Raw genomic sequence first — 57,671 nt, 5'->3', positions numbered from 1 at the left:
CGCGTCCCCGCAGGACGAAGCTCGCGGCGAGCAGTCCGCCGGGACGGGCGGGCGCGGTCTTCCACCGCAGGTGCTCGAACCGGACGGTGCACTCCCCGGCGCCCGGCCCGGCCTCGCAGGTCGGGACGGTCACGCCGCGCAGCGCCGCGAGATCCTGCGGGCGCAGCTTCGCGCGGGCCCGGCCGAGCCCCGAACGGCACCGGCCGGGCCCGCCGAACACGCGCCGCTCGTAGGCGGGCGCCAGGTACGCGCACGCCCTGGCGTCGCCCACCGAGATCCCGCGCAGGTACTTGTAGAGCGCCAGCCGCGCCGGGAGCGTCTGCCGCGGAGGCGCGGCGGTCGAGGCTTGGGCGGGCCGGGAGTCGCCGGGCTCGGGGGTGAGCGGCGGCATCGTGACCTCGCCGCCGCCCCCGCAGGCCGCCAGCAGCGGGAGCAGTGCCAGAGCGGCGAGGGACGATCGGACGCGCACGGGGACCTCCTGGAAGCGCGAAGGCGGCCCGATCCTCCCAGCAGAGCGGTCCTCGCGTCCAACGCCTCGCCGGTGCCGGGCGGCGGCCCCTACCGGTAGCCCAGCCCGTGCCCGGCGGGCTTCCCGCCCGCCGGAACCGGCAGCCTGCCGGTGGGCTTCACCGCTCCGCTCAGCACCCTGGCCAGCGCCTCCACCGAGACCCGGCTGGAGGAGTAGGTGGCGAGCGCCGCCTTCGCGCCGCCCGCCGAGTCGAGGTCGTAGGGGCGGCCGAGCGCGGCGACGACCACCGGCCTGGAGCCGAGCGCCCGGATCCGGGACGCGGTCGCCGCCCCCGCGTTCACGGTGGTCAGCACGGTGACGTCGGCCGAGCCTGGCGCCGTGACCGCGACGCCCTGGCGGCGCAGGGCCGCCTGGAGCCGGCCGCTGTCAGGCCCGGACACGGCGACCTTCCTGCCCTTGAGGGGCAGCAGGCCGCCGTCGTTGCGGACGAGGGTGACCGCGTGCTCGGCGACGCCCCGCGCGACGGCCTTGTTCGCGGGGGTGCCGACCGCGGCCGCGGCCTTGGCGGGGTCGGCGGCGGCGTTCTGGAACAGGCCGCGCCGCTGCTTGAGCCTGAGGATCCGCGTCACCGACTCGTCCAGCCGCCGCTGCGAGATCTTCCCGGTCCGGACGGCCTTCACCACGGCGTCGTAGGCGCGCGGCAGGTCCGGCGGCATCAGCAGCTGGTCGGCGCCCGCGTTGATCGCCCGGACCGGGACCCCGGCGTCGCCGTACTTCTCGCGGACCCCGGCCATCTCCAGCGAGTCGGTGGTGATGACGCCCTGGTAGCCCAGCCTGCCGCGCAGCAGCCCCGTCAGGACCGTCCTGGAGAGCGTGGACGGGTCGCCCGACTTGTCGAGCTTCGGGACGACGATGTGCGCGGTCATGATCATGTCGACGTTCGCGGCGATCGCCGCCCTGAACGGGGGCGCGTCCAGCCGCTCCCACGTCCGCGGCGCGTGCCGGATCACCGGCAGGCCGGTGTGGCTGTCGGTCGCGGTGTCGCCGTGGCCGGGGAAGTGCTTGGCCGCCGCGGCGACCCCGGCCTCCTGGAAGCCGCCGACGGCCCCCCGCACCAGCGCGGACGCCAGCGCCGGGTCGGACCCGAAGGAGCGCAGCCCGATCACCGGGTTGCGCGGGTTCACGTTCACGTCGGCGTCCGGCGCGTAGTCGAGGTTGATGCCGACCGCGCGCAGCTCGGCGCCGGTGACCCGGGCGGCGGCGCGGGCGTCGGCGGGGCTGCGGGTCGCGCCGAGCGCCATGTTGCCGGGGAACGTCGTGACGAACGGCGTCCGCGACACGATGCCCTGCTCCTCGTCGACGCCGAGCAGCAGCGGGATCGTCGAGGCCTTCTGCAGCGCGTTGGACTGCGCGGCGGTCCGCGCCGGGGTGCCGATGTTGCCGGGGAAGTAGATCAGCCCGCCCACGCGGTACTTCCTGATCTTCGTGAGCGCGTCGGCGCGGCTGGAGAAGGTCGGGACGAACAGCTGCCCCACCTTGTCGGCCACGCTCATCTTCGCGACCCGGCCGGGGATCCAGGCGTCCGGCGCGGGCGTGGCCGGGGAGGCGGGCGCGGCGGAGCGGGCGGACGGCGTCCGCCCGCCCCTGTCGTCCTCGCCGCCGCCGCAGCCGGCGGCCCCGCCTGCCAGCAGGGCCGCCGCCGCGAGCGCGAGGGAACGTGTGGCACGCACCTGACCAGGCCCCCCGGAACGGTCTCGGTCACTCGGTCGCATCAACGCCCGCGACCGTAGCCGCCCCCGGGGGCCGCTGTCGACTCGATCTCTTCCGGTTCAGCTGTTCGGGGTGGGGGTGACGGCGCTCTCGCGGGCCTTCTGCTTGGCGATCCTGCGACGGGCGACCTCCGGCGGCACGGCGGGGGTCGGCGCGAGCGTCGGCGACCCGCCGTCCCGGCCGGCGGGCGCCGGCTCGCCGGGCTTGCGCCGGGACGGGGTCGGCTGCGCCGGGTCGGCGTCGACCCAGTTCGCGGCCACGCCGGAGAACGCGGGCTCGGGGAACGGCCGGGCCGGCAGGTCGCGGACGGCCTTGTCCATGAAGGACCGCCAGATCGTCGCCGGGAGGTTCTTCCCGGAGACCGTCCCGGCGAAGCCGGGCAGATCCCGCAGCGGGGCGGGCCTGGCGTTGCCGATGACCACGGCCGTCGAGACCTGGGGGACGAAGCCGACGAACCAGGCGGCGCGGTTGTGGTCGGTGGTGCCCGTCTTCCCGGCGGCCTCCCGGTCGGGCAGCGCCGCGTGCTCGCCCGTCCCGCTCCTGACGGTGGCCCGCAGCGCGTAGGCGGCCTGCGCCGCCTGCTCGGCGTTCAGCACCCGGCGCCCCGGCCGGTCCCAGGGCAGCGGGACCCGCCGGCCGTGCGCGTCGACGACCCTGGTGACGAGGTGGGGGACGACGGCCGTGCCGCCGTTGGCGAACGCCGCGTACCCGGCGGCCTGGGTGACGGCCGCGACGTCGGGGGTGCCGAGCGCGATCCCGGCCTGCCCCCTGAACGGCGCGAGCGCGGAGGCGGGCACCCCGAACAGCCGCGCGGTCTCCTGGACGTCCGCGATCCCCGTCTTCAGGGCGGCCTTCACGTATCCGGTGTTGACCGACAGGGCCGTGGCCCTGACCAGGTCCATCGCGCCGAGCGAGCCGATCTCCTCGTCGTTGTCGACCTTGTAGCCCGGCGCGGTCATCGGCGTGATGTCACCGTTCGGCGCGAACTTCTGCGGGGAGCGGCCGCTGACCCTCGTCCGGACGCTGAGGCCCTTGCGGAGCGCGGCGGCCAGCACGTACGGCTTGAACGTGGAGCCCGCCTGCGCGACCGGCGCGAACACCGAGTCGATCTGGCTGCGCTTCGGGTCGCCGCCGTAGAGCGCCTTGACCTCGCCGGTACGGGAGTCGACGGCGACGAGCCCGGCGTGCACGGTCCCGGGCCACCGCGGCTCCCGCGCCTCGCGCATGGCCTGCTCGGCGTGCCGCATCCAGCGCTGGTCCAGCCCGGTGTAGATCTTCAGGCCGCCGTTGACGACGCTGTCCATCGGGATGCCGACGCTCGCGAGCTCCTCCTCGACCCGGTGCCGGACGAGGAGGTCCTGGCCGGACAGGCCGACGCCGGTCCACTCGTCCTGGGTCCGGGGGAAGCGCTGCCGGTCGGCCTCGGCCCGGCCGAGGCGGCCCATCGACACCATCCCGTCGAGGACGTACCGCCAGCGGGCGCGCAGCGCGCGGGCCGCGGGGCCGTCGCCCCGCGTGCGGAAGTACGCCGGCCGCTGGATCATCGCGCCGAGCAGGGCGCACTCGGCGACGTCGAGCTGCCAGACGTCCTTGTCGAAGTAGGCGCGGGCCGCCGCCTGCACCCCGGACGTCTGCCGGCCGAAGTAGATCGTGTTGAGGTACAGGTCGAGGATCTCGTCCTTGGCGCGGCTGCGGTCGAGCTTCATCGCCACGAAGATCTCCTTGACCTTGCGGCCCATCGTCCGGTCGCGGCTGAGCCCCTTGAAGTAGTTGCGGGCGAGCTGCTGGGTGATGGTCGAGCCGCCCTGCGTGTCGCCGCCGGACGCGTTGTTCCAGAGGGCGCGGAACGTCCCGCTGGGGGAGACGCCGTGGCCTCCGTAGAAGCCGCGGTCCTCGGCGGAGAGCACCGCCCAGCGCAGCCGGTCGGGGATCTGGCCGTGCCGGACGTTCTCCCGGTTGGCGCCGAGGCGGAACAGCGGCGTCCGGCCGTCGGCGTAGTAGACCGCGGAGCCCTCGTCCGTGACGCCATCCTGCGGCCGCGTCGGCAGCGGCGTCCGGACGTAGCCGACGACGACGGCGGCGGCCGCCAGCAGGACCGATGTGATGACCAACACGATCGCCGCGCGGCGCGGCCGGGTCCGGAGGGCGCGGGGCAGGCGGGTGAGGGCAGGCCGGAGACGGCGCGCCCTGGGCAGGGAGTGCATGGGACCTCGTTCGACGTGGAGTACGGAGACGGCCGTCGTCCGGGCCAGGGAGCGCAGGGGCGGGCATGCGTCAGGCGTGCACCCGGCTAAGGGGCGCACGCGGTCGGGGACATCCCGCGCGGACGACGCTGCGAACCAACGCAGCCGATCTGTAGAGCCACGCCTGTGGCCGGTGGTCCCGCGGGACACGGCCCCATCGGGACCGCTTCCGCGGCACTGCTGCCACCGTGGTCACAGCTTAATCACGATGGACCCCTGGATCGCAGGCGATTGCGGATCTTTGGCGGGGTCCATCGCGATGAACCTGACGGCCGGGCCGGATCGGCCGGGCCGGGGCCGGGCGGCCCTTCGCCGCGGGGCGGCGCTCAGCCCGGCAAGGGGTGGCCGAGGCGGCGCAGCGCCATCCCGGCCGCGCCGACGGCCCCGTCGCCGGCGCTGCGCGGCGCCTCGGCGAAACGGTCGCGCAGCCCGGAGCGGACGGCCTCGGCGACGGGGCCTTCGCGGAGCACCGAGCCGTGCATCACGACCGGTGCGCAGGGATCGGACAAGGCCGGGCGCACCGCGTCGACGTCGGCCAGCAGCCACTGCGCGGCCTCGTCGGTGATGCGCCTGGCCACGGGATCGCCGGCGGCCGCGGCGGCGGCGACCACCGGGCCGAGGCGGCCGAGGGCCGCGGGCGGGCGGCCGTACACCTCCTTGATGATCGCCTGGGCGAGGCGGGGATCGGGCGGGGCGCCGGGAGACTCGGGATGGCACGGCGGCCCGTGCGGGCCCGGCGGCCCGCCGCCGCAGGCGGGGTGGCGGGCGGACGGCGGGTAGGCGGACTCGGGAGCGAGGACGGCCGTGGCGCGCCCGCCGGCGGACAGCGCGGCGGGGTGCGGCAGCACGGGAGAGCCCGGTGACGGCGAAGGGGCGCCGGCCATGGCCAGCGCCCTGGGGTGGCGGGGTCTTCGCCGTTCCGAGTCGATCTGCGCCACCACGGTGGGGCCGAGCAGCGCCCGGGGGACCGAGTCGGTGAGCAGCGTCGGGGAGCCGCGGCCGTCGTAGGCGGCGAGCGCGGCCCGGACGGCCTCCTTCCCGAGCCACACCGCCGAACCCTCGTCACCGACGAGCCAGCCGTAGCCGTCCGCGCGCTGCACGATCGCGCCGTCGTTGATGACCGCCGCGCCGGCGCCCGTGCCGGAGAACACCACGATGCCCTTGGGCTCGCTGGTCCCCGCGGCGAACGCCACCGCGATGTCGGTCACCACCGCGGGCGAGCCGCGCAGCCCGACGGACTGCCAGGCCCGCCGGGCCGCCGCGACCGCGGCGGGCCGGCCGGCCGAGCCGGCGCCGGCGATGCCGAACACGCCGGTGAGGATGTGGGTGCGGTCTAGGTCCCCGAGCGCCTCCCGCAGGGCGGTGGTCAGCGCCCCGGCGGTGTCGCCTCCAGAGTTGGGGTTGGCCCCTGGGCCGGTGCCGGAACCGGCCAGGGCTCCCCCGAGCGTCAGCACGACGCAGCGGGTCTTCGTGCCACCCGCGTCGATACCGACCACGTAAGGACCGGCCAAATGGGTCAACACATGGCGACCGTAGCCTTTCCTAACGTTGACGTGACATCCAGCGCGTAAGAAAATTTCCTCCATGAGGAAACCCATCGGCCCCGACCGGGGCCCCGAGCGGGGGATCACGGGGGAGCCCGCGGCGCCACGGGACGACGCGGCGGGCAGGGACAGGGACGCCACGCCGCTGAGCACGGTGGTGCGGGTCCGTTCGCTGCTGCCCTCGCTGCCCCCCGCCGAGCGAAGAGTCGCTCAACGCGTCATCGACGACCCCGAAGGGGTCGCCAACTCGACCATCACCGAGCTCGCCCAGAACTGCGGCACCTCCGAGACCACGGTCATCAGGTTCTGCCGGGCGATCGGGTTCCATGGTTACCCAGAGCTGCGGCTGACCCTCGCCACCGAGGCGGGACGGGCCCAGAGCGCCACCGGCGGCCGGGTCATCGGCAGCGACATCAGTCCCGACGACTCGCTAGAGCAGATCGTGGAGAAGGTCACCTTCGCCGACGCGCGGGCCGTCGAGGAGACCGCCTCCCAGCTCGACATCAAGATGCTGGAGCAGGTCGTGGACGCGGTCGTCAACGCGAACCGGGTCGACGTCTACGGCGTCGGCGCGAGCGCGTTCGTCGCGGCCGACTTCCAGCAGAAGCTGCACCGCATCGGCCGGGTCTGCTCCGCCTGGGCGGACGCCCACATCATGCTGACCAGCGCCGCCGTCCTGAGCCCCGGCGACGTGGCGATCGGCATCTCGCACACCGGCGCGACCGTGGAGACCATCGACGCGCTGGAGGTCGCCAAGACCCGGGGCGCGAGGACCGTGGGGCTCACCAACTTCCCGAAGTCCCCCATCGCGGAGGTCGCGGACATGATCCTGACGACCGCCGCACGGGAGACGACGTTCCGCTCGGGCGCCACCGCCAGCCGGCTGGCGCAGCTCACGGTGGTGGACTGCCTCTTCGTCGGAGTAGCGCAGCGCACCTACGGGTCTACCCGCAAGGCCCTCGAAGCCACGTACGAGGCGGTCCGCGGACGGACCGTGCGACCCGACCGGAGGCGTCGGTGATCGATTGCGAGCTCCCCACGGAGGGACGGAACCCCCGGACCCTCGACGTCGACACGCTGCCGACCATGGAGGTGCTACGCCTGATCAACTCTGAGGACGCGACCGTGCCGAGGGTCGTCGGCTCCGTGCTGCCCGAGGTCGCCCGGCTGGTCGACCTCGCCGTGGAGTCGCTGCGGGCGGGCGGCCGCGTGCACTACTTCGGCGCCGGCACGTCCGGCCGGCTCGCGGTCCTCGACGCGGCCGAGCTTCCCCCCACCTTCGGCATCTGGGGCCGGGTCGTGGCCCACAACGCCGGCGGCCCCGGCGCGCTGTCGCAGGCGGTCTCCGGCGTGGAGGACGACGTCGAGCTCGGCCGCCGGGACGCCCGCGACGTCCGGGCGGGCGACGTCGCGGTCGGCATCGCGGCGAGCGGACGCACCCCGTACGTGGTGGGGGCGCTGCGCGCCGCCGCCGCGGTCGGGGCGCGCACGGCGCTGATCAGCTGCAACCCGCACACGCCGTACGGGGACGAGGTGGAGGTGCACATCGGGCTCGCCACCGGGCCCGAGGTGATCAGCGGTTCCACCCGGATGAAGGCGGGCACCGCGACCAAGCTGGTGCTCAACTCCTTCTCCACCACCCTGATGATCAGGATGGGGCGCACCTACTCCAACCTGATGGTCAGCGTGAACGCGCTGAACTCCAAGCTGCGCGCCCGGCTGGTGCGCATCCTCACCGAGGCGACCGGGATGGACGCCCGCACCTGCGAGAACGCGCTGTCCGAGGCGGGCGGCAACACCCGCGTCGCCTTGGTCTCGCTCCTCGGCGAGGTCCCCGCGGCACGCGCCACGATGGTTCTGGAGGAAACCGACGGCGGCGTCCGCGAGGCGCTGCAGAGACTCAGATCCGCATAGAACAGCAAGCGAGCTGCCCCTCACCTAAGCCCGCGATCGCGACGACACCAGCCGCCGCCGCAACCAGCGACGACCCCAACACTCGCGATCGCGTCCGAAGGCAGGTTCGAGCGGAGCGAGAACCTGATCGCGCAGCGAGCCGCAAGGCGAGCCGGAGCGATGCCAGCGATCGCCGCAGTGCCCGACGATGGAGGGCCCTCCGGGCCCGAAGGAGGAGGGCACTGCAATAGGCACAGCAGGGCCCTCCGGGCCCGAAGGAGGAGAGAAATGCAATAAATCAGTGCTCGTACTTACGGAGTTCCTGGCGGGCCACGGTGCGGACGTGGACCTCGTCGGGGCCGTCGAAGATGCGCATCGCGCGGACCCAGGAGTACATCGCCGCCAGCGGGGTGTCGTCGGAGACGCCGGCGGCGCCGTGCACCTGGATCGCGCGGTCGAGCACCTCTTGGACGATGCGCGGCACGACCACCTTGATCGCGGCGATCTCCGTCCGCGCGCCCCTGGCGCCGTGCCGGTCGATCAGCCAGGCGGTCTTGAGGGTCAGCAGCCGGGCCTGCTCGATCGCCATCCGCGACTCGGCGATCCGCTCGCGGACCACGCCCTGCTCGGCCAGCGGCCCGCCGAAGGCCTCGCGGGACAGCGCGCGCCGGCACATCAGCTCCAGCGCCCGCTCCGCCATGCCGAGGGCCCGCATGCAGTGGTGGATGCGGCCGGGCCCGAGCCGCGCCTGGGCGATCATGAATCCGTCGCCCTCGGCCGCGACCAGGTTCGACGCGGGCACCCGGACGTCCTCGAAGAGGATCTCCGAATGTCCGTGCTGGTCCTGGTAGCCGAACACGGGGAGGTGCCGGACGATCGTCACGCCCGGCGCGTCGCGGGGCACGAGCACCTGCGACTGCTGCCGGTGCGGCGGCGCGCCGGGGTCCGTCCTGCCCATCACGATGAAGATCTTGCAGCGCTCGTCGGCGGCGCCGGTGATGAACCACTTGCGGCCGTTGACCACGTACTCGTCGCCGTCCCGGACGATCGAGGTGGTGATGTTGGTGGCGTCGGAGGAGGCGACGCCCGGCTCGGTCATCGCGAACGCGCTGCGGATCTCGCCGTCCAGCAGGGGCCGGAGCCAGCGCTCCTTCTGCTCGTCCGTGCCGAACATGTGCAGGACTTCCATGTTCCCGGTGTCGGGCGCCGCGCAGTTGACCGCCTCAGGGGCGAGGTCGGGCGAGCGCCCGGTCAGCTCGGCGAGCGTCGCGTACTCCAGGTTGGACAGCCCGGACACGTCCGGCAGGAACAGGTTCCACAGGCCCCGCTCGCGCGCCTCGGCCTTCAGCTCCTCGACGACCGGGGGCAGCGCGTGCGGGTCGTTCTCAGCCCGCCAGGCGGCGTAGACGGGCTCGGCCGGGTAGACGCGCGCGTCCATGAACTCCTGGAGCCGGTCCCGGTAGTCGCGTGCCTTCGGGCTGAGTTCGAAGTCCATGGCCCGCATTCTGACAGAACGGGATTCGGTTGTTTCGCCGGGGATCGCCTACCATCGGCCCGTGAGCGTCAAAGCTGTGATCACCGACTGGGGCGGCGTCCTCACCTCCCCCCTGGCCGAGGCCATCGAGGTCTGGCTCACCGCCGACCGCATCGACGTCGAGCGCTACAAGACCGTCATGCGCGCCTGGGTGAAGCAGGCCTACGACGGCGCAGGGACGAACCCCATCCACGGCCTGGAGGACGGCACCCTGCCGACCGCCGAGTTCGAGCGGCTCCTCGCGGCCGAGCTGCTCACCGTCGACGGCGCCCCCGTGGAGGCCGCCGGGCTCATCGCCCGGATGTTCGGCGCGTTCGCGCCGGTCGAGCCGATGTACGAGGCGCTGCGCGCGGTCCGCGCCGCGGGCGCCCGCACCGCCCTGCTGTCGAACTCCTGGGGCAACGAGTACCCCCGCGACCTGTTCGCCGAGCTCTTCGACGCGACCGTCATCTCCTGCGAGGTCGGGATGCGCAAGCCCGACGAGCGGATCTTCCGGCACGCCCTGGACCTGCTCGGCCACGCCGCCGCCGAGTGCGTCTTCATCGACGACATCGAGCACAACGTCCGCGCCGCGCAGGCCCTCGGAATCCGCGGCATCCTGCACACCGCCCCCGACACCACGATCGCCGAACTGCGCGGAATGGACCTGCTGCCCTGACCGTCTGGCAGACTTGCTGACCGTCATGCGCGTCTACCTGCCGTCCACGCTCACGCTGCTCGCCGGCGTCCACGCCGCGCGCGAGATCGCTCCCGCGCCGCTCGCCGCCCACGCGGTCACGCCCGCGCTGCGCGAGTGGTACGCGGGCGGTGACGAGGAGGAGCTGGAGTACGCGGCGATGTCCGCCGCCGCCCGCGCCTCCCTGCGCCTGCTCGCCGCCGACCCGTCCGTCCCGCGCCGCCGGGTCGTGCTGGCCGCCGAGGTCCCCGACGGCCAGGTCTCCTGGCCGCGCGGCGACGCGGCGCTCGGCAACGGCGACCGCGCCCTCGTCGAGCTCGCCGCCCCCGTCCCCTGGAAGCTGATCGCCTCCGGTCATGTCGACGACCCCGGCGCGGTCCCCGACGTCGCCGCCGCCGCGCAGGCCCTCGCGGCCGCCGACGCCGGAGACGAGGACGCCCGCTTCACCGTGGACGGCGCCGAGGGCCACGAGCTGCTCTGGTACGCCACCCAGGAACTCGGCGACCTCCTCGACTAGCGGCCCGGGCGCGGGGTAGGTCCCCCGGCACGTCGAACAATGCCGCCGGATCGCAGGGGGACGTCATGGACGCCGTCACCACCGTGCCGGTTCCGATGAACGAACCGGTCAGGACGTACGCGCCGGGAAGCGCCGAGCGGGCCGCGCTGGAGGCGAGGATCAAGGAGCTGCGCGGCGCGCAGACCGAGCTGACCATGGCGATCGGGGGCGAGCGGCGCATGGGCGCGGGCACGCCCGTCGACGTCGTGGAGCCGCACGACCACGGGCACGTGCTCGGCCGGCTGGGCGAGGCGACCGAGGCGGACGTGACCGAGGCGATCGCCGCGGCGCGGGAGGCGGCGCCCGCCTGGCGGGCCATGCCCTTCGACGACCGCGCCGCGATCTTCCTGCGCGCCGCCGAGCTGCTGGCCGGGCCGTGGCGGGCCACGGTGAACGCCGCCACGATCCTCGGCCAGTCCAAGTCGGTGCAGCAGGCCGAGATCGACGCCGCCTGCGAGCTGATCGACTTCTGGCGGTACAACGTCCGGTACGCCCAGCAGATCCACGAGCAGCAGCCGCTGTCGCCGCCCGGCGTGTGGAACAGGCTGGAGTACCGACCGCTGGAGGGCTTCGTCCTCGCCATCACGCCGTTCAACTTCACCGCGATCGCCGGGAACCTGCCGACCGCGCCCGCGCTGATGGGCAACGTCGTGGTGTGGAAGCCGTCCCCGACGCAGCAGCTCGCCGCCCACCACACGATGCGCCTGCTGGAGGCCGCCGGCCTCCCGCCCGGCGTGATCAACATGGTGACCGGCAACGGGCGCGCCGTCTCCGCCGTGGCGCTGCGCCACCCCGAACTGGCCGGCCTGCACTTCACCGGCTCGGCCGCCACGTTCCAGGGGCTCTGGCGGACGATCGGCGAGAACATCGCCGGCTACCGGGGCTACCCGCGCATCGTCGGCGAGACAGGCGGCAAGGACTTCGTGGTCGCCCACCCGTCCGCCGACCCGGCCGTCCTGAAGACGGCGCTCGTCCGCGGCGCCTTCGAGTACCAGGGCCAGAAGTGCTCCGCCGCGTCCCGCGCCTACATCCCGCGCTCCGTCTGGACGGGCATGCGCGACGACTTCTGCGCCGAGGTCGACGCCCTCACCATGGGCGACGTCGCCGACGACCTGTCTGCCTTCATGGGCGCGGTGATCGACGACCGGGCCTTCGCCAAGCACCGCCGGGCCATCGAGCGCGCCCGCGGGATCGACAGCGCAGCAGTGCTTGCCGGCGGCGAGCTGGACGACTCGCGCGGCTACTTCGTCCGTCCCACGGTTCTGGAGTCGTCCGACCCGACCGACGAGATCTTCACCACCGAGTACTTCGGCCCGATCCTCGGCGTCCACGTCTACGACGACACCGACTACGACAGGGTCCTCACCCAGATGGAGGGCGTCTCGGACTACGGCCTGACCGGCGCCGTCATCGCCGACGACCGCGCCGCCATCGCCGAGGCCACCGAGCGGCTCCGCTTCGCCGCCGGGAACTTCTACATCAACGACAAGCCGACCGGCTCGATCGTCGGCCAGCAGCCGTTCGGCGGCGCCCGCGCGTCCGGCACCAACGACAAGGCCGGCTCGATCTTCAACCTCACCCGCTGGACGAGCGCCCGCTCCATCAAGGAGACCTTCGTCCCGCCCACCGACCACCGCTACCCGCACATGGGCTGAGGCGCGGCGTCGTTCCGGGGGGCGCCACCGGGACCCCTTCACCGGCGGTCGAAGGGGTGGCAGGCTTGACGATAGGCTCGCCTCGCCGTCCGCCGGACGGCGCCGGAGCACACCCCCTGGAGCCGTCATGGGAACGGGATGTCGACGCTGAACCGTCTCGTGCTGTGGAACATCGACCACACCCTGGTCGACGTCGGGCGGATCACCCGGGACGCCTACGCCGAGGCGTTCCAGCGGACCGTCGGGCGCCCGCTGCTGCGCCTGGCGCCCACCCCCGGCCGCACCGAATCCGAGATCATCTTCGAGACCCTCGCGTTCAACGACGTCGTCACCACCGACGACCACCTGCCGGCCTTCTTCGACGCGCTGGCCGAGGCGTTCGCGAGCCGCCGCGCCGACCTGCGCGCGCACGGCCGCGTCCTGGCCGGCGCCGGGGAGGCCGTGGAGGCGCTCGCGCACGTGCCCGGCGTCGTCCAGTCGGTGCTGACGGGGTCCCTCCAGCCGAACGCGGTGCTGAAGGTGACCGAGCTGGGTCTCGCCGGACGCCTCGACCTGGAGGCCGGCGGGTACGAGAACGGCGTCTACAGCAAGGCCGCCCTCCTGGAGGTCGCCCGCGCCCGCGCCGGCGAGCGCCACGGCGCCCGCTACCCCGAGTCCGCGACCGTCTACGTCGCCGACTCCCCCCGCGACGTCCAGGCCGCGCACATCGCCGGCTCGCCGATCCTCGCCGTCGCCACCGGGAGCGCCACCGAGGCCGAGCTCCGCGCCGCCGGCGCGGACCAGGTCCTGGCCACGCTCGCCGACACGGACGCGGTGGTGAGCGCGGTCGCCGACCTGACCCGCATGTGAGAGGGCGGGCATAGGAGAAGGCGGGCATAGGAGAAGGCGGGCAGGGTGAGACAAGGTTGTCACCTCGGAAAGGCGACGCCGCCCGCACACCCTCGGTAACTTCGAGTAATCACTTGACGTCAAGGAGTGATTGCCGTGCCGTGTCGTGCCGTCGCCCTGTCCACCGTCCTCGCCGCCGCTCTCGGCGCCGCCGCGCTCCTGCTCACCACGCCCCCGGCCGATCCCGCCCGGGCCTCGGCGGAAAGTGCCGGAGAGATGTTCGTGTGCGAGCAGGTGGAGTCGCGGTACCCCCAGGTCTTCGGGCGGACCTGCGGCCCCGGCCGGTGGGGGCCGATCTCGGACTTCACCGTCATCGACCGCCGCGACGACAGCACCTACCGCTGTCAGTCCGGCTGGGCCGAGGGGCCGGTCAGGGTCAGCGGTCAGAACTGCCGGCCCCAGCGGGGCTGATCCCTCCGGGAGGGCGCGTCCCGGTGCGGCGGCCGACACACCACCGCGCCCGACGGTGTGCGCTCCATGAGCTGCCCGTTCTTGCGATGTGTGGGGACGGAGGATGTGCGCGCCCGGGTCTGTGTGGGGGCGCGGGGTTGCCCGGGGCCGCGTTTTGACCTGCGATAGGACGGGTTCCGGGGCTTGGCGGCGGGCGTGGCGGGCAGGTTGCGCGGTGTGCCGGGCGGGCCCGATATTGGGATGGCCGCGCAGCGTGGCGCGGCGGGGAGGGAGAGAGATGGCCCGGGAGGTATCCGAGGGTTCGGCGCTGTGGGAGCCGTCGGAGGAGGTGGTCGCGAACGCGCGGGTGACGCGGTTCGCCCACTGGCTGGGGGACCGGGGCGTCCTCAAGGAGTCCTACGACGAGCTCTGGCAGTGGTCGGTCACGGAGGTCGACGCGTTCTGGGACGCGATCTGGTCGTATTTCGACGTCGTCGGCGAGCGCGGCGACGGGCCCGTCCGGGCAGGCGGGCCCATGCCGGTCGACGGGCTGAAGTGGTTCCCGGGCGCGACCCTCAACTACGCGGCCAACGCGCTGCGCCGGGTCCAGGAGTCGCCCGACGAGACGGCGGTCGTCTTCCGTTCGGAGGCGGGCGGGCACCGGCTGCTGTCGTACCGGGAGCTGGGCCTGCACGTCGCGCAGGTGCGCGCGGGCCTGGCCGAACTGGGCGTGGGCAAGGGCGACCGGGTCGCCGCCTACATCCCGAACATCCCCGAGGCGCTGGTCTGCTTCCTGGCCACGGCGTCGCTGGGGGCGGTGTGGTCGTCGTGCTCTCCCGACTTCGGGTCCTCCTCGGTGGTCGACCGGTTCGCGCAGATCGAGCCGAAGGTACTGATCGCCGTGGACGGCTACGCCTACAACGGCAAGCGGTTCGACCGCCGCGAGATCGTCGGGGAGATCGAGGCCGCGCTGCCGACCCTCGCCGCCACCGTGCTCGTCCCGTATCTGGACCCGGCCGCGACGCCGGAGGGCCTGCGCGTCGGCATGCACTACGCCGACCTGCCCCGCCAGGGCCACGAGACCCTGGAGTTCGAGGACGTCCCCTTCGACCATCCGCTGTGGGTCGTGTACTCGTCCGGCACGACCGGGCTGCCGAAGCCGATCGTCCACGGCCACGGCGGCGTGGTCCTGGAGCACCTCAAGGCGCTGTCCTTCCACCAGGACCTCGGCCCCGAGGACGTGTTCTTCTGGTACACCACCACCGGCTGGATGATGTGGAACTACCTCATCGGCGGCCTGCTGGTGGGGTCGACCGTCGTCATGTACGACGGGGCGCCCCTCGACCTGTGGACGCTCGCCGCCGAGAACGGCGTCACCTACATGGGGGTCGGCGCGCCCTACATCTCCGCCTCGGCGAAGGAGGGGCGCCGCCCCGGCGAGGAACTCGACCTGTCCGCCCTGCGCGGCATCGGCTCCACCGGCTCGCCGCTCCCGCCCGAGGGCTTCGCCTGGGTGTACGAGGCGGTCGGCCGCGACCTGCTGCTCGGCTCGTTCTCCGGCGGAACCGACCTGTGCACCGGCTTCGTCGGCCCGTCGCCGCTCCTGCCGCTGCGCGCCGGAGTCATCCAGTGCCGCGGCCTCGGCGCCAAGGTGGAGGCGTTCGGCGAGGACGGCAAGCCGGTGATCGACGAGGTGGGGGAGCTGGTCATCACCGAGCCCATGCCGTCCATGCCCGTCTTCTTCTGGAAGGACGAGGGCGGCGAGCGCTACCGCGACTCCTACTTCGACATGTACCCGGGCGTGTGGCGGCACGGCGACTGGATCAAGGTCCTGCCGGACGGCGGCTGCGTGATCTACGGGCGGTCCGACTCCACCCTCAACCGCGGCGGCATCCGCATGGGCACCGCCGACTTCTACCGCGTCGTCGAGGCGTTCGACGAGATCAGCGACAGCCTCGTCATCGACACCGGGCGGCTGGGCCAGGAGGGCCGGCTGCTCCTGTACGTCCAGCTCGCGGAGGGCGCGGCGCTCACCGACGAGCTCGCGGCGGACCTCCGCAGGCGGATCCGGTCGGCGCTGTCGCCCCGGCACGTCCCGGACGAGATCACCGCCGTGCCCGGCATCCCGCGCACGCTGTCCGGCAAGAAGCTGGAGGTCCCCGTCCGCAAGATCCTCCAGGGCACCCCGGTCGACAGGGCCGCCAACCGCGACTCCATGGCCAACCCCGAGGTGCTCACCCACTTCACCCCTTAGCGGCCGCGTAGGCGAGGACGTCGCGGCGGCGGTACAGCCGCCGCACGCGTCCCCCTGCCAGCGGCTCCACCCTGGCGGGTTCGGGCCAGCCCGCGGGCGGGCGCCTGGCGTAGACGGTGACGCTCGTCTGCGCCAGGCCGAGGATGCGTGCGGCCTCCGCCAGGGTGACCAGGTCGTCCGGCCCTTCCTCGGCGGGGCGTTCCCCCAGGGCGCGGTACCAGGCCGTCCAGGCGGCCTCGTCCCAGTACAGGGCCTTGCCGGCGCGGTGCGCGACGTCGGGGTGGCCGTTGGACGCGCGGTCCGCCCAGAGCTGCTTGAGGCGGTGGCGGCTGAGCCCGTGGCGCTCCGCCAGCTCGTCGCGGGTGGCGAGGCCGGGCGGGACGTCCCGGGTCCGGCGCGCCGCGTACCAGCGGTCCCACTCGGCGGCGTCCCACGCGAGCTGCGAGCCGACCGTGCCCACCGGCTCGGGGTGGCCGTTGGAGGCGCGCTCGCGGTACCACTTCTCCAGGGTGCTGCGGCCGAGCCCGTGCTCGTCCATGAGTTCGGCGCGCGTGCGAACGCGGCGGCCGTCGAGTGTCGCCATGGGCTCAGTCTCCCGCGTGTGGCAGCGTTCCGCTTGTACGCCCCCGCCCCGCCGGTGACACTGTCTCCGGCGACGCCCCTTCCGTAGTGACAGTGGGCGCGCCCTCGACGCTGGGGGAAGTAACGCCATTAGGGTGGTCTACGACCCAAAGCCCGCACGCGGAGATGATCGTCCGTATCGCTCCGAATGGTCGCGGGATCGGGTGAACTCGACTCCGGCCTCGCGCGTCACACAGTCGGAGGGGTGAACTCGGGTCGGGCCCGCTCGATTCGCCGATCAAGGAGAGGGACGGTTCCACTCATGGAGGTTGGGGCGCTGCGGTCCGGAGACCCGGACCGGCTGGGAACCTACGCCCTGATCGGCCGGGTGGGCGAGGGCGGCCAGGGCACGGTGTTCCTCGGCGTGGCCGAGGACGGCCGGCAGGTCGCGATCAAGCTGCTGCACGCCGAGCTGACGTCCGACGAGAAGGCGCTCGCCCGCTTCCTGCGCGAGCTGGAGGTCGCCAAGCAGGTGGCGCCGTTCTGCACGGCGCAGGTGATCGACGCCGACGCGACCGGCGACCGCCCCTACATCGTCAGCGAGTACGTGCCGGGCCCCTCGCTGAACCAGCAGGTGCTGGAGCACGGCCCGCTCGCCGGCGCCGCGCTCGACCGGCTCGCCGTCGGCACCGCCACGGCCCTCGCCGCCATCCACCAGGCCGACATCGTGCACCGCGACTTCAAGCCGCACAACGTGCTGATCGGCCCCGACGGCCCGCGCGTCATCGACTTCGGCGTCGCCCGCGCGCTCAGTGGCGGCACCACCCTCACCAGCCGGGTGATCGGCACCCCGTCCTACATGGCGCCCGAGCAGATCAGCGGCGACGAGGTCGGGACACCCGCGGACGTGTTCTGCTGGGCGGCGACGCTGGCGTACGCCGCGACCGGGGAGCCGCCCTTCGGGCAGGACACCATCCCCGCCGTGATCAACCGGATCCTGCACGAGGAGCCGGAGCTCGGCGGCCTCGACGGCCCGCTGCGCGACCTGGTGGTCGACTGCCTGGACAAGGACCCCTCCCGCCGCCCGGGCGCCCGGCAGGTGCTGATGCGGCTGCTCGGGCACGAGGAGGCCGCGGCGCGCCCGGCCGCCCGCCCGTCCGGCGACACCGACGAGACCGCGATGCTGGCCGCCGGGTCCGTCCTCGCGGCCGAGGGCGGCGACGGCGACGAGGCGTTCGAGCCCGCCGCCGCGCTCGCCGACGACGCGGGCCTCGCCGAGAGCCCCGTCTTCGACGACGACGCCTTCGCGTCCCCGGCGGAGGCCGCCGGGGACGTCCCGGACGCCTACGGGTCCGGTCCGCCCGGCGCGCCCGCCGCATGGGGCGCCGACGACACCCTGCCCGGCGCCGCCGGGAAGGGCGGCGGTCTGCGGCGCTCGCTCGCCGGTTCGGGACGCTCCGCCGTGCTCGCCGGGGCGGCCGCCCTGGTGGTCGCGTTCATCGTGGTCTCCTCCGTCCTGCTGCTCGGCTCCGGCGACAGCGGCAAGGCGGGCCGCAAGGTCAGCGACCCGAGCGCGCCGCCCGCCTCGACCGACGTCGTGCCCACCACCGCGCCGCCGACGACCCGCCGGCCCGTGCAGGAGGAGCCGCCGGCGTCCTACGACCCGACGCCCACCGGCAGCCCGACGCCCACCGGCAGTCCCACGCCGACGGGGTCCCCGACCCCGACCGGCTCGCCGACCGCGACGCCGACCGACCCCGGCACGCCCACCGACCCCGGCACGCCCACCGACCCGGGCACGCCCACCGACCCCGGTCCGACCGACCCCGGAGACGGCGGCACCAACCCGGGTGACGGCACCGGCACGGGGACGGGCACGGGCACGGGGACGGGCGCGCAGGGCACGGGCTGACACCCGCACCCTCCGATTTCCAAGATCACCCGGAGTCGCCCCCGGCGTCCTGGCAAGGTGGGATAGGCCACGTCGGCCATGCACAGGACCAGGTCGGCTTTGCGGCGATTCCTGGTTACGCTCGTGCAGTGAGCGGCGCCACAACGAGGTGGCGATGGGTCTCAAGGGGAGATTGTCGATGAGCGGCATGCTCGATCAAGCGAAGGACGACCTGCTCCGGCGGGCCGCCGAGGCGTGCGCGCGGCGTCCGGACGCGCGCGGGGACGTGGAGGAGGTCCTCGCCTACCTCCGCCTCTACTACCGGCAGGTCGCGCGCGAGGACCTGGTGGAGCGCGACCCGGCCGCCGTCTGCGGGGCCGCGATGGCGCACCGCGCGCTCGGCGAGGAGCGGCCGCAGGGACGCGCGAAGGTGCGCGTCTTCACGCCGACGCTGGAGGAGGACGGCTGGAACCCCGGCCGCACCGTCGTCCAGGTCGTCACGGACGACATGCCGTTCCTGGTCGACTCGGTGACGATGGAGCTCAGCCGGCACCAGTTCGCCACCCAGATGATCGTCCACCCGCTGCTGGGCGTCGACCGGGACGTCGCGGGCCACCTGCGGGCGTTCCGCGGCAAGCACGACAGCGACACCGACGTCGACGAGTCGTGGATGCACTTCGAGGTCGACCGCACCACCGACCAGGCCGTCCTGGACGTGCTGGAGAAGGACCTGATCCGCGTCCTGCAGGACGTGCGCGTCGCCGTCGAGGACGAGCCCAAGATGCGCGCCCGCGCCCACGAGATCGCGACCGCGGTCCAGGAGGTCCCGCCGCCGCTGTCCGACAAGGAGATCGGCGAGGGCGTCGAGCTGCTCGACTGGCTGGCCGACGGGCACTTCACGTTCCTCGGCTACCGCGACTACACGCTCACCGAGGACGGCACGGCGCTGCGCCCCGAGCCCGGCTCGGGCCTCGGCGTGCTGCGCATGGACAAGCGCGAGTCCGCCGGCTTTGCCGCGCTGCCGCCGGAGGTCCGCGAGAAGGCGAAGGAGAAGCGCCTGCTCGTCCTCACCAAGGCGAACTCGCGCTCCACCGTCCACCGCCCCCTGTACCTGGACTACATCGGGGTGAAGAAGTTCGACGCGGCCGGCGAGGTGATCGGGGAGCGCCGGTTCCTCGGCCTGTTCACGCACGTCGCCTACAGCGAGTCGATCGCGCACGTGCCCGTCCTGCGGCCCAAGCTCGACGAGGTGCTGGAGCGGGCCGGGTTCACCCCCGACAGCTACGACGGCCAGGACCTCATCGAGATCCTGGAGAGCTACCCGCGCGACGAGCTGTTCCAGATCTCGGTGGACGACCTGCTGAAGATCTCCCTCGGCGTCCTGCGGCTGCGCGAGCGCCGCCAGCTCAAGCTGTTCCTGCGCAAGGACCTGTACGGACGCTTCATGTCCTGCATGGTCTACCTGCCGCGCGACCGATACACCACCAAGGTCCGGCTGCGCATCCAGGACCTCCTCAAGGACGCGTTCGAGGGCGTCAGCGTCGACTACAGCGCGAACGTGACCGAGTCGAACCTGGCCCGGCTGCACGTCGTGGTCCGCGGCGAGCGCGGCCGCCCGCTGCCGGACGTCGACGTCGCGGAGCTGGAGGAGCGGCTCGCCGACGCGACCCGCTCCTGGGAGGACGACCTCGCCGACGCGATCGTCGACCAGTGCGGGGAGGAACGTTCCGGAACGCTCGGCCGCTCGTTCGGCGAGGCGTTCCCCGAGGGCTACAAGGCCGACTTCCCGGCCCGCACCGCCGTCGCCGACCTGCGCCGCCTCGACGCGCTCGACGAGGCCACCGACACCTCGATCGACCTGTACGAGCCCGCCGGCGCCGGGCCCGGCGAGCGGCGGCTGAAGATCTACCGGATGGGCGAGCCGATCTCGCTGTCGCGGGTGCTGCCGCTGCTGCAGAACATGGGCGTCGAGGTCATCGACGAGCGGCCGTACGAGATCAACCCCTCCGACGGCCGCCGGTTCTGGATCTACGACCTCGGGCTGCGGTACTCGCCGCCCGCCGACGTCCCGGAAGAGGCCGTCAAGGACCTGTTCCAGGACGCGTTCATGGTCCTGTGGCGCGGCGACATCGAGAACGACGGCTTCAACGCGCTCGTCCTGCACGTCGGCCTGACCTGGTGGCAGGCGATGGTCCTGCGGGCCTACGCCCTGTACCTGCGGCAGGCGGGCGCGGCGTTCTCCAAGCGCTACTTCGAGGAGGTGCTGCTGCGCAACGCCTCCATCACCCGGCTGATCATCCGGCTGTGGGAGAGCAGGCTCGACCCGACCCTGCAGGGCGGCGAGGAGGAGCGCAGCGACGGCATCACCGAGGAGATCCGCGGCAAGCTGGACGACGTCGCGAGCCTCGACGAGGACCGCATCCTGCGCTCCTACCTGGCGCTCGTCCAGGCGACCCTGCGCACGAACCACTACCAGAACAAGCCGTACCTGGCGATGAAGTTCGACCCCGCGGGCATCCCGGACCTGCCGCTGCCCCGCCCCACCTACGAGATCTTCGTGTACTCGCCGAAGGTCGAGGGCGTGCACCTGCGGTTCGGGTCGGTCGCGCGCGGCGGGCTGCGCTGGTCGGACCGGCGCGAGGACTTCCGCACCGAGATCCTCGGCCTGGCCAAGGCGCAGGCGGTGAAGAACACCGTCATCGTCCCGGCGGGCGCCAAGGGCGGCTTCGTCGGCAAGCAGCTGCCCGACCCGTCCGTGGACCGGGAGGCGTGGCAGAAGGCCGGCATCGACTGCTACAAGGACTTCATCTCCGGCCTGCTCGACCTCACCGACAACCTCGTGGACGGCAAGGTCGTCCCGCCGCCGAACGTCGTCCGCCACGACGGCGACGACACCTACATGGTCGTCGCCGCCGACAAGGGCACCGCGACGTTCTCCGACATCGCCAACGGCGTCGCCGCCGAGTACGGGTTCTGGCTGGGCGACGCGTTCGCCTCGGGCGGCTCGGTCGGCTACGACCACAAGGGGATGGGCATCACCGCCCGCGGCGCCTGGGAGTCGGTGAAGTACCACTTCCGGGCCCTCGGCAAGGACATCCAGAACGAGGACTTCACCGTCGTCGGCATCGGCGACATGTCCGGGGACGTGTTCGGCAACGGGATGCTGCTGTCGGAGCACATCCGGCTGGTCGCCGCGTTCGACCACCGGCACATCTTCCTCGACCCCGACCCGGACGCCGCCGCCTCCTTCGCCGAGCGCCGGCGCCTGTTCGAGCTGCCGCGCAGCAGCTGGGCCGACTACGACACCTCGCTGCTCTCCAAGGGCGGCGGCGTGTTCTCCCGCTCCGTGAAGTCGATCCAGATCACCCCGCAGGTCCGGGCGGCGCTCGGGCTCGGCGACGGCGTGAAGTCCCTTCCGCCCTTCGAGCTGATCCGGGCCATCCTGCGGGCGCCGGTCGACCTGCTGTGGAACGGCGGCATCGGCACCTACGTCAAGGCGTCCACCGAGAACAACGCCGACGTCGGCGACAAGGCCAACGACCCCGTCCGCGTGGACGGCGCCGAGCTGCACTGCAAGGTCGTCGGCGAGGGCGGCAACCTCGGCGTGACCCAGCTCGGCCGCATCGAGTTCGCGCGCGGCGGCGGTCTGATCAACACCGACTTCATCGACAACTCCGCGGGCGTCGACACCTCCGACCACGAGGTCAACATCAAGATCCTGCTCGACCAGGCGGTGCGGGACGGCGAACTGGCCGGCAAGCAGCGCGACGGGCTGCTCTACGAGATGACCGACGAGGTGGGGCGGCTCGTCCTGCGCGACAACTACGCGCAGAACGTGGTCCTCGCCGCGGCCCGCGCGCAGGCGCCCGCGATGCTGCACGTCCACGCCCGGTACATGCGCAAGCTGGAGCGCGACGGCCGCCTGAAACGGCGCCTGGAGGCCCTGCCGGACGACAAGGCCCTCGCCGAGCGCCGCCAGTCCGGCCACGGGCTGACCAGCCCCGAGTTCTCGGTGCTGCTCGCCTACGCCAAGCTCGCACTGGACGCCGACCTCGTCGCCTCCGACCTCGCCGACGACCCCTACCTGGAGTCGTGGCTGGTCGACTACTTCCCGACGCCCCTGCGCGAGCGGTTCCGGCCCTACATGGACCGGCACCCGCTCCGCCGTGAGATCATCACGACCGCCGTGGTGAACGACGTGGTCAACGCGAGCGGCTCCACGTTCGTGTTCCGGATGAACGAGGAGACGGGCGCCTCCTCGTCCGACATCGCCCGCGCCTACCTCGTCGCCCGCGACGTCTTCCAGATGCCGCGGTTCTGGCGGTCGGTGGAGAACCTGTCGCACCAGGTGGAGGAGTCGACGCAGGTCGCCATGCTGCTGGAGGCCCGCAAGCTCACCGAGCGCGGCGCCCGCTGGCTGCTGCACAACCGGCGCCCCCCGTTCGACATCCAGGAGACGATCGACTTCTTCTGCGGCGGCGCGGCCACCCTGAGCGCGCACCTCTCGAAGCTGCTCGTCGGGCTGGACCTCGCGGCCTTCGAGCAGCGCCGCGACGGCTTCGCCGAGCTGGGCGTCCCGGACGAGCTGGCCGAGCAGTGCGCCACGTTCGTCCCCGCCTACTCCACCTTCGACGTGGTCGGCATCGCGCACGACACGGGACGTCCGGTGGAGGAGGTCGCCGAGATCTACTTCGATCTGGCGGACCGGCTCCAGCTGTCCCGTCTGCGCGAACGCATCATCGCGCTCCCGCGCGACGACAAGTGGCGCTCGATGGCCCGCTCCGCCCTCCGCGACGACCTGTACGCCGCGCACTCCGCCCTCACCCGCGACGTCCTCGTCACCAGCGGCCCGGTCGGCAACCCCGAGGAACGAATGATCCACTGGGCGGACAAGAACAAGCCCGCCGTCCAGCGAGCCCAGCAGACGCTGAGCGAGATCTGGGAGAGCGACAGCTTCGACCTGGCGACCCTCTCGGTCGCCCTCGGCGCCATCCGCACCCTGGTCACGTCGAGCTCCCTGCCTGCTGAATAGCTCTTTTTCCTCCTTCGGGCCGCCTGGCCCGAAGGAGGAGAAGAAGCCATCGGGCGCCGGCCGGGTCCGCCGCAGCGGTCAGGAGGGGCGGGCCGGCCGGCGCCCGACGGGGTTCAGGAGCCCTGGGCGGTGACGGCCTTGCGGTACATGCCGCTGACGGTGGCGCGCCCCTTGGGCGGGATGGTGGCGAGGTACTGCACGAGGACGGTGGTGTCCAGGCGCGTCCGGGCCGTGGTGGACGGGGCGAGCCCGACGAGGTCGCCGCTCACGGCGAGCCTGCCCCGCTGGGCCGCCGAGTACGCCTCGTTCTGTTTGAGGACGTACCAGACGACGGCGCCGCGGTCCTTGGTGCGCAGCCCGTAGACCTTGTACTCGGCGGGGGAGAAGCGGGACGAGAGCGTGACGCCGCGCCCGGCGAGGGTCTTCTCGCCCGCCTTGAGCGCCTTGTAGGTCTCGCTGGTCTTCGCCCCGTCGGCCAGGACGGACGCCCCGGAGGCGCGGGGGCCGTCGGTGAGCAGCGCCGCGTGGGCCTTGGGGAGCTTCGCGGGGGCGACCGCGAGGTCTCCGGCGTCGGGGGCGACCGGGGTGGCGTACCCCTGCGGGTCGAGCGCGACGCGGCCGAGGGCGAGCTCGGACGGGTACGGGTCGGCGGCCAGCAGCCACGGCGCGTTCTGCCCGGCCCGGGTGAACAGCAGCGCGTGCCGCAGGGCCTGCTTGCCCCTCCCGCTGACGGTGTCGGCGGCGAACCAGTGCGGGTAGCCGGTGAGCCGCGGGATGTAGAAGGTCGTGTGGGTGAAGGCCACCCTGGGCGGACGCTGCCGGACGGCGCGGCGGAGCTTGAGCGCGGCGACGTCCATGGTGAGCTGCGGGTCGGTCTCGACCGTGCGCAGCGTCCTACCGCTGAATCTGAGCCCCGCCTGGTTCATCCCCGTGGCGAAGGACGCGAGCACCTGCTGCGCCTCCTCCTTGGTGAGGGCGGGCGCCCCCTGCGGCTTCCCCGGAGCCGCGGAGGAGGTGTTGCCGCCGGAGCAGCCGGTGCTCACGGCGGCGGCCAGCAGGCCGGGTAGGAGTATCGGAACGAGAGTGCGTGCTGCCATGAGGCCCCCCGAATGGCGACGTTGGTCCGGACCATCCGGCATCCTCGCAGAGTGATCATGTGATCACTCTGCGAACACGAAAGTCGGCGCGAAAAGGTGGGGGACCGCTCAGGGGACGATCTCGGGTCAGGCGCTCTCCTGCTGGCGCAGCCAGCGGATCTCGGCCTCGATGAACTCGTCGATGTCGCCGTCCAGGACCGCGGAGGTGTTGCCGACCTCGACGCCGGTGCGCAGATCCTTGACGATCTTGAAGGGGTGCAGCACGTAGTTGCGGATCTGGGTGCCCCAGCTCGTGGTGCCCTCGCCGCGAAGCGCGGAGAGCTCCTCCGCCTCCTCCTTGCGCTTGCGCTCCAGCAGCTTGGCCTGCAGCACGTTCATGGCCGTGGCCTTGTTCTGGAGCTGGCTGCGCTCGTTCTGGCAGGACACGACGATGCCGCTCGGGATGTGGGTGATCCGCACGGCGGAGTCGGTCGTGTTGACGCCCTGGCCGCCCGGCCCCGACGACCGGTACACGTCGATCCGCAGTTCGCTCTCGTCGATCTCGACGTGGTCGCTCTGCTCGACCACCGGCACGACGTCCAGGCCCGCGAACGACGTCTGCCGCCGGCCCTGGTTGTCGAACGGGGAGATCCGGATGAGCCGGTGGGTGCCGTGCTCGCCGCGCAGCGTCCCGTAGGCGTAGGGGGCCTTCACGGCGAACGTGGTCGACTTGATGCCGGCCTCTTCGGCGTAGGAGGTGTCGTAGACCTCCGTGGGGTAGCCGTGCCGCTCGGCCCAGCGCAGGTACATCCGCTGGAGCTGCTGGGCCCAGTCGGCCGCGTCGACCCCGCCGGCCTGCGCGTTGATGGTGACCAGCGCCTCGCGGGCGTCGTAGTCGCCCGACATGAGGGTGCGCACCTCGAGCTGCTGGACGGCCTTGTGCAGCGCGGCCAGCTCCTCGTCGGCCTCGGTGCGGGTGTCGGCGTCGTCCATCTCGCGGGCCATCTCGTACAGCGTGGCGGCGTCCTCCAGCCGCTGCCGCAGGCCCTCGACCCGGTTCAGCTCGCTCTCCAGGTACGACAGGCGGCGCGTCACGGCCTGCGCGCGCTCCTGGTCGCTCCACAGGTCGGGGTCGGCCGACTGCTCGCGCAGTTCGGCGATGTCGCGGCGCATGGTGTCGAGGTCCAGCACCTGCTCGATGCTGGACAGGGTCGAGGCGAGCTCCTTGAGCTGTTCTTCGGGTTCGATGCCTGCCACGGTCCGAGCCTATCGCCGTCCCGGCACTGCTTATCGCCTCGCGGCGGGCGGGCGGAGGTCCGGCCAATATCATGCGGGTGGCAGAATCACGGGCCGAGGAGGTCGGCCGAGGGCGGCCGGCCCTGAAATCTCGCTCCGGGGGACGGGTCTTTGCACAGCTTCCTGCGGGTGGTCGCGGCCGGGGCGCTGCTCACCCTGCTCACCGCCGCGGGCTGCGCCGAGGGCAGGACGGAGGCGCGGCCGACCGTCACCATGCCCGAGACGTCCCCGCCCGCGCCGGTGGCGCTCACCCCCCAGGTCGCCGACCGGGCGTTCCGCTCCTACGTGACCGACGAGGACGTGGCCAGGGCCGCCGGCGACGAACGCCTGGCGCTGACGTGGACGTCCGACGGCCAGTCGCAGCTGACCGCGGCGGAGTTCCGCAAGGCCGCCTACGACGGCGACCCGGTTCGGCGCTTCGTCTACGGCGCCCCCAAGCTCTACGTGCCGAAGCTGAGGGACGCCGCCTACCCGCAGTGGTTCGTGGTGTCGGTCGACCGTTCGGTTGTGGACCAGCCCAAGAGCAGGCGCAGGGCGCTGATGGGCTTCATCCTGCGCGGGCCGTCCGACCACTGGAAGCTCACGGTCGCGACCCTCCTGCAGGAGAAGGTGAAGGAGCCGAAGGTCGCGGTCGACGCCGCCGGGTACGCGACGGCCATGAGCGCGGAGGACGCGACCGTGCTGATCCGTCCCCGCGACGTCGGCGGGATCCAGGCGACGATCGCCGCCGAGGGGCCGCGCAGCGTCGCCGCGAAGGTGATGCGGTCGAACCCCGTCACCACCGGCTTCTACCAGGACGCCAAGCGCGCGAGGAAGAAGGCCAGGAAGAAGGACATCACCTACACCGCCGTCTACACCGCGACGCCGTTCCCCTACTTCGGGCTGCGGACCGAGCACGGCGGCGGGCTGGTGATCTACTCGCTGTTCCGCAACACCTCGCTGATCGCCAAGGATCCCGGAACGCCGAAGCCGGAGATCCCGCAGGAGGCCGAGCACCTGCTCGACGGGACCGTCGAGGGCAACGAGGTCGACACCACGGCCACGCTGCACTTCGCCGCGTTCGACCCGCCGAAGGCCCGGAAGGGCGCCGCGCAGCCGAAGGCGCACATGGTCGCCGACGACGGCGCCGTGACCAAGGCGGGCACGCCGCCGATCAAGAAGCCGTGACGCGTCGGGGGCGTCGGCCCCGGTCAGCCGTAGACGCGCTGGAGGACGAGCGCCGCGAACAGGAGCGCGACGAGTATCGCCAGGACGACGGCGGGCGGCACGGACGGGCCGTGGTCGTGCAGCTCCGAGCGGGCCTCCCGGCAGGTGGGGCAGCGTCCCTCCACCACCGGGTGCGAGCACCGGGCGCAGATGAGATGTTCGCAGCTCATGTCGTGGGCCCCAATCTCCGACAACGGCACGCGGTCCGTGCGGGAAGCGTCGGCCTGTGTGGTCGTTCGTCCACCTATTAGGTATCTTTCGCCATCATCCAGCGTAGCCGGACTGTATGGTCGTTCCGGCAAGTCCGGGGGCTAGACGGTATAAAACGGCCGGACGTCGGGAGACGGTTCACATGGCACTGATCGGACGTCACGAACTGATCGGACGCGGTGCCGGCCCCGGGCGCCCGTACCACTGCGAGTGGGACGAGGTGGTCGCCTCTCCCCTCTACACTGCTCGAAGGCTCCGCGTCCCACCTGGCCGTGAAGCCGGGCGGCGCAGGCAAGGGGTCACGGAGGCTTCCGTGGCCGCGGGCCGGCCCGCTCCCCAACCCCTACAGCGAACCGCCGTGATGCAGCCGTGATCCATTTCGACAACGTCACCAAGGTCTACCCGAGCCAGAACCGACCCGCCCTGCAGCATGTGAACGTCGCCATCGAGAAGGGCGAGTTCCTGTTCCTGGTGGGCCCGTCCGGCTCCGGTAAGTCGACCTTCCTGCGCCTCGTCCTGAAGGAGGAGCGTCCTTCCCAGGGTCACGTGCACGTGGCGGGCAAGGACCTGAGCAGGCTGAGCAACTGGAAGGTGCCGCACCTGCGCCGCAGGATCGGCTGCGTCTTCCAGGACTTCCGCCTCCTGCCCAACAAGAACGTCTTCGAGAACGTCGCGTTCGCCCTCGAGGTGATCGGCAAGCCGCGGCGCTTCATCGGCAAGGTCGTCCCCGAGGTCATCGACCTGGTCGGCCTGGAGGGCAAGGCCCACCGGATGCCGGACGAGCTGTCCGGCGGCGAGCAGCAGCGCGTCGCCATCGCGCGGGCCTTCGTCAACCGCCCGATGATCCTGCTCGCCGACGAGCCGACGGGGAACATCGACCCCGCGACCTCGATCGGCATCATGAAGGTGCTGGACCGCATCAACCGGACCGGCACGACCGTCGTGATGGCCACCCACGACGCCGCGATCGTCGACGCCTTCCGCAAGCGCGTCGTCGAGCTGGAGGACGGCCGCGTCGTCCGCGACCAGTCGCGCGGCGTGTACGGCCAGGCGTACTGACACGGGGCGCGCTGGCACAGGCGTACCGACACAGGCGTGCCGACACGGGCGCACTGACATCTGAACCATCGATTCCCGCCGGGTCGTAGGAAACCCCGAGGGGTGCCCGAAAGGAAGCCGCCCGCCGCGTCCCGCGGCGCCCCGGCTCCCGGCCCAGCAACGGCGATCAAGGACAGCGAGGCATGCGCGTACAGTTCGTTCTCCAGGAGATCTGGATCGGTCTCCGCAGGAACATGACGATGACGATCTCCCTCGTCATCACCGTCGCCATCGCCATGGCGCTCTTCGGCACCGGGCTGCTCCTGCGGCAGCAGGTCTCCGCGTCCAAGAGCTACTGGTACGACAAGATCGAGGTCTCGATCTTCCTGTGCGCGAAGACGAGCTCCAACCCCGTCTGCCAGAAGCAGGACGTCACCGAGCAGCAGCGGGAGACGCTCAAGGCGCAGCTGCAGAAGATGCCGCAGGTCTCGGATGTCCAGTACGAGAACAAGCAGCAGGCCTACGCCCGCTTCAAGGACCGCTTCGCCGGCTCGCCCGGGTTCGTGGAGAGCACCCGCGAGGGCGACATCCCCGACTCGTTCCGGGTCAAGCTGAAGAACCCGGAGGAGTACAAGGCGGTCGCGCAGGCGATGCTCAACCAGCCCGGCGTCGACTCGGTCATCAACGAGCAGGAGATCCTGAAGCGGTTCTTCCGGATCCTGAACGGACTGCAGGTCGCCGCGCTGACGATCGCCTTGATCCAGGTGATCGCCGCGGTGATGCTGGTCGGCAACACCGTCCGGCTGTCGGCGTTCAACCGGCGCCGGGAGACCGGGATCATGCGGTTGGTCGGGGCGTCCAACACCTATATCCAGCTGCCGTTCATCCTGGAGGGCGCGATCGCCGGGCTGATCGGCGGCCTGTTCGCGTCGGTGCTGCTGATCTTCAGTAAGAAACTCCTGGTCGACCGGTTGGCGGGGGACGTCCAGCTCGTCAGCCAACTCGGCTGGAGCGTGGTGATCCTCGTCATCATCGTGTCGATCTGCTTCGGCGTCCTGCTGTGCGCCGTCTCCTCGTTCCTGACCCTGCGCAGATACCTGCGAATCTGACGCCTCCGCCGGATCCGGCCCAACCGCCGGATCCGGGCCGTGGCGCCGCCCTACACTTGCCGCATGGTCGTCCCCTCCGCGCCCCCGTCGCGTCCGTGTCCCCGCTGAGCAGGAGACGGGGCGGCGTGCTGCGCGGCGCGGCCATCGCGACGGCGATCGTCTGCGCCTACGGCGCGGGGGTCGTGAGCGGCTCGGGCTCCGATCGGCACGCGGCCGTCGCCGGGGGCGGCTCCGTCCTCGACGAGGCCGCCGTGAAGATCGGCGGACGGGCCGCGCGGCCCGTCGACCGCGGCGCCCTCGACCGCGCCGCCATCGAGGGCATGCTGCGCGGGCTCGGCGACCGGTGGGCGCACTACTACTCGGCCCGCGAGTACGACGACGTCGAGGGCCGCCTCACCGGCCGCTACAGCGGCGTCGGCCTGTGGCTCGGCCGCGAGGACGGCGACTCACGCGTGCTGGTGGCGAGCGTCCAGCCCGGCACCCCCGCCGCCCGCGCCGGCGTCCAGGCCGGCGACGTCGTCGCCCGCGTCGGCGACGCCTCCGTGACCGGCTGGGACATCTCCCGCGTCGCCGAGGCGCTGCGCGGGCGTCCGGACGAGACGGTCGAACTCACCGTGGAGCGCGAGCGTCGAACCAGGAGATTCCACCTCGTCCGCACGAAGGTCTCTGGAGGGGACGTCACCGTGACCGAGCTTCCCGAGCGCGCGCGGATGATCCGGGTCGGCGCCTTCACCCGCGGGACGGGCCGGCAGGTCCGCGCGGCCGTGACCGGGCGCTCGCCCGCGGGCGGCGTCCTGCTCGACCTGCGCGGCAATCCCGGCGGGCTGGTGGACGAGGCGGTCGAGACGGCGTCGGCGTTCCTGGCGGACGGCCCGGTCGTGACCTACGAGCCGCGCGGCAGGCCCGCCGAGCGGCGCGCCGTCACCGCTCCCGGCGACGCCCGCACCCCGCTCGTCGTGCTCGTCGACGCGGGCACCGCGAGCGCCGCGGAGATCGTCGCGGGCTCCCTGCGCGACCGCGACCGCGCGGTGATCGTAGGATCGCGTACGTACGGGAAGGGCTCGGTGCAGGAACCCCTCCGGCTCGCCGACGGGTCGGTCATCGAGCTGACCGTCGGTCGCTACCGCACCCCGAGCGGCCGTAACCTCGACGGGGTCGGCATCGAACCCGACGTGGAGGTCTCCGCCGACCGCCCCGCGAAGGCGGCCGAGCGACGCGCCCGGACGGTGCTGCACGGCCTCGACGCGGCGATGCCGGGCTGAAGACGACGACGCGGGACTGAGGACTGAGGACGTGGCACGGGACACCGGGCGGAAGAACGACACCGGGCGCAAGCTCATCGCCCAGAACAAGCGGGCCCGGTACGACTACCACATCGACGACACGTGGGAAGCGGGCATGGTGCTGATGGGCACCGAGGTGAAGGCCCTGCGCGCCGGCCGGGCGTCCCTGGCCGACGGCTTCGCGCACGTGCGCGACGGCGAGGTGTGGCTGGAGAACGTCCACATCCCCGAGTACACGCAGGGCACCTGGACCAACCACGCCCCCCGCAGGCGCCGCAAGCTGCTGCTGCACCGCCGCGAGATCCAGAAGATCATCGCGAAGTCGGAGGAGCCGGGCTGGACGCTGATCCCGCTCTCCCTGTACTTCAAGGACGGGAAGGCCAAGGTCGAGATCGGCCTGGCCCGTGGTAAGAAGACCTACGACAAGCGCCAGGCCATCGCCAAGCGGGAAGCCCAGCGGGAGATGCAGAAGGCTGCGGCGGCCCGGTTCAGGAGACGGTGAAGGGTGTCGATGACGAACCGAGGCCGGAGGCGGGCCCGTGCCGGGGCCCGGACGCCGCTGCTTTCGCCCGCGCGCCGCCGGGCGGTCGCTCTGGCGGCCTGCGGCGCGCTGGTCGGGACGATGACGACCGGGTGCTGGGCCGAGCCGTCGGCGATGCCCGCCGTCCGCGACTTCCTCATCGCCTGGCAGGTCGGCAACTACGAGGCCGCGGCCGGGCGGACCGTCGGCGCCGACCGCCGGCAGGTCGAGGACGCGCTCGGCCGCGTCCGGCAGCAGCTCGACGCGGCGTCCCTGCGGCTGTCGCTCGGCACCGAGGTCGAGGGCTCCGGCGTCGACCAGATCGTCAAGAAGGGCGACGAGGCCGACGCCCGCTTCACCGTGAAGATCGACCTGGGTGAGAACGGGCAGCCGTGGGAGTACCCCGGCCTGATGCACCTGCGCCGCGTCGGCGGCAAGTGGAAGGTCGTCTGGGACCCCTCCATCATCAACACCAAGCTGAAGCCGGGGCAGCGCCTCGCCGTGGTGACGCAGGTGCCGAAGCGCTCCCCGATCACCGACACGCAGGGCCGCTCCGCGCTGCGCGAGATCGGCGCCTACCAGGTCGGGGTGTTCCCCGGGCAGCTCGCCGACCCGCAGAAGACCATCGACCTGCTCGCCAAGCAGACCAAGATCGACGGCGGCCGGCGGCTGGACTCCGAGCGCCTCCTCGGCCGCGTCCGGTCGGCCCCGCCGCAGACGTACCTGCCGCTGCTGACCCTTCAGGTCCCCGCGCACAACGCGCTGATCCAGCGGCTCACCCACATCCCGGGGCTGCAGTTCCAGGGCGTCCGCGCGCCGATCGCGCCCGCGTACGCCCCCGAGCTGATCGGCAACCTCGGCCCCGCCACCGCCGACCGGCTCCAGCAGGTCGGCGCCCCCTACCAGCCGGGCGACACGATCGGCGTCAGCGGCATCCAGCTGCTCCAGCAGCGCCGTCTCGCCGGGACGCCCACGGTCAGCGTCGTCGCGCAGGACGAGACCGGCAAGAGCACAGAGCAGCTGCGCTCCTGGCCCGGCCAGGAGCCGCAGCAGGTCCAGACGACCCTCGACCCCGTCTACCAGCACCACGCCGACGACGCCCTGGCCGCCCTGCAGTTCCCGGCGTCCATGGTCGCCGTGCGGCCGAGCACCGGCGAGGTGCTCGCCGTGGCCAACCACGGCACGGGCGGCCAGAACCTCGCCTTCGAGGGCCACTACCCGCCCGGCCTGACGTTCGGGATCGTGTCCGCGCTGGCGCTGTTCTCCCAGGCCGGCATGAAGCAGTCCACCGAGACCACCTGCCCCGGCACCGTCACCGTCGGCGGCAAGACGTTCACCAACAAGGCCCGCCCCGACAGCAGCTTCGCCAACCACTTCGCCGCGTCCTGCAAGACGACCCTCGCGCAGCTCAGCGGCAAGGTCGACGCCCAGACCCTCCTCCGCGAGGCGGCGCAGCTCGGAATCGGCAAGAACTGGGGCCTCGGCGTCCCCGCCTTCACCGGCTCCGTCCCGGCGCCCGCGAACGACGGCGACAAGGCCGCGGCCATGGTCGGCGAAGGCGCCGTCCAGGTCAGCCCGCTGGCGATGGCCATGGTGGCCGCCGCCGCCTACAGCGGCACCTGGCGGCCGCCCTACGTCCTCAAGGATCCGTCCACGACGGCCCAGGCGCCGCAGGCCCAGAGCCCGCCGTCGGAGTCCATCTCGAACCTCAAGAGGGTCCTGAGCCGCACCGCGTCCCGAGGCAACGCCCGCGGCGCCCGCGTGTCCGGCGACGTCGTCGGCGTCGCCGCCCTCACCACCTACAACGAGGGCGGCCGTCCCAAGACCGTCTCCTGGTTCGTCGGGTCCAGCGGCGACCGCGCCTTCGCCATCGCCGTCGAGGGCGTCGTCAACACCCCGGCCCTGGCGGCGAAGTTCCTCGGCGGTTAGGCCCTTTGTCAGCTCTTTACGGACGGGACGCAACCAACCCGCCCCCCGCGTGCGTCTTTACGGGTGACTGAGCCACCGCTTGGGGGGTTGCGGACTCAGTCGCCGTGATGAGACCAGAGCCTCGTCTCGGGGGAGGCTCTGCCGTCCGGGCCGGCCCGACCCTGCCGGTCGACCCCGGTGGACGCGACATCGTTCGCGTCCACCGGGGTTCACGTGTGTCCGGGGGAATCACGTTGCCCTCGCACGCGTTATCCTTGTAGCGTCATCGTGCGGACGTCCTCGGACGGACGCTTTGACAATTGAACATGGGGGTGACCGGCTTCGACTTCGGTCGTTCGAGCCAGGGGAAGCGGGTCGAGGGTTGCTGTCGTGACCTCGTAAATCCTGTGACAGCAAACCAATAACTGCCAACAAGAAGCAGTCCGAGTTCGCCCTCGCCGCCTGAGCGAGGAGCGAACTCTGTCAGCCCGGGCGCGTCTCCGTCCCGGGGTCTGGCATCGCTAGGAGACTCCACCTTCCGGTCCGGTCGCGGGCCCGGTAGGGACATCTAACAGCGACTGAGTCCGTCGGCGACACGCCTGCGTGAGCGCCGGGACTGAGAAAACGCTAAGCAGGCTGCACCCGGAGAAGCCCTGACCCATCACCGAAGGACGCGGGTTCGATTCCCGCCACCTCCACGGCACACGAAGCCGCCGATCAGACGAGTTCTGGTCGGCGGCTTCTTGCATGAACGAGCAGACGCCCCTCGCTCCAGGTGTGGAGGGAGGGCCATCGGGGAGCTTGCCGGCGTGGACGTACGGGTTACCGGGGTCGTCATCGAGGACGGCCGGATTCTGCTGCTGGACCAGGACACCGACACCGGGCGGTCGTGGTCGTTGCCGGGCGGCAAGGTGGAGGAGGGCGAGCCGCTGGCCGATGCGCTGGTCAGGGAGATGCGGGAGGAAACCGGCGTCGACGTCGAGGTCGGTCGGCTGCTGTACGTCTGCGATCACATTCGCGGTGGCGCGCACGTCCTGCACATCACCTTCGAGGCGCGCCGCGTGGGCGGCGCGGCCGGGGCCGTGGCCGGGACGGCCGACTCCCGGCCGATCCGCGGAGTCGAGTTCGTGGGGCTCTCCGACCTGGTGGGGCTCGGTTTCGGCGAGCGGTTCGCCGCCCTCGCGGGGGCCGGTTTCCCCGGAGCCGGCTCCTACATGGGCGCCAAGAGCAACATCGGCCTCTGACCCCGGCGAGCACGAGAGCCGCCGGGATCCCCGGTGGAAGCCTCGTCGCGACAAAAGAACATCCTTGTACGAGTGTTGAGGGCGTCGGTAGGTTCGCCGGTGTGACACGTGCACCGGAGACGGCCCCCGGACGGCTGGTCGGCGGGCGGTACCGGCTGGTCGAGACGCTGGGGCGCGGCGGGTTCGGCCTCGTCTGGAGGGCGCGGGACACCGTCCTCGGGCTCGACGTGGCGGTCAAGGAGATGCGGCCGCCCGCCGCCGAGCTGACCGAAAGGGTCGCGCGCGCCACCCGCGAGGCGCGCAACGCCGCGCGGCTGCGCGAGCACCCGAACATCGTCAGCGTGCACGACGTCGTCGTCGAGGACGGCCTTCCCTGGATCGTCATGCAGCTCGTCGACGGGCACTCGCTGCACGACCGGATCGCGCGGTCCGGCCCCCTGCCCGCCGCCGGGGCCGCACGCGTCGCCGCCGGCCTGCTGGACGCGCTGGAGACGGCGCACGCCGCCGGAATCGTCCATCGGGACGTGAAGCCGGCGAACGTGCTGCTCACCCCCGGCGGGGACGCCGTCCTCACCGACTTCGGCATCGCCGTCCATCACGCCGACACCACGCTCACCGCGACCGGCGCGTTCATCGGGTCCCTGGAGTACATGGCCCCGGAGCGCATCGACGGGAACGACGATCCCGCCTCCGACCTGTTCTCCCTCGGCGCGACGCTCTACCACGCCGTGGAAGGCGTCTCCCCGTTCCGCCGCGACACCACCTCCGCCACGCTGAAGGCCGTCATCAACGACCCTCCGGCGCCGCCGGGGCGCGCCGGGGGGCTCACCGGGCTCATCACCCGCCTCCTGGCCAAGGAGCCGGGCGAGCGTCCGACGATCTCCGAGGCGCGCGTTCTGCTCGCCCGGGCGGCCGGACCGGAAGGCCCGGGCCTCCGGGACCCGGGCCAGGCCGAGCGTGCGACGGTCACCGAGGTCCGCCGGCCGCCCGCCGAAACGAACGACGGCCGCACACGGGTCGGTGACGGGGCATCGTGGTGGAGCCGGGCTTCGACCGTCCGCCAGACGGCCGTGGCGGTCGCGGTGGTCGCGGGCCTGCTCGGGCTGGCCATGGTCGTCGGCCGCCAGGTCTACGGGCGGCCGGCCGCCGGCGCCACGATCGGTGACTGCGTGTACCTCTCCGGCGACTCCGACTTCGGGTTCGGCACGAAGGAGGGGGACTGGTACCAGACGCCGTGCGGCCTGCGGTTGGCCAAGGGCACCGCCTACAAGGTCGTCGGCCAGACGGCCGACGACCCCGACGACCCCGATCGGGAGGATGCCACCCACGGCTGCAAGTACTACTCGGGCTGGAACAGCAGCGCGATGGTCAAGACGTTTCTCGGCGTGGACCCGCGGGGTCTGGCCAAGAACCTGTGCCTCGCGCCGGTCGACTGACCTGCCCGCACGCCCCATGCCCGCGCGTGACGGGGGAGCGCCGAAGCGGTGTCCCGGCTTGGTGTCCAGCCGTGCGGGCCTAGCGACGCACCTTGTACCTCAGGTGCAGCACCCGCTCGCCCTGGATGACCACGTGCGGGTCCTCCAGCAGGTACTGACGGTCGACGGCGCCGAAGAAGCGCTTGCCCGTCCCGAACACGACCGGCACCACGTCCATCGCCACCTCGTCCACGAAACCGGCCGCGAGGATCTGCCCGCCCACGTCGCCGGCGTTCACGGCGACGGCCCGCTCCCCGGCGAGTTCCTGGGCCTTCTCGATCGCGGCCGTCACGTCGCCGGCGAAGTGGTACGACGCCTCCGGGTGCCAGCCCTCGGGCTTGGGCCGGTGGGACACCACGACCACGTGGTCGCCCGTGGGCGGCCGTCCCTCCCAGCCGTTCACCAGGTCGAACAGGGTGCGGCCCATCACGATCACGCCGATCGACGCCCACGTCGCCCCGACGTACTCCGCCGACGACTTCGAGACCCTGACGCCGCCTCCGGTGCCGGAGTGGTCGTACTCCCCGGCGCCGCCTCCGCCGATCGGGACGTCCCCGTCGAAGTACCAGTCGTGGAGCGTTCCGACCTGGTCCTTGTCGTCGGCGATGAAGCCGTCGACCGACATGACGCTGTGCATGATCACTGTCCCCACGGGTCCCCCTCGGGTCTCGTCGCCTGCTCGCCTCCGATCCTGTCGTCTCCGGGAGCGGCCGCGCTTGTAAGAAATCAATCGGCGGGCATCGGGCCGCTGTCGGGCGGGAAACCCGCCTCGGCGGGGAACCGGCGCCGCAGGGCCAGGTACTCCGCCGGGGTGTGGCCGGTGAAGTCCTTGAACTCCCTGCTGAAGTGAGCCCGGTCGAAGTAGCCCGCCGCGTGGGCGAGGTCCGACCAGTCGACCGGGCGCAGGGCGTCCACGGACAGGATCAGCCGCGCGAAGCGGTAGATCCGCGCCACCCGTTTCGGGGTGACGCCGACGTGGGACTTGAACTGCACGGCCAGGTGGTTGCCGCTCACCCCGGCGGCGTCGGCCAGCGCCCCGACCGGGACCGCGCCGTGGGACGTCTCCAGGCGTCCGCCGGTGTGCTGGACCAGCCCGAGTCCGCGCGGGGCCACCTCGGCGAGCCGCGACCGCAGCTCCTCCTCCACCACCCGCAGCGCCTCGTCGGCCGACGCGCTTTCGCCGACCCGGTCGCGGATCCGGTTCACGGACCGCTGCCAGACGGCGTCGGCGGGCACCCAGCGGTCGCGCAGCTCGGCCGCCGGCACGTCGACGAACGGCGACAGCCCCCACGGCTTGAAGTGCACCCCGACCAGCCGCACGCGCGCCGGGTACTCGATGAGGAAACGCCGGGTCCATACGCCCATGAACCATCCGCCGGCGAACACGGCCGGGGGCACCGAAGGGTCGGAGTCCCGCAGGCGGGCGGGTTCGCCCAGGTTGATGAACAGGTGCGCGGACGGCATCGGCGGCACGTTCATCCGGCGGTGGCGCGGCACCCCGGACAGGCAGTAGATGTCGTCGATGAACCGGTCGAGCGGCGCTGCGGGCACCCGGCCGACATATCTCATCGAAACAGTGTGGCCGACCGGGGCGATGGTCTCCATGCGCGGGGCCGTGGAGACAGCGTCTTACGGTCCGTTTCGCTATGGCTTCCTCCCGTATCGGCAATCGTGACCAAGCGGTTGCTCAGAGTAAGTTCCTCATGGTGTCGCATCGGGTTCCGTCCGCGATGCGGGGGCCGGGGGAGGAGCCGTCGTGCTGTACGGGGTCGATGTGGCGAGTTACGAGGGCAGGCCGGACTGGCGGCGAGTCCACGCCTCGGGAATCCGGTTCGGGTTCTCCAAGGTCAGCGAATCGACCACCTACGTGAATCCGACCTGGAGCCACAACCGCTCGGCGATGCTCGCGCTGGGCGCCGACTTCGTACCGGGCGGCTACCACTTCCTCCACGGGGGCGACGGGGCCGCGCAGGCCCGCTACTTCCTGGACAGGGCCGGTGACGTGTCCCGCCTCGCCCTCGCACTCGACGTCGAGGCGTCCGGCGCGGACGCGCCCACCGCCAGGGCGTGGGTGGCCGAGGTGAAGCGCCGCACCGGCGGGCATCCCGTCATCGGCTACTTCCCGCGCTGGTACTGGGAGCAGCACGGCCGGCCCGACCTCAGCTTCTTCGACACGATCTGGCAGTCGCGGTACGTGTCGGGCTCCGGCTCCCCTGCCGCCCTCTACCAGAAGGTTCCCGCCTCGTTCTGGATGCCGTACGGCGGAGAGCCGATGTCGATCCTGCAGTACTCGTCCAGCGGCTCGGTACCGGGGATCACGGGCCACTGCGACGTCAACGCCTTCCGCGGCTCGCTCGCGGAACTGAAGGCGCTGGCCCTCGGGTCACACGAGGAGGACGAAGTGCCCATCCGCAGCAGCTACGGCAAGACCAGGCCCCAGGTTCTGGCGTGGGGGCAGTTCACTGTCCTCAACTGGGACGTCACCCACGCCGACCCGGCCAACTCCCACTCGGAACCGGACAAGGACCATCCCGACGGATATCCCGGCTACGTGGCTCCGCTCTCCACGTGGGCGGACATCACCGCCGTCGTCGGCGTCGAGGGAATGGGCCTCGGCGACGAGTACCAGATGCGGTTCGAGGTCCACGACTGGAAGAACGGCCAGTCGGCCGGGGTCTGGTCCGAAACCCGTGCCGACGCCCTGGCCACCAGCGGCGCCCAGTACGTCACCGGCGCCATGCCCAAGGGCCTCGGCAAGGGCCAGCACGTGTACGTCGCGATCGCCGTGTTCCCCTCCGGAGGCGACCCCGGAAGCCGCCCGGCGCCCCGCGCGACGTCAGGCCGCTGGACCATCGCCCAGGACCGCGGCTGACCGGGAGCGGCTCTAGGGCGCCTGTTCGGATGCTCGCCACTCCGGGGCGAGCACTGACCAGACCTCGATGTCCTGCCGTTCGCCGCGGTAGAGGTAGCTTTCCCGCAGGGTGCCGTCCTTGGTCATCCCGAGCCGCTTCGCCACCGAGATGCTGGGCTGGTTGGCGGCCGAGACGCGCCATTCCACCCGGTGGATGCCGCGCTCCTCGACGGCCCAGTCGATGATGGCGCGCACCGCCCTCGTCACCAGTCCCCTGCCCGCCGCCGACGGCTCCAGCCAGCAGCCGGCCTCGGCGGTGCCCTGGTCGACGTCCATCGTCACGAAGAGGACGCCGCCCACCAGCCGTCCGTCGGCCCAGATCCCGTAGATGCGCCCCCTGTCGGCTGCGGCTTTGTCCGCGTACGCCTGCAGGTGCGCGCGGCTGGATTCCAGGTCCGTGACGCGGTCCGGGAGCCCGACGTGCCGGCCGATGAACTCCCGTCCCCGGTCGATGTGGGCCAGGAACTCGTCGGCCTGCCACGGTTCGAGGGGCCGCAGCTCCGCGCCGTCGTCGCCCAGGGACACCGCGTACATCCACGCCTCCACGGTCATAACCAGCACAGACTGCCGTGGATCCTCTCACGACCCGGCGCTCGCCCCCCATGCGCCCACGACGTCCCCCGACGCTGCGCTGCGGCCTGGCGAATCGTTCAGGGGCGCCAAGGCATGTGCTGGAGGGTCCAGGTGTTGCCGTCCGGGTCGGCGAAGCGGGCGTAGAAGACGCCGCCCATGTCCTCCACCGGCTCCACGTCGGCGCCGCGCTCGATGAGGTCGGACCGGGACTGCTCGATGTCGCTGACGACCAGGTGCAGGCCGCGCTGCGTCCCGACCGGCATGTCCATTCCCGGCAGGCCCTCCGTCAGCGCGATCGAGCAGGCCGAGCCCGGCGGGGTGAGCTGGACGTAGCGGACGCCGTCCGCGGGTCGTACGTCGACGTCGGCGTTGAAGCCGAGACCGGTGTAGAAGTCCTTGGCCCGGTCGATGTCCTCGACGGGTACCGGGACGAGTTCGAGCAGGAGCATTCCGGGGCGCACGGGCAGCACCGGGCTTGGGGACTCGGTCATGGGCGGTGTCCTTTCGAGAGCAGGTCGTCGAGTCGGTCGTAGGACTCGCCCGCACCGCGCCGCATCGGGCTGCGGAGCACGCTGTCGCGCGTCGCGCGGGTGGGGTAGCGAACGGTGATGTTCATGGCGGTGCGGCCGTCCCGCTCGTCGAAGACGGTGGTGACCAGGGCCTCGCCGGCCTCCCAGCCGTCGCGGATCTCGCTCTGCACCAGCCGCGCGGGCGCGTCCACCTCGAGGAAGACGCCGCCGTAGCCCATCTCGGCGCCGCCCGGGCCGTGCGAGACGAAGCGCCAGGCGCCGCCGGGACGCAGGTCGATCTCGCAGACGGCGAGCCGCCAGCCGCGGGCGCCGTGCCACTGCCTGAGCAGTTCCGGACGGGTGAACGCGTCGAACACCCGCCGCCGGGGCGCGTCGAACGTCCTGCTGAGCAGGATCTCGGTGTCGGACGGCGTGCTGACCGCGAGGCCCGGCCCGCGGGGCCGCCAGACGGTCACGAGCCGTCCCGCTCTTCGAGCCGGGCGAGCAGCTCGTCGAGTTGCCGGTAGCTCTCCTCCCAGTACTCGCGGAAGTCGGCGAGCCAGTCCAGGGCCTCCCGGAGGGGCCGGGCCTCAAGCCGGCACGGCCGCCGCTGCGCGTCCCGGCCGCGCGAGACCAGGCCGGCGCGTTCGAGCACGCGCAGGTGCTTGGACACGGCGGGCTGACTCATGGCGAACGGGGCGGCGAGCTCGCCCACCGACGCATCGCCCTGGGTGAGGCGGGTCAGGATCGCCCGCCTGGTCGGGTCGGCCAGCGCGGCGAACGTCGTGTCCAGAGTACGGGTGTCCACAAGAGAAACCTTCCGGTTCTATAACCAGAAGGTTTCTATCCATGGACGCCGCGGCCTGTCAAGCGTGGAGCCGTGAGAGGGGCATGCCGGGGCCGGGGACGTCCGTGTGCCGGACGCCCCCGGCCCCGCCGCGCGGCGACGCTCAGAAGGTCATGCGCGAGTCGGCGTCCTCGCGGTCGTGCTGCTCCTGCGAGTACGGTTCGGTCACCGGCATCGGCAGCTGGAAGCTCTTGAGCCCGGGCAGCAGCTTGACGTGGGACGGGAGCGCGCCGCCCCAGCTCTCGGACCACAGGGACAGCGCGTTGCCGAGGTCGAGGAGCTCGTCGTAGCCCGGCTGGACGGCGCCGGCCATCAGCATCTCTGACGGCAGGGTCATCCCGCAGTACTTGGCCCACAGGTCGCGGCGCAGGCGGCGGACGAGGCCGGTCTCCGTGGCGTCCAGGACGGCGACGGACAGCTCGGTGTCGGTGTAGAGGCTGCGCCGCATCGCGTTCGCCGACCCCACGATGCAGAAGACGTCGTCGATGATCGTCACCTTGCAGTGCACGGCCGTGCCGGGCCAGCCGTACACCTCCAGGCCCTGGAGGCCGCTGCGGCTGCCCAGCAGGAGCTGCGGGACGTTCGGAATCAGGTGCTTGTTGACCGCCTCGGGCATGTCCCCGCTCGGCGGGTTCGTGGGATCGCCGCCGTGCAGCAGGATCACCTTGAGGTCCGGTTTCTGCAGCAGCCGGGCGTTGATCCAGTCCATGATCTCTTCGCTGCTGAAGGCCTGGTCGGCGATGAAGATGTACTTCTCGGCCCCGCCGATCGCCTTCTGCAGCGCCACCTTGAATTCGAAGAGGCCGTCGGGCGCGAAACTGATCGGCGCCTTTCTGAAGCCGACGCCGGCGGTGATGAGGGCCCGCACCACCGAGCTCTTGCCGTAGAGCCAGGCGGGGCCGGACGAGGAGAACCGCATCTGCGGGACGGTCCGGAGCACCTGGACATGGGCGCCGGTGCCGTTGCCGCGCGGCGGTTCCGGCGGGTCGGGGACCGCCGTGGCCGTCTTGAGCCGCGATTCGATCGGATGGCGGTCGACCACGAAGTTCTCGGCGGGCAGCTTGAGGTTCTCGGCCCACATCTGCTGGAAGAACCGGTGGATCGCGGCGGCCGCGGGACCGGTGACCCGCACCGCGAGGTCGTGCCAGGCCGGGGCAGTCCGGTTCATGACCGGGTCGATGCCGCCCGTGAAGGCGCGGGTGGACGTGTGGTCGCCGGCCACCACCAGCTTGCAGTGCACCGCGCCCAGCGGGTGCGCTGTCAGGTTGACCATCACCTTGCCGGCGCCCTGCTCGCCGAAGCGGCTGCGCATCTCCGCGACGCTGAGCAGGGTCTGCGCGTTCACGATGCGGATCCCGCCGAACTCGGGGACGTCGTACCGGGCGGCGAACGGCGACACCCAGGCGAGGATCCGCACGTCGGCGCCGGACTTGTGAAGCTCCTCCAGGCGCCGGGAGAGCAGTGCGCCGCTCGGGAGCGTCAGCGGCGGGTACTCCGCGCCGACCCGGACCGGCCGGGTGTAGTCCTTCAGCACCGGGAACTGCTGGACGATGGTGCCGGCGAGTTCTCCGAACGCCTGGACCTCGGTGTCGGCCGGCAGTCTGCTCAGGCCGAGCCACCACGCCGTCAGGTACAGGTACCGGCCGTTCGCGGTGGACGCGCGCAGGGCCTCGATCTCGTCTTCCAGCGCCTTGAAGTACGCCACTCCGTTGATGAAGTGGTCGACGGTGTTCCCGGAAAGGTCACCGAGAAAGTTCTGTTGCGGCGCGTACTGCCCGTCACCCCACTCCGGCCGGTCGGTCTCGCGCGCCAGGTACCTGCCGATCAGAGACTGCGGTTTCGATGAAGGATTCATCCCCGCCCCTTCTCCCCGGCATCCCGCCGAGGGCGTGCCCTGACGATAGGACCGCGGAACTGCCCGCCAGAATTAACGAAAAGGTGATATCTAATGCCATAACTGGCCGGATTGGGACACGTACTGTGTGCGATGGTGTCTGGTCGGGGGCCAGGCTGGCTTGCCAGCACCGCAAGGAAGGCGCGCTTTTGTGGCGATGCGGACCGAAGTGCTTTCGGCGGCAGCAGGCCTCGCGCCGATGGTGGCGGTTGGGCAGGCGGCTCCGCGAAGGTCGGGAGGGCGGCGCTGACCGCGTGGCTCCCCCCGGGCCGGGCTCCGTCAGGTCACGGCGTCGTGAGGGTGGCCATGGCGCGGTCGGGCTCCCAGTGGGCGCGCAGGGACGTGATCCTTCCTGCGCCGTCCACCGTGTAGACGAGGACGCAGTCGATGGTCATCGTGGCGCCGTCGGGCGTCGTGGTCGTGATCGTCGCGACGTTGGCGCAGCAGGGGCCGTTGGCGAAGGAGTCGGCGACGCGGAAACGGAAGCCGGCGATCGTGGAGATGAAGGAGTTCCAGAAGTTCTCGATGCCGTCCGGGCCCCGGTGGCCCGCGCCCTCGGGATCGAGGAAGGACGGGCCGACCGGGTCCTCGATGAGGGCGTCCGGGGCGAACAGGGACAGCCAGTCGTCCTTGCGGCCCTCGGCGACGGCGGTCATGGAGGCGCGGGCGGCGCGGCGGGCCGGGTGGTCGGCGTCGGGGGCGTCCCAGGCGATGGCATCCACTGTAACGTGTTCTCGTTTCGGGGTCAGGAGGCGGTCTTGGCGATGACGGTCTCGGCGAACCGTTCGAGGTTCTCGATCTTCTTGGCCAGCGGCTCGGTGTCGGGCCCCTCGGCGTAGGGCATCCGGAAGCCGACGATCACGTCGGTGACGCCCTTGTCCTCCAGCCGCCTCACCCCGTCGGGCGTGTAGGCGTCCATCGAGATGACGTGCACCTCGAAGGGGTCGCCCGCCTTGCCCTCCGCCTCGCGGATCCGGTCCAGCCGGGCGAGCAGGCCGTCCAGGTCGTCGCCGCCGCCCGCGTGCATCCAGCCGTCCCCGCGCACGACGGCGCGGCGCAGCGCGGCCTCGCTGTGCCCGCCGACCAGGATCGGGAAGGGCCGCGCCGGGCAGATCTTGACGGCCGGGACGTCGAAGTGCTCGCCGTGGTACTCGAAGTACCCGCCGGCGCTCAGCCCCCGCACGATGTCGATGGCCTCGTCCATCCGCCTGCCGCGCCGTTCCCACGGGACGCCCATCACCTCGAAGTCCTCGCGCCAGGGGCTGAGCCCGACGCCGAGGGCGAGCCGCCCGCCGGTCAGGCACGCGACCGACGTCGCCTGCTTCGCCACCAGGACGGGGGGACGCACCGGGAGCTTCAGCACGAACGGCGTGAACCGCAGCCGGGAGGTCACCGCCCCCATGGCCGCGATCAGCGTGAACGTCTCGATGAAGGGCTTGTCCTCCAGGAACTCCCGGCTGCCGTCGGCGGTGTACGGATACACCGAGTCCGACTCCTTCGGGTACACCAGCGAGTCGGCGACCGACATGCTCGTGTACCCGGCCTCCTCGGCGGCCCTGGCCAGCGGCAGGTAGAACGACGGGTCCGTCATGGCCTCGGCGTAGGTGAACCTCATGCGGAAATAGTAGAACGTGTTCCACTTCGGTGCCAGGGGCGCCGCGCTGTTGCCCGGGGGTGCGCGGGGTGGTTCGGTGGGGGCATGGAGCGCAGGATCGCGATCGTCACCGGGGGGACCTCCGGGATCGGGAAGGAGATCGCGCGGGGGCTGGCCCGGGCGGGGATGCTGGTGGGGATCGTCTGCCGGAACGAGCTGCGCGCCGCCGCGACGGTGGAGGAGCTGACGGCGGACGTGCCGGGCGCGCGGGTCGAGACGTTCATCGGCGACCTTTCGGTGCAGATGGACGTCCGGCGGGTCGCGGCGTCGCTGGAGGAGCGGTTCGACCGGCTGGACGTGCTGGTCGACAACGCGGGCGTCTACCTGCTGCGGGCCAAGGTCAGCGCGGACGGGTACGACCGCGTGATCGCGACGAACCACCTGGGGCCGTTCCTGCTGACGAACCTGCTGCTGGGCCTGCTGGAGAAGGGCGCGCCGTCGCGGGTGGTGGTCATGGCGTCGGAGGCGCACCGGTTCTCGGACAGGCTCGACGTCGAGCGGATGGCCGAGCCCATGTCCTACGGTCCGTCCGGGGCGCTCCGCGTGTACGGGCGGTCGAAGCTGCTCAACATCCTGTTCGCGCAGGAACTGGCCAGGCGGATGGAGGGCAGCGGCGTCACCGCGAACGCGGTCTCCCCGGGGTTCGTCGCCACGAGCCTTGGAAGGGACGTCCGCGGCACCGAGCGCGTCTTGGCCCTGTTCTCGCACACCCCAGTGATGCGGACCCCCGCGCAGGGGGCGCGGATGGCTCTGCGGCTCGCGCTGGACGAGGAGTTCGAGGGGCGCAGCGGCGGCTACTACAGCTCGACGCCGGGCGCCGGAAGGCTGCCGACGGTCGAGGCCTTGAAGGATTCGGAGCTGCGGCGCGCGGTTTGGGACCGTTCTGTCCGTCTTGTGGGGCTGCCCGCCCTATAGGGTCAGGGTGCGTGAGCCAACCGTACGGACCGCCTGACCGACCCGGTGCCTGGAGCGGCCCGCCGCAGCCGGGCCCCCAGCCGGGCCCGCGGCCGAGCCCCCAGCCGAGCCCCCAGCCGAGCCCCCGAGCGGGCTTCCAGCCGAGCCCTCAGCAGCCCCACCCTCCGCAGCAGCCGGGTCCGCCGCCGCGCCCGTCCGCCTTCAAGGACTTCTTCAACGGCGTCGGCTATCTGCTGCGCGGCATCGGATGGGTGGCGCGGCACCCGGCCCAGTGGCTGTTCGGGCTGATCCCCGCGCTGATCGTCCTGGCGGTCTACGTCGCGGCGCTGGTCTTCCTGGCGTACCGGATCGACGACCTGGCCGGATGGGTGACGGGCTTCGCCGACGGCTGGTCCGACGCGGCGCGCTCGTCGGCGCGGGTCGTGGCCGGGATCGCCCTGTACGGGGCGGCCCTGTTCCTCGCGGTCATCACGTTCACGGCGGTGACGCTGCTGGTGGGCGACCCGTTCTACGAGGCCATCGCGGTCCGGGTGGAGGAGTCGCAGGGCGGCGCGCCGCCGGAGCCGGACGTCCCGCTGCTGGTCCAGATCGGGCGGGCGGTCAAGGACGCGCTGATCCTCGGGGCCGTGGCGCTGGCGTTCGCGGTCGTGTTCTTCGCGTGCGGGTTCCTGCCGGTGGTGGGGCAGACGGTCGTCCCGGTGGTCGCGGCGCTGGTGTCGGGCTACTTCCTCGCGGGCGAGCTGACGTCGATCGCGCTGGAGCGGCGCGGGCTGCGGCGCCGGGACCGGTTCGCGCGGCTGAAGACCCGCCGCCCGCTCGCCGTCGGGTTCGGCGCGGCGACCTTTGTGGTGTTTCTCATCCCGTTCGGCGCGGTGCTCGCGATGCCCGGCGCGGTGGCCGGCGGGACGCTGCTGGCGAGGGAGCGCCTGGCCGACGACCCGGTGGCCGAGGCGGGCCTGACGAGTCCCGCGTGAGCGCCCGGGGCGCCGCCACCGAGGCGATGAGAAGATGTGTCCTGAGCGTGATGACCGGCCGGAACGGCACGAGTGATCTTGGCGTAACGTGTGCCGCATGTCCGATCAGGGGGAGCGCAGTGTGCGCTGGACCGAAATGAGCGAGAGCGAGCCGCGGGACGGCGCGGAGGGCGCGACCGGGCCGCAGGCGGCCTTCCCCGAGCCGAAGGTGCCGGAGGTGCCGGTGCCCCCGCCGACGGGCCGCACCGACTTCTCCGCGTCCGGCGAGGGCGCCGGAGCGCACGACGTCTGGGGCAAGGTCGAGACCGGGCGCCGGGAGTCCGCCGTGCGCGAGGAGCCCGACCCCGAGGACGTCAAGGTGGCGCCCGTGGTCGAGGAGAAGCCCGCCGCCGAGGAGGCGCCCCAGTGGGAGGGCTCGCTCTTCGAGGAGGGCGACGGCGACGGCGGCGGCGACGACAGGTACGTCCCGGCGGTCCCCACCGGGTCCGGGCAGCCGGCCAAGCCCGGCAAGCCGAGCAGCGGCAACTGGCAGATGCCCGACTGGATGGCCGACGAGGACGCCGCGGACGCCAAGCTCGGCGGCTCGCCGAGGCCGCAGCGCGACGTCCTGGACGAGCGCGGCGGCCGGTCCCGGCTCGTGCTGTTCGGCGGGATCGGCCTGCTGGTGGTCGCGCTCCTCGCGGCCGGCGGCGCCTACTTCTTGAAGAGCGGCGACGACGAGCCGGCCGAGCCCGCCGACCCGCCTGGCAACGCCGACCGGCGGGCCGCGGCGGAGCAGTCCGAGGCGGCGCAGGTGGAGATGCCGCCGGACAAGCGCCTCGCGACGTTCCCCGGGAAGCCGAGCCGGATGCTCGGTCGGGTCAACGACGTCCACTCCGGGCTGTCGTACCCGCGGCTGGCCGCCCCCTGGCAGGTGCCCACCAAGAAGAACAAGCTGGGCACGCCGGGATGGTCGGGGCAGCAGATCCTCCTGACCGAGCGGCACGCCGGGCGGTTCTGGTACGGGCAGCTCCTCACCGGCACGCTGATCCCGTCCCTGCAGAGCGCCTACCAGGGGCCGGACAGCGTGAAGACCGTGGCCGGGCTGGCCGCGAAGGGCTACGAGGCGCAGTACTACGCGTTCCCCCACAAGACGGCCCCGCTCGCGTCGCAGGCGCTGAACGTGGGCGGGCGCAAGGGCTGGCTGGTCGCCTCTTACCTCACCTACAAGCGGTCCGGGGTGCGCGCGACGGGCGAGATCGTCGTCATGGCGGTGGTCGACACCGGCCGGAAGGCGCCGGCGGTGGTGTTCGCTTCGATGCCGAACACGAACCGCAAGCAGTGGCCGGACGTCAACCAGTTCCTCGGGCAGCTCAAGCTCGCCTCCTGACCGATCGCTCCTGACAACCGAATCCCGTTCTAATACGCTGGGGCCACTCCTGCGAAAGGTGTGGCCATGGCCATCGGGCTGACCGAGGAACACGAGGCGCTCGCGGCGGCGGTGCGCGGCTTCGCCGAACGGGCCGTCACGCGCGAGGCCGTCCGGAACGCGGACGCGGGCTTCTGGCCCGCGCTCGCCGGGCAGGGGCTGCTCGGCCTGCACCTGCCCGAGGACGCCGGCGGCGAGGGATTCGGGATCCTGGAGCAGGCCGTCGCCCTGGAGGAACTGGGCCGCGTCCTGGCTCCCGGCCCGTACGCGCCGACCGTGCTGGCGTCCGCGATCCTGCACGCGGCCGGGGCGGACGTGCGCGGCCTCGTCGCGGGGGCCCGGAAGGCGGCGGTCGGGCTTTCGGGCGGCCTCAGCACGAACGGCTCCAGCGTCGCCGGGACGGTCCAACCGGTGCTGGGCGCGCCCTTGGCCGATGTCTTCGTGCTCCCCGCCGGAGACCGCTGGGCCGTCCTGGATCGGGACGACGTCACCGTCGAGCCGCTGGAGTCTCTCGATATCACCCGGCCGGTGGGATCGGTCACGGTCGGGGGCGTGTCCCTTCCGGACGACCGCCTCATCAGCGGCGTGGACGTGCCCGCCCTCGCCGCCGTCCTTCTGGGCGCCGAGGCGTGCGGTGTGGCGGGACGTGCCCTGGACGACGCCGTCGCGTACGCGAAACTGCGTGAGCAGTTCGGCCGTCCGATCGGCCAGTTCCAAGGCGTCAAGCACAAGTGCGCGCGGATGCTCATCGCGGTCGAGCGCGCCAGGGCGGCGGTATGGGACGCCGCACGCGCCCTGGACGAGCCGGAAGAGCAGCGCGCCTACGCCGCCGGGGTGGCGGCCGTCCTGGCGGCGGACGCCGCCGTCACCTGCGCGGAAGGCAACATCCAGGTCCACGGAGGCGTCGGCTACACCTATGAGCACGACGCCCACCTCCTCTACCGGCGGGCCCTCACCCTCCGCGCGCTCCTCGGGCGGGCGAGCGCGCACCGCGCGGAGGTCGCCGCGCTCGCGGTCGGGGGCGTCCGGCGCCCGATGAGCATCGAGCTGGCGGAGGACGCGGCGCCGGTCCGCGAGGAGATCCGCGCCCGCGTCGCCGAGCTGGCCGCGATGGAGCCGCTCGAACAGCGGGCGGCGCTGGCCGAGGGCGGCTGGGTGACGCCGCACCTGCCGAAGCCGTGGGGGCGGGACGCGGGGCCCCTCGAACAGATCGTGATCCAGCAGGAGCTCGGGGCGGCGAAGGTGCGCCCGGTGCCGCTGATGATCGCGGCGTGGGTCGTCCCCTCGCTGGTCCGGTACGGGACGGCGGAGCAGCGGGAGCGCTTCCTCCCGCCGACGCTGCGCGGCGAGATCATCTGGTGCCAGCTGTTCTCCGAGCCGGAGGCGGGCTCCGACCTCGCCGGGCTGCGGACCCGCGCCGAGCGCGCCGAGGGCGGCTGGACGATCACCGGGCAGAAGATCTGGACGTCGCTGGCCCGCGAGGCGCGGTGGGCGATCTGCGTCGCGCGCACCGATCCGGACCGTCCCAAGCACGACGGGATCACCTACTTCCTCGTCGACATGGAGTCGCCCGGCATCGAGGTCCGCCCGCTGCGCGAGTGCACCGGCGACGCCGTGTTCAACGAGGTGTTCCTCGACGGGGTGTTCGTGCCGGACGACCTCGTCGTCGGCCCGGTCAACGAGGGCTGGCGCGTGGCCCGCACGACGCTGGCCAACGAGCGGGTCGGCCTGACGAGCAGCTTCCAGCTCGGCGGCGACCTGCCCAAGCTGCTCGACCTCGCGGCCGGGCTCGGCCTGGACGGCGACCCGCTCGTCCGCGACGGGATCGGGCGCCTCGCCTGCGACGAGCACGCGTTCAACCTGCTCGGGCTGCGCGCCACGCTCAAGCGGCTCTCGGGCACCGACCCGGGCGCGACGGCGAACGTCCGCAAGCTGGTGGCGATGGAGCACGGCCAGCAGGTCACCGAGTTCGGGTTCACGCTCCTCGGCGAGGAGGGCGCCCTGACCGGCGGGCGCCGCGACCCCCTGCGCGCCCGCTGGACCCGCTACCTGCTCGCCTCCCGGGCGATGACGATCGGCGGCGGCACCACCGAGGTCAACCTGAACGTGATCGGCGAGCGGATCCTCGGCCTGCCCCGGGACCCCGAGCCGGTCGGGTAGCGTCCAGGCTCACATGCGGGAGCGGACTGCTTGACCGACCGGACGCGGCACCTGGTGGCCGCCCTCACCGGCCTCGGGCTCGGGCTCGCGGCACTGGGGCCGGGGCTCGCGCCCGGCTTCGTGCTGTCCTACGACATGGTGTTCGTGCCCGACCCGGCGTTCACCCGCCTGACGTTCGGGCTGACAGGGGTCGTGCCCCGGCACGTGCCGAGCGACGCGTTCGTCACCGCGCTCGCCGCGATCGTCCCGGCGGACGCGGTGCAGAAGCTCGTCCTGCTGGCCGTCTTCATGATGGCGTGCACGTCGGCGGCGTCGCTGGTCCCCTCGCCCCGGCTGCTGCCGCGCCTGGCCGCCGGCGTCTGCTACGCCTGGAACCCGTTCGTCGCCGAACGCCTGCTGCTCGGACAGTGGGCCCTCCTCCTCGGCTACGCGGCCCTGCCGTGGGTGGTGGCGGCGGCCGCGCGGACGGACGAGCCCGGCGGTGGCCGCCGCCTCGTCCGCGCCCTGCTCCCCGCGGCGATCGGCGGCTTCGCGGCGCTGGCGGTCTCCGCCATGACGGCTCTGGCCGTCGCCTTCATGGGGGCGGGCCGCCCGCGTGACCGGCTGCGCGCCGGACTGCGGGTCGCGGCGGCCGCGGCCGCGCTCAGCCTGCCCTGGCTGGTGCCGGGGGCGCTGCGTCCCGCGGGCCTGCCCGGGGACGGGACAGCCGTCGGCCTGTTCGCGGCCAGGGCGGACACCCCGTTCGGGACGCTCGGCAGCCTGCTCCTGCTCGGCGGGGTGTGGAACGGCGAAACGGTGCCGAGCGGCTACGGGGCGCCGGTCACCGCGACGATCTGGCTGGTCGTGGTGGTGGTCGCGCTGGCCGCCTACGGGAGATGGTGCAGGGAGCCCGGCTGGCGGCGGGGCGCGGCCGTCGCGGCGGCGGCCGGGTTCGCCGTCGCGGCTTTTGGAGCGGTGGCGGCGCCCGTCCTCGAAGGTGTCATCGGCCTGTGGCCGGGGTTCGCCGTCCTCCGGGACGGGCAGCAGTTCGCGGCCCCGCTCGCCGTCGTGGTCGCCGTGGGGCTGGGGACGGCCGCCGACCGGGCGGCCGAGGCCCGGTGGCCGGGAGTGGCCGCCGCTGCGACGGCGGCCCCGGTCCTCCTGCTGCCGACGCTGGCCTGGGGCGCGGCGGGCGATTTGCGGGCCGTCCGATACCCGGACGACTGGGCGCGCGCACGGCAGATCATCGACGGGGACCCCGCCTCGGGGGACGTGTTGGTCCTGCCCTGGGCGTCCTACCGGAGCTACCCGTGGAACCACGGCCGCCGGGTGCTCGACCCGATGCCCCGCTACCTGCACCGCCGCGTCATCGTGGACGACGCCGTCACGGTCGGCGGGACGACCGTCGCCCCCGAGGATCCGAGGGCGGTCGAGTTCGCGCCCGCCGCGCGGACCGGAACCCCGCCCGTGACCACGTTGCGTGACAGGGGAGTACGGTACGTCGTCGTGGACGCCGAGCCGGGGGCCCACCGCCCCTCGGGCGCGGCCACGGAGGTCCTGCGAGGGCCTGACCTGGTCGTCTACCGGATCGACGGGGTCGCGAACGGGGTCCGCGACTCGGCCCCGCTCGCGCCCGTGGTGGCCGCGTGGGTGCTGACGGGTCTCGCCGTTTTCTGGTCAATCACGCCCTCAAGGACTACTCTGAGCTTCCCGTTACTCGGCGGTATCACGCCTCGCAGACCCGACCCCCGACGAAGGACCCCCTGATGCGCATCGCCATCGCCGCAATCGTCGGCGTCCTGCTGGCCTCCGGAGCCTCGTTCGGCGCCGTCCAGCTCGCAAGCGCCTCCCAGAAGGACCCCGTCATCAAGCCGCTGTACAACTACGGCTCCCGGTGACGTGTAGGCCCTGATGGGGACCAGGCGTGACCGGCCCGCACTTCTGGAGATCGTCGTTCCCGCCTTCAACGAGGCCGACCGGCTTCCGGCGGGACTGGATCTGCTGTGCGGCAAGCTCGCGGGCCTCGCGGCGCGGGCCGAGGTCATCGTCGTCGACAACGCCAGCACCGACGGGACGGCCGGCATCGTCGAGTCCTGGGACGGGCCGGTCCCCGTCCGGTTGGTGCGCTGCGAGCGCCGGGGGAAGGGAGCGGCGGTCCGCGCCGGACTGCTCGCGACGCGGGCCCCTTACGTGGGCTTCATGGACGCCGATATGGCAACAGACCTCGCCGCGCTGGACGAAGCCATCGTCCTGCTGCGCGAGGGCCGCCCGGTCGTGGTCGGGTCAAGGCGCCACGGTCGGTCGGTCGTCCAGGGGTACGCGCTGCCCGTCAGGCGCCTCGGCGCCATCACCTTCAACCGGATCGTCCGCGACCTCGTGGGCGGCATCCCCGACACCCAGTGCGGGTTCAAGTTCTTCTACGGCCCCCTCGGACGGGCCGCCGCGAAGGACCTGCGCACGTCGGGCTTCTCGTTCGACGTCGAACTCCTCGCCCACTGCGTGCGGCGCGGAGCGTCCGTGACGGACATCCCGGTGGTCTGGCGTGACCGTCCGGGATCGACGTTCTCGGTCCGGCGGCATTCGCTGCAATGCCTGCTCGACCTGGCCCGGATCCGCGCGCGCGCCGGAGTCCGGCTGCCTCTCATACCGGTGAGGCCGAACCTCCCGGTCGTGCCGCTGCGGGCGGTGCTCGGTGAGCCGAGCCCGGTGCCGGTCGCCCTGTCGGAACCCATCGCCCTGTCGAGTCCGGTCGCTTTGTCGAGTTCGGTCGCCCTGTCGCACGCGGCCGCACTGGCTGAGAACGTTCCCGCGTCGCGCGCGAAGACGGGATGAGCGAGAAGCTGCGGCTGGCGGTCGTCAACTGGAGGGATCCCTGGCATCCCGCCGCAGGCGGCGCCGAACGCTACGCATGGGAACTGGCGCGCAGGTTCGCCGGTGAAGGAGCCCGCGTCCATTACGTCACCAGCAGGGCGCAGGGGCAAAGGCGCAGGGAACGGGTCGAGGACGTGGAGTTCGTACGTCTCGGCGGCCGTTTCACCGTCTACCCCCTGGTCCTGCTGTGGATGCTGGGTTTCCGCCTCAGGCGGCTGCGCTTCGACGCCGTCGTCGACTGCCAGAACGGCATCCCTTTCTTCACGCCGTGGGTCATGCCGCGCCGGGTCCCGGTGTTCTGCGTCGTCCACCATGTGCACGACGCTCAGTTCGGTCTGTATTTCCCCAGATGGCTCGCGTGGGTCGGCCAGGTCCTGGAGGGGCCGGTGAGCCGCTGGACTTACCGGCGGCACGCGTTCGTCGTCGTCTCGCCGTCCACGGAGCGCGCTGTCAAGGAGCGGCTGGGCTGGAGCGGTCCGACCTACGTCGTCTCCAACGGAACGGTGGTCGCCGAACCCGACGGCGCGGTCCCGGAGCCCGCCGGGAACCCGGATCTCGTCTGCGTGACCCGGCTCGTCCCGCACAAGCGCCTCCCTCTCCTTCTCGACCTCGCCGCCGACCTCGCCGGGACCCATCCCGGGCTGAAACTCCACATCGTCGGAGACGGCCCCGAGGCGGCCGCCCTCACGACCGAGATCAGAGCCCGCGGCCTGGAGAAGGTCGTCATCGCGCACGGCTACGTCGCCGAGAACGTGAAGGCGGCGCTGGTCGCCCGCGCCGACCTGCATCTCAGCACGTCCCAGGGCGAAGGCTGGGGCCTCAGCGTCATCGAGGCCGCCGCGTTCGGCGTCCCCACCGTCGCGCACGACGTGGACGGCCTGCGCGACGCCGTCCGCGACGGGGCCACCGGATGGCTCGTCCGCGAGGGCGACGACCAGGCCGACGTCGTCCGGCGCGCCCTCAAGGACCTCGCCGACCGCGCGGAGCGTGATCGCATCGCCACGGAGTGTCAGAGGCGGGCGGCAGAGTTCGACTGGGCGCGCACCGCCGCCCGGATGCGGGACCTCGTCGCCGCCGCCGTCCGGGCCCGCGAGGCCGGTGCGCGAGGCGACCGAAGGTACGGTGACGGGCACCCTGGCTGACGCCCGGGAGAGCAGAGAGGGGCAGAGGGCGAGCATGGCGGTGGGAGAGGCGAATCCGCCCCGCGCCGGCGCGTCCCGCCGACCCGTGCCGGACGGACCGGACGTCGCGGGCCGGGTGCGGGAGCGGCTGCGCGTCCTCGCGTGCTGCCTCGCGCTGACCGCGCTCGCCTTCGGCGCCCGCCCCGGCGCGATCCTGGCCGACACCAAGATCGACATGGCGGTGAACCCGCTCGGGTTCCTCGGCCGCGCCCTGCACCTGTGGGACCCCGAGCAGTTCGGCCAGCTCCAGAACCAGGCCGTCGGCTACCTGTTCCCGATGGGCCCCTTCTTCGCGCTCGGCGACCTGGCCGGAATGCCCGCGTGGATCACCCAGCGGTTCTGGCTGGCGCTGCTGATGTGCCTGGCGTTCACCGGCACCTGGCGCCTCGCGGGGCGCCTCGGCTTCGGCGCCGGCGGCGACGGGCAGGGCGCCCGCCTGTTCGCGGCGATGGCCTACGCGCTCGCCCCGAACGGGCTGGCCACGCTCGGGCAGATCTCCTCGGAGTACCTGCCGGTCGCGATGCTGCCCTGGATCGTCCTGCCGCTGGCCGGCGCGGCCGCCGGGGAGACGGGGCGGCTCAGGGCGGCGGCGAGGTCGGGCCTGGCGATCGCCTGCTGCGGCGGCATCAACGCGACCGCGACCGTCGCCGTGCTGGTCGTCCCGGTCGTGTACGTGGTGACGCGGCCGCGCGGATCGTTCCGGGCGCGGATGCTCGCGTGGTGGTCGGCGGCGGCGGGCGCGGCCGTGGCCTGGTGGCTCGCCCCCCTCCTGCTCACCGGAACCTACGGCTTCTCCTGGCTGACCTACACCGAGAAGGCGCGGACCACGGCCGGGCCGACCGGCCTGATCAACGTCCTGCGCGGCGCGGAGCGCTGGGTCAACTACCTGATCGTGGACGGGCAGGTCTGGTGGCCGGTCGGGCACGGCCTGTCCCTCGGCCCCGTGGCGATCGTCTGCACGGGCCTCGCCGCCGCGATCGGGCTCGCCGGGCTGCTGAGCCGGCTGCTGCCCGAGCGGACGTTCCTGCTGCTCACGCTGCTCGCCGGGCTGGCGATCCTGTCGATGGGCCACCTCAGCGGCCTGCCGGGTCCGTTCGCCGAGCAGCTCCGCGACCTGCTCGACGGCCCGCTCGCCCCGCTGCGCAACCTGCACAAGTTCGACGCGGTCGTCCGGCTGCCGCTCGCGCTCGGCCTCGCCCACGCGCTCGTCGCCGCGGCCCGCCGCACGGCGGGCCACGTGCGCGGCCGGGGGGCCGGGCCGGCGTCCGGCCCGGCGCTGAGATCGCTGCTCAGCCTGCCGGTGGCCGCCGCCGTCGCGCTCGGCGGCATCGGCGTCACGGCCGCCTCGCAGGGCCTGTCCGGGCCGGGCGAGTTCACGGAGGTGCCCCGGTACTGGCGGGACGCCGCGGCGTGGATCAACGCGCGGGCCGGGCGGCAGGGGGTGCTGGCCGTCCCGGGCGCGCCGTTCGGCGAGTACCTGTGGGGCCGCCCCATGGACGACATCGTCCAGCCGCTGCTGTCGGCGCGGTGGGGCGTCCGGCAGCTCGTCCCGGCCGGGTCGCCCGGGTACACGCGCGCGCTCGACGCGATCGACCAGCAGGTCCGGTCAGGGCAGGGGTCGCCCGGCCTGAGCGCCTTCCTCGGCCGGATGGGCGTCCGGTACGTCCTGGTGCGCAATGACCTGCGGCGCGAGTCGCTGCGGGGCGCCTGGCCCGCCCGCCTCCACCAGGCGCTCGGCGACTCTCCCGGGATGCGGAGGGCTGCCGCGTTCGGCGGGCCCGTCGGCGGGGACGCCGACGACGCGGTGACCGCCGTCGACCAGAAGTACCCGGCGCTGGAGGTCTACGAGGTCGCCGGCGCCGCGGGCGTGGCGACCCTCGCCGACGCCGCGGACCCCGTCCGCGTGTACGGGGGGCCGGAGTCGCTGCTGCCCATGGCCGACGGCGGCACGCTGCCGGACGGGCCCGTCCTGCTGGACGACGACGCCGCCGACCTCGGGGGCGCCCCGGTCGTGACCGACTCGCCCCGCCTGCTGCGCCGCAACTTCGGCGAGCTGCACCAGACGTCTCCGACGCTGACCGCCGCCCGCGAGGGTGAGGCCGCCGACGTCCTCGACACGGGCTGGAGGCGCTACGCGACCCACGTGACGTACGGCGGCGGCGTCCGCGACGTCACGGCGTCCACCTCGGCGGCGGGCGACGACGCCGTCCCGCAGGCGCGCGAGCCCGAGGCGACCCCCTTCGCGGCGCTCGACGGCGACCAGTTCACCGCCTGGAAGACGGGCGGCTGGAACGGGCCGGTCGGGCAGTGGCTCCGCGTCGACTTCGACCGGCCCCGCGAGGTGCCGAGCCTCACCGCCGCGTTCCTCCAGGACGGGTCCCTCGGCCCCGCCGTCTCGCGCGTCGCCGTCGAGACCGAGAACGGGACGGTGCGGCAGGACGTCCAGAAGATCGTGACCGGGCAGCCCCTCCGCGCGCCCGGCGGCCCGACCCGCTGGCTGCGGCTGCGGATCCTCGGGCTGGCCTCCGAGCCGCTCGTCCCGGGTTTCGCCCGCGCGGGCGTGGCGGAGCTGTCGATCGGCGGCGTGCGGCCCGCCCGCACCTTCACGATGCCCGCGCCCGCCGGCCTCGCCGGGCCCGCGACGTACGTGATGAGCCGGGCGCAGGGCGCCGCGGGCGAGTGCGTGAAGGGCAGCCGCCGCTGGGTGTGCTCGCCGTCCCTCGGGTCCGGCGACGAGGAGGAGGCGGGGTTCGACCGGACGTTCACCGCCGCCGCCGCGGGCCGGGCCGCCGTCACCGGCACGGCCGTGCTCACCGACCGGCGGCTCGTCGAGCGGTTCACCGCCGTCCGGGGGCAGCCGGCCGTCGCCGCGAGCTCGGTCCTGGCCGACCACCCCGCCGATCAGCCGAGGGCGGGCTTCGACGGCGACCCCGGGACGGCTTGGATCGCGGGGGAGCGGGACGAGGCGCCCACGTACACCGTCCGGTGGAAGGGCCGCAAGCGGCTGGCGTCCGTCACCGTCACCCGTCCGCCCTCTGCCTCCGGGCCGATGCGCGTCCGGGTCGAGGGGGCGAACGGCCAGACCCGCGAAGGGCTGTCCGACGCCCAGGGCAGGCTGGCGTTCGCCCCGATGACGACCGACCGGGTCACGTTCACCTTCTTCCGGGAGAGCCAGGCCCAGCCCGTCCAGGTGACCGACCTCGTCATTCCCGGCGTCAAGCCGATCCCCGACGTCCGCGCCGTCCCGCTGCGGCTGCCGTGCGGGTACGGCCCGAAACTGCGGATCGGCGGCGCCGCCGTCCAGACCAAGGCGACCGGCACGCTCGGCGACCTGCTCGCGGGCCGGCCGCTGCGGTTCAGCGCGTGCACTCCCGCCGCGCTCCAAGCGGGCCGGAACCGGCTGGCGTCCGCGCCGTTCGACCCCTACCGCCTCGACACGGTGACGGTCGGGGCGAAGCCCCGCGCCGCCGCGTCGGCCCGGCCGCCGCAGCAGGTCAAGGTGCTCGAATGGGGCTCCAGCACGCGCAGGCTGGAGGTGGACGCCGCCACCGCCTCCTTCCTCACGGTGAACGAGAACTTCAACACCGGTTGGCGCGCGACCGTCGGCGGCGCCGAACTGCGAGCCGTCCGCCTCGACGGCTGGAAGCAGGGCTGGGTCGTCCCGAAGGGGACCAGCGGCGTCGTCGAGCTGGCCTACGCCCCCGACCGGGCGCAGCGGACCGCCGTCGTCGCGGGCCTCGTCCTGCTGCTCGTCCTGCTGGTGATCGCCGTCTGGCCGTCCGGGCGGGGCCGGCGCGGCCCGGAGCCCCGCGCCCTCGTCGCCGGGACGGGCTGGCCCGCGTGGGCGGCGGTCGCCCTCGCCGCCGCGCTCGGCGGCTGGATCGCCGGGCTGCCCGGCCTCGCCGTCACGGCCGCCGTCGCCGCCGCCTGCGGCTGGGCCCGCACCCGCCGCTCCGCCGTGCCGCGCGCCCTGGCGTCGCCGAGCCTGCGAGAATCCCTCAAATTCATGCTCGGGCTGGGCAAGGACGTGGCCGAGGATCTCAGTGGCTACAACGACGCGAAGAAGTGCGTCAC

General features: G+C 72.8%; 46 protein-coding genes and 1 other RNA gene (1 of these 47 running past the window's edge). 29 read left to right on the top strand and 18 right to left on the bottom strand.

The window, feature by feature from the left end; genetic code table 11:
* The 4 genes from ABWI04_RS09480 to ABWI04_RS09465 form a co-directional block, all read right to left on the bottom strand.
* Positions 1–469, bottom strand: partial view of a hypothetical protein gene (locus ABWI04_RS09480; RefSeq protein WP_353832105.1) — the 5' portion only. Its footprint begins 26 nt before the window's first position; only the first 469 of its 495 coding nucleotides appear in the window; its start codon is at positions 467–469; its stop codon lies beyond the left edge, outside the window.
* Positions 470–558: 89 nt separating this feature from the next.
* Complete coding sequence (locus tag ABWI04_RS09475; RefSeq protein WP_353832104.1) at positions 559–2,199, bottom strand: glycoside hydrolase family 3 protein; 1,641 nt, start codon at positions 2,197–2,199, stop codon at positions 559–561.
* 99 nt (positions 2,200–2,298) lie between these two features.
* A complete protein-coding gene (locus ABWI04_RS09470) occupies positions 2,299–4,443 on the bottom strand; it encodes a transglycosylase domain-containing protein (RefSeq protein ID WP_353832103.1) in 2,145 nt (714 codons plus the stop codon).
* 365 nt (positions 4,444–4,808) lie between these two features.
* A complete protein-coding gene (locus ABWI04_RS09465; RefSeq protein ID WP_378190729.1) occupies positions 4,809–5,978 on the bottom strand; it encodes an N-acetylglucosamine kinase in 1,170 nt (389 codons plus the stop codon).
* An 88-nt stretch (positions 5,979–6,066) separates the two neighbouring features.
* Here ABWI04_RS09465 and ABWI04_RS09460 point away from each other — a divergent pair, with 88 nt between their 5' ends.
* Positions 6,067–7,047 (top strand): MurR/RpiR family transcriptional regulator, encoded by a 981-nt coding sequence (locus ABWI04_RS09460; RefSeq protein WP_345177806.1) that lies wholly within the window; start codon positions 6,067–6,069, stop codon positions 7,045–7,047.
* Positions 7,044–7,940, top strand: coding sequence for an N-acetylmuramic acid 6-phosphate etherase (gene murQ / locus ABWI04_RS09455; RefSeq protein ID WP_345177808.1), 897 nt, complete (start codon positions 7,044–7,046; stop codon positions 7,938–7,940). The genes ABWI04_RS09460 and murQ overlap by 4 nt, the downstream gene beginning before the upstream one ends.
* Before the next feature lie 277 nt (positions 7,941–8,217).
* On the opposite strand, the gene ABWI04_RS09450 is transcribed toward murQ, so the two are convergent.
* The gene (locus ABWI04_RS09450) at positions 8,218–9,414 is read right to left on the bottom strand and encodes an acyl-CoA dehydrogenase family protein (RefSeq protein WP_353832102.1); all 1,197 of its coding nucleotides are present in this window, start codon (positions 9,412–9,414) and stop codon (positions 8,218–8,220) included.
* Between the two features lie 61 nt (positions 9,415–9,475).
* Between ABWI04_RS09450 and ABWI04_RS09445 the strand changes: the two genes are divergently transcribed.
* From ABWI04_RS09445 to ABWI04_RS09420, 6 genes are all read left to right on the top strand, one after another.
* Complete coding sequence (locus ABWI04_RS09445; protein ID WP_353832101.1) at positions 9,476–10,111, top strand: HAD family hydrolase; 636 nt, start codon at positions 9,476–9,478, stop codon at positions 10,109–10,111.
* A 25-nt stretch (positions 10,112–10,136) separates the two neighbouring features.
* A complete protein-coding gene (locus tag ABWI04_RS09440) occupies positions 10,137–10,646 on the top strand; it encodes a DUF6912 family protein (protein ID WP_345177890.1) in 510 nt (169 codons plus the stop codon).
* 65 nt (positions 10,647–10,711) lie between these two features.
* On the top strand, positions 10,712–12,340 hold the full coding sequence (pruA, locus tag ABWI04_RS09435; RefSeq protein ID WP_353832100.1) for an L-glutamate gamma-semialdehyde dehydrogenase: 1,629 nt from the start codon (positions 10,712–10,714) through the stop codon (positions 12,338–12,340).
* A 138-nt stretch (positions 12,341–12,478) separates the two neighbouring features.
* Entirely contained in the window at positions 12,479–13,189 is a 711-nt protein-coding gene (locus tag ABWI04_RS09430) for an HAD family hydrolase (RefSeq protein WP_353832099.1), read from the top strand.
* 135 nt (positions 13,190–13,324) lie between these two features.
* Positions 13,325–13,639 carry a hypothetical protein gene (locus ABWI04_RS09425; RefSeq protein WP_345177817.1) on the top strand — a complete coding sequence of 105 codons (315 nt, stop codon included), beginning with the start codon at positions 13,325–13,327 and terminating at the stop codon, positions 13,637–13,639.
* Positions 13,640–13,916: 277 nt separating this feature from the next.
* Positions 13,917–15,872, top strand: a complete 1,956-nt coding sequence (locus ABWI04_RS09420; protein ID WP_353832098.1) for an acetoacetate--CoA ligase — start codon at positions 13,917–13,919, stop codon at positions 15,870–15,872.
* On the opposite strand, the gene ABWI04_RS09415 is transcribed toward ABWI04_RS09420, so the two are convergent.
* A complete protein-coding gene (locus ABWI04_RS09415; protein WP_345177821.1) occupies positions 15,862–16,455 on the bottom strand; it encodes a hypothetical protein in 594 nt (197 codons plus the stop codon). The genes ABWI04_RS09420 and ABWI04_RS09415 overlap by 11 nt on opposite strands.
* Positions 16,456–16,755: 300 nt before the next feature.
* Here ABWI04_RS09415 and ABWI04_RS09410 point away from each other — a divergent pair, with 300 nt between their 5' ends.
* Together ABWI04_RS09410 and ABWI04_RS09405 are read left to right on the top strand one after the other, a co-directional pair.
* Entirely contained in the window at positions 16,756–18,345 is a 1,590-nt protein-coding gene (locus ABWI04_RS09410) for a serine/threonine-protein kinase (protein ID WP_345177822.1), read from the top strand.
* A gap of 178 nt (positions 18,346–18,523) precedes the next feature.
* A complete protein-coding gene (locus tag ABWI04_RS09405; RefSeq protein ID WP_353832097.1) occupies positions 18,524–23,356 on the top strand; it encodes an NAD-glutamate dehydrogenase in 4,833 nt (1,610 codons plus the stop codon).
* 113 nt (positions 23,357–23,469) lie between these two features.
* On the opposite strand, the gene ABWI04_RS09400 is transcribed toward ABWI04_RS09405, so the two are convergent.
* Positions 23,470–24,453, bottom strand: a complete 984-nt coding sequence (locus ABWI04_RS09400; RefSeq protein WP_345177826.1) for a DUF8094 domain-containing protein — start codon at positions 24,451–24,453, stop codon at positions 23,470–23,472.
* A 126-nt stretch (positions 24,454–24,579) separates the two neighbouring features.
* Complete coding sequence (prfB, locus tag ABWI04_RS09395; protein WP_345177829.1) at positions 24,580–25,689, bottom strand: peptide chain release factor 2; 1,110 nt, start codon at positions 25,687–25,689, stop codon at positions 24,580–24,582.
* Between the two features lie 150 nt (positions 25,690–25,839).
* Between prfB and ABWI04_RS09390 the strand changes: the two genes are divergently transcribed.
* Entirely contained in the window at positions 25,840–26,895 is a 1,056-nt protein-coding gene (locus ABWI04_RS09390) for a DUF8094 domain-containing protein (protein WP_353832095.1), read from the top strand.
* Positions 26,896–26,918: 23 nt separating this feature from the next.
* On the opposite strand, the gene ABWI04_RS09385 is transcribed toward ABWI04_RS09390, so the two are convergent.
* Entirely contained in the window at positions 26,919–27,104 is a 186-nt protein-coding gene (locus tag ABWI04_RS09385) for a hypothetical protein (RefSeq protein WP_345177834.1), read from the bottom strand.
* A gap of 409 nt (positions 27,105–27,513) precedes the next feature.
* On the opposite strand from ABWI04_RS09385, the gene ftsE reads away from it, so the two are divergent.
* From ftsE to ABWI04_RS09345, 8 genes are all read left to right on the top strand, one after another.
* Positions 27,514–28,203, top strand: coding sequence for a cell division ATP-binding protein FtsE (gene ftsE, locus ABWI04_RS09380; protein WP_067453578.1), 690 nt, complete (start codon positions 27,514–27,516; stop codon positions 28,201–28,203).
* 182 nt (positions 28,204–28,385) lie between these two features.
* Positions 28,386–29,291: a permease-like cell division protein FtsX gene (ftsX, locus tag ABWI04_RS09375; RefSeq protein WP_345177836.1), complete on the top strand. Its 906-nt coding sequence runs from the start codon at positions 28,386–28,388 to the stop codon at positions 29,289–29,291.
* 125 nt (positions 29,292–29,416) lie between these two features.
* Positions 29,417–30,553 carry a S41 family peptidase gene (locus ABWI04_RS09370; protein WP_353832094.1) on the top strand — a complete coding sequence of 379 codons (1,137 nt, stop codon included), beginning with the start codon at positions 29,417–29,419 and terminating at the stop codon, positions 30,551–30,553.
* A gap of 31 nt (positions 30,554–30,584) precedes the next feature.
* Entirely contained in the window at positions 30,585–31,076 is a 492-nt protein-coding gene (gene smpB / locus ABWI04_RS09365; protein WP_345177839.1) for an SsrA-binding protein SmpB, read from the top strand.
* A 9-nt stretch (positions 31,077–31,085) separates the two neighbouring features.
* Positions 31,086–33,023: a penicillin-binding transpeptidase domain-containing protein gene (locus tag ABWI04_RS09360; RefSeq protein WP_345177842.1), complete on the top strand. Its 1,938-nt coding sequence runs from the start codon at positions 31,086–31,088 to the stop codon at positions 33,021–33,023.
* Between the two features lie 307 nt (positions 33,024–33,330).
* Positions 33,331–33,703: a transfer-messenger RNA gene (ssrA, locus tag ABWI04_RS09355) on the top strand.
* A gap of 108 nt (positions 33,704–33,811) precedes the next feature.
* The gene (locus ABWI04_RS09350; protein ID WP_353832093.1) at positions 33,812–34,246 is read left to right on the top strand and encodes an NUDIX domain-containing protein; all 435 of its coding nucleotides are present in this window, start codon (positions 33,812–33,814) and stop codon (positions 34,244–34,246) included.
* 101 nt (positions 34,247–34,347) lie between these two features.
* Positions 34,348–35,682 (top strand): serine/threonine-protein kinase, encoded by a 1,335-nt coding sequence (locus tag ABWI04_RS09345; protein WP_353832092.1) that lies wholly within the window; start codon positions 34,348–34,350, stop codon positions 35,680–35,682.
* A 79-nt stretch (positions 35,683–35,761) separates the two neighbouring features.
* Here ABWI04_RS09345 and ABWI04_RS09340 read toward each other — a convergent pair whose 3' ends face one another.
* Together ABWI04_RS09340 and ABWI04_RS09335 are read right to left on the bottom strand one after the other, a co-directional pair.
* Positions 35,762–36,373: a dihydrofolate reductase family protein gene (locus ABWI04_RS09340; protein WP_353832091.1), complete on the bottom strand. Its 612-nt coding sequence runs from the start codon at positions 36,371–36,373 to the stop codon at positions 35,762–35,764.
* Positions 36,374–36,447: 74 nt separating this feature from the next.
* Positions 36,448–37,290: an AraC family transcriptional regulator gene (locus ABWI04_RS09335; RefSeq protein ID WP_353832090.1), complete on the bottom strand. Its 843-nt coding sequence runs from the start codon at positions 37,288–37,290 to the stop codon at positions 36,448–36,450.
* Between the two features lie 187 nt (positions 37,291–37,477).
* On the opposite strand from ABWI04_RS09335, the gene ABWI04_RS09330 reads away from it, so the two are divergent.
* Positions 37,478–38,593, top strand: a complete 1,116-nt coding sequence (locus ABWI04_RS09330; protein ID WP_353832089.1) for a glycoside hydrolase family 25 protein — start codon at positions 37,478–37,480, stop codon at positions 38,591–38,593.
* Positions 38,594–38,605: 12 nt separating this feature from the next.
* Here the strand turns inward: ABWI04_RS09330 and ABWI04_RS09325 are convergent, their stop codons facing one another.
* From ABWI04_RS09325 to ABWI04_RS09295, 7 genes are all read right to left on the bottom strand, one after another.
* Positions 38,606–39,166: a GNAT family N-acetyltransferase gene (locus tag ABWI04_RS09325; RefSeq protein ID WP_345177892.1), complete on the bottom strand. Its 561-nt coding sequence runs from the start codon at positions 39,164–39,166 to the stop codon at positions 38,606–38,608.
* A gap of 116 nt (positions 39,167–39,282) precedes the next feature.
* Complete coding sequence (locus ABWI04_RS09320; RefSeq protein WP_353832088.1) at positions 39,283–39,696, bottom strand: VOC family protein; 414 nt, start codon at positions 39,694–39,696, stop codon at positions 39,283–39,285.
* Positions 39,693–40,190, bottom strand: coding sequence for an SRPBCC family protein (locus tag ABWI04_RS09315; protein WP_345177854.1), 498 nt, complete (start codon positions 40,188–40,190; stop codon positions 39,693–39,695). Before ABWI04_RS09315 ends, ABWI04_RS09320 begins: the two co-directional genes overlap by 4 nt.
* Positions 40,187–40,522, bottom strand: a complete 336-nt coding sequence (locus ABWI04_RS09310; protein WP_345177856.1) for an ArsR/SmtB family transcription factor — start codon at positions 40,520–40,522, stop codon at positions 40,187–40,189. The genes ABWI04_RS09315 and ABWI04_RS09310 overlap by 4 nt, the downstream gene beginning before the upstream one ends.
* A 142-nt stretch (positions 40,523–40,664) precedes the next feature.
* Positions 40,665–42,416 carry a phospholipase D family protein gene (locus ABWI04_RS09305; protein WP_353832086.1) on the bottom strand — a complete coding sequence of 584 codons (1,752 nt, stop codon included), beginning with the start codon at positions 42,414–42,416 and terminating at the stop codon, positions 40,665–40,667.
* Positions 42,417–42,739: 323 nt separating this feature from the next.
* The gene (locus tag ABWI04_RS09300; RefSeq protein ID WP_345177860.1) at positions 42,740–43,177 is read right to left on the bottom strand and encodes a nuclear transport factor 2 family protein; all 438 of its coding nucleotides are present in this window, start codon (positions 43,175–43,177) and stop codon (positions 42,740–42,742) included.
* Between the two features lie 23 nt (positions 43,178–43,200).
* On the bottom strand, positions 43,201–44,070 hold the full coding sequence (locus ABWI04_RS09295; protein ID WP_345177862.1) for a TIGR03619 family F420-dependent LLM class oxidoreductase: 870 nt from the start codon (positions 44,068–44,070) through the stop codon (positions 43,201–43,203).
* Between the two features lie 84 nt (positions 44,071–44,154).
* On the opposite strand from ABWI04_RS09295, the gene ABWI04_RS09290 reads away from it, so the two are divergent.
* The 9 genes from ABWI04_RS09290 to ABWI04_RS09250 all read left to right on the top strand — a co-directional run.
* Complete coding sequence (locus ABWI04_RS09290) at positions 44,155–45,024, top strand: SDR family NAD(P)-dependent oxidoreductase (protein ID WP_353832085.1); 870 nt, start codon at positions 44,155–44,157, stop codon at positions 45,022–45,024.
* A gap of 11 nt (positions 45,025–45,035) precedes the next feature.
* On the top strand, positions 45,036–45,998 hold the full coding sequence (locus ABWI04_RS09285) for an EI24 domain-containing protein (RefSeq protein ID WP_353832084.1): 963 nt from the start codon (positions 45,036–45,038) through the stop codon (positions 45,996–45,998).
* A 97-nt stretch (positions 45,999–46,095) separates the two neighbouring features.
* Positions 46,096–47,367, top strand: a complete 1,272-nt coding sequence (locus tag ABWI04_RS09280) for a flagellar basal body-associated FliL family protein (RefSeq protein WP_353832083.1) — start codon at positions 46,096–46,098, stop codon at positions 47,365–47,367.
* Positions 47,368–47,433: 66 nt separating this feature from the next.
* Positions 47,434–49,566 (top strand): acyl-CoA dehydrogenase family protein, encoded by a 2,133-nt coding sequence (locus tag ABWI04_RS09275; protein ID WP_353832082.1) that lies wholly within the window; start codon positions 47,434–47,436, stop codon positions 49,564–49,566.
* A gap of 30 nt (positions 49,567–49,596) precedes the next feature.
* Entirely contained in the window at positions 49,597–51,312 is a 1,716-nt protein-coding gene (locus ABWI04_RS09270) for an MmpA family trehalose lipid delivery protein (protein WP_353832081.1), read from the top strand.
* A complete protein-coding gene (locus ABWI04_RS09265) occupies positions 51,312–51,443 on the top strand; it encodes a hypothetical protein (protein WP_258942032.1) in 132 nt (43 codons plus the stop codon). The genes ABWI04_RS09270 and ABWI04_RS09265 overlap by 1 nt, the downstream gene beginning before the upstream one ends.
* Positions 51,444–51,456: 13 nt before the next feature.
* Positions 51,457–52,377: a glycosyltransferase gene (locus ABWI04_RS09260; protein WP_353832080.1), complete on the top strand. Its 921-nt coding sequence runs from the start codon at positions 51,457–51,459 to the stop codon at positions 52,375–52,377.
* Positions 52,374–53,558, top strand: coding sequence for a glycosyltransferase family 4 protein (locus ABWI04_RS09255; RefSeq protein WP_353832079.1), 1,185 nt, complete (start codon positions 52,374–52,376; stop codon positions 53,556–53,558). Before ABWI04_RS09260 ends, ABWI04_RS09255 begins: the two co-directional genes overlap by 4 nt.
* Positions 53,559–53,592: 34 nt before the next feature.
* The coding region (locus ABWI04_RS09250; protein WP_353832078.1) for an alpha-(1->3)-arabinofuranosyltransferase domain-containing protein at positions 53,593–57,671 on the top strand (4,079 nt) is incomplete at its 3' end.

The sequence above is a fragment of the Actinomadura sp. NPDC000929 genome, from assembly GCF_040492065.1.
In the GTDB taxonomy this organism is placed as follows: Bacteria; Actinomycetota; Actinomycetes; order Streptosporangiales; family Streptosporangiaceae; genus Spirillospora; species Spirillospora verrucosospora.
Note: the sequence above shows the minus strand (reverse complement) of the source record. Positions and strands in the feature narration are given on the sequence as shown.

Coding starts and splice junctions, on each gene's coding strand:
- ABWI04_RS09470 (WP_353832103.1), bottom strand. CDS start 4,443: ATGCACTCCCTGCCCAGGGCGCGCCGTCTCCGGCCTGCCCTCACCCGC.
- ABWI04_RS09460 (WP_345177806.1), top strand. CDS start 6,067: ATGAGGAAACCCATCGGCCCCGACCGGGGCCCCGAGCGGGGGATCACG.
- ABWI04_RS09450 (WP_353832102.1), bottom strand. CDS start 9,414: ATGGACTTCGAACTCAGCCCGAAGGCACGCGACTACCGGGACCGGCTC.
- ABWI04_RS09440 (WP_345177890.1), top strand. CDS start 10,137: ATGCGCGTCTACCTGCCGTCCACGCTCACGCTGCTCGCCGGCGTCCAC.
- pruA (WP_353832100.1), top strand. CDS start 10,712: ATGGACGCCGTCACCACCGTGCCGGTTCCGATGAACGAACCGGTCAGG.
- ABWI04_RS09430 (WP_353832099.1), top strand. CDS start 12,479: ATGTCGACGCTGAACCGTCTCGTGCTGTGGAACATCGACCACACCCTG.
- ABWI04_RS09420 (WP_353832098.1), top strand. CDS start 13,917: ATGGCCCGGGAGGTATCCGAGGGTTCGGCGCTGTGGGAGCCGTCGGAG.
- ABWI04_RS09415 (WP_345177821.1), bottom strand. CDS start 16,455: ATGGCGACACTCGACGGCCGCCGCGTTCGCACGCGCGCCGAACTCATG.
- ABWI04_RS09410 (WP_345177822.1), top strand. CDS start 16,756: ATGGAGGTTGGGGCGCTGCGGTCCGGAGACCCGGACCGGCTGGGAACC.
- ABWI04_RS09405 (WP_353832097.1), top strand. CDS start 18,524: ATGAGCGGCATGCTCGATCAAGCGAAGGACGACCTGCTCCGGCGGGCC.
- ABWI04_RS09400 (WP_345177826.1), bottom strand. CDS start 24,453: ATGGCAGCACGCACTCTCGTTCCGATACTCCTACCCGGCCTGCTGGCC.
- ABWI04_RS09385 (WP_345177834.1), bottom strand. CDS start 27,104: ATGAGCTGCGAACATCTCATCTGCGCCCGGTGCTCGCACCCGGTGGTG.
- ftsX (WP_345177836.1), top strand. CDS start 28,386: ATGCGCGTACAGTTCGTTCTCCAGGAGATCTGGATCGGTCTCCGCAGG.
- ABWI04_RS09360 (WP_345177842.1), top strand. CDS start 31,086: ATGACGAACCGAGGCCGGAGGCGGGCCCGTGCCGGGGCCCGGACGCCG.
- ABWI04_RS09335 (WP_353832090.1), bottom strand. CDS start 37,290: ATGAGATATGTCGGCCGGGTGCCCGCAGCGCCGCTCGACCGGTTCATC.
- ABWI04_RS09325 (WP_345177892.1), bottom strand. CDS start 39,166: ATGTACGCGGTGTCCCTGGGCGACGACGGCGCGGAGCTGCGGCCCCTC.
- ABWI04_RS09320 (WP_353832088.1), bottom strand. CDS start 39,696: ATGACCGAGTCCCCAAGCCCGGTGCTGCCCGTGCGCCCCGGAATGCTC.
- ABWI04_RS09305 (WP_353832086.1), bottom strand. CDS start 42,416: ATGAATCCTTCATCGAAACCGCAGTCTCTGATCGGCAGGTACCTGGCG.
- ABWI04_RS09295 (WP_345177862.1), bottom strand. CDS start 44,070: ATGAGGTTCACCTACGCCGAGGCCATGACGGACCCGTCGTTCTACCTG.
- ABWI04_RS09290 (WP_353832085.1), top strand. CDS start 44,155: ATGGAGCGCAGGATCGCGATCGTCACCGGGGGGACCTCCGGGATCGGG.
- ABWI04_RS09280 (WP_353832083.1), top strand. CDS start 46,096: ATGTCCGATCAGGGGGAGCGCAGTGTGCGCTGGACCGAAATGAGCGAG.
- ABWI04_RS09275 (WP_353832082.1), top strand. CDS start 47,434: ATGGCCATCGGGCTGACCGAGGAACACGAGGCGCTCGCGGCGGCGGTG.
- ABWI04_RS09265 (WP_258942032.1), top strand. CDS start 51,312: ATGCGCATCGCCATCGCCGCAATCGTCGGCGTCCTGCTGGCCTCCGGA.
- ABWI04_RS09260 (WP_353832080.1), top strand. CDS start 51,457: ATGGGGACCAGGCGTGACCGGCCCGCACTTCTGGAGATCGTCGTTCCC.
- ABWI04_RS09255 (WP_353832079.1), top strand. CDS start 52,374: ATGAGCGAGAAGCTGCGGCTGGCGGTCGTCAACTGGAGGGATCCCTGG.